Annotated in this window: 58 protein-coding genes, 3 tRNA genes, 1 rRNA gene and 2 riboswitches (1 of these 64 running past the window's edge); of the genes, 34 read left to right on the top strand and 28 right to left on the bottom strand. The window is 39.5% G+C overall.

Annotation, left to right across the window (positions count from 1 at the left end; genetic code table 11):
- The 9 genes in view from hypF to Q8865_00270 are tightly spaced (at most 12 nt apart) and all read right to left on the bottom strand, a layout consistent with a single transcriptional unit that may run on beyond the window.
- Positions 1–75: the start of a carbamoyltransferase HypF gene (gene hypF / locus Q8865_00310; protein ID MDP4151869.1), read on the bottom strand. It extends 2,214 nt beyond the left edge of the window; 75 of the gene's 2,289 nt are visible here — the first part of the coding sequence; it begins with the start codon at positions 73–75; its stop codon lies off the left edge, out of view.
- Positions 54–701, bottom strand: a complete 648-nt coding sequence (gene hypB, locus Q8865_00305; protein MDP4151868.1) for a hydrogenase nickel incorporation protein HypB — start codon at positions 699–701, stop codon at positions 54–56. The genes hypF and hypB overlap by 22 nt, the downstream gene beginning before the upstream one ends.
- Positions 702–712: 11 nt before the next feature.
- On the bottom strand, positions 713–1,057 hold the full coding sequence (locus Q8865_00300; GenBank protein ID MDP4151867.1) for a hydrogenase maturation nickel metallochaperone HypA: 345 nt from the start codon (positions 1,055–1,057) through the stop codon (positions 713–715).
- Positions 1,058–1,059: 2 nt separating this feature from the next.
- Positions 1,060–1,413, bottom strand: a complete 354-nt coding sequence (locus Q8865_00295) for a 4Fe-4S dicluster domain-containing protein (protein ID MDP4151866.1) — start codon at positions 1,411–1,413, stop codon at positions 1,060–1,062.
- A 4-nt stretch (positions 1,414–1,417) separates the two neighbouring features.
- Positions 1,418–2,497 (bottom strand): nickel-dependent hydrogenase large subunit, encoded by a 1,080-nt coding sequence (locus tag Q8865_00290; GenBank protein ID MDP4151865.1) that lies wholly within the window; start codon positions 2,495–2,497, stop codon positions 1,418–1,420.
- Positions 2,497–2,865 (bottom strand): NADH-quinone oxidoreductase subunit C, encoded by a 369-nt coding sequence (locus Q8865_00285; GenBank protein MDP4151864.1) that lies wholly within the window; start codon positions 2,863–2,865, stop codon positions 2,497–2,499. The genes Q8865_00290 and Q8865_00285 overlap by 1 nt, the downstream gene beginning before the upstream one ends.
- Positions 2,862–3,311 carry an NADH-quinone oxidoreductase subunit B family protein gene (locus Q8865_00280; GenBank protein ID MDP4151863.1) on the bottom strand — a complete coding sequence of 150 codons (450 nt, stop codon included), beginning with the start codon at positions 3,309–3,311 and terminating at the stop codon, positions 2,862–2,864. Before Q8865_00280 ends, Q8865_00285 begins: the two co-directional genes overlap by 4 nt.
- A 12-nt stretch (positions 3,312–3,323) precedes the next feature.
- Positions 3,324–4,175, bottom strand: coding sequence for an NADH-quinone oxidoreductase subunit H (locus tag Q8865_00275; protein MDP4151862.1), 852 nt, complete (start codon positions 4,173–4,175; stop codon positions 3,324–3,326).
- Positions 4,172–6,085 (bottom strand): proton-conducting transporter membrane subunit, encoded by a 1,914-nt coding sequence (locus Q8865_00270; protein MDP4151861.1) that lies wholly within the window; start codon positions 6,083–6,085, stop codon positions 4,172–4,174. The genes Q8865_00275 and Q8865_00270 overlap by 4 nt, the downstream gene beginning before the upstream one ends.
- Positions 6,086–6,389: 304 nt before the next feature.
- Between Q8865_00270 and Q8865_00265 the strand changes: the two genes are divergently transcribed.
- The 7 genes from Q8865_00265 to Q8865_00235 all read left to right on the top strand — a co-directional run bounded on the left by Q8865_00265 (position 6,390) and on the right by Q8865_00235 (position 13,780).
- A complete protein-coding gene (locus Q8865_00265; protein MDP4151860.1) occupies positions 6,390–8,570 on the top strand; it encodes an alpha-galactosidase in 2,181 nt (726 codons plus the stop codon).
- Positions 8,571–8,608: 38 nt separating this feature from the next.
- A riboswitch (TPP riboswitch) is annotated at positions 8,609–8,706 on the top strand.
- A gap of 45 nt (positions 8,707–8,751) precedes the next feature.
- Positions 8,752–8,850: riboswitch (TPP riboswitch) on the top strand.
- 51 nt (positions 8,851–8,901) lie between these two features.
- Positions 8,902–9,711, top strand: a complete 810-nt coding sequence (gene thiD / locus Q8865_00260; GenBank protein MDP4151859.1) for a bifunctional hydroxymethylpyrimidine kinase/phosphomethylpyrimidine kinase — start codon at positions 8,902–8,904, stop codon at positions 9,709–9,711.
- Positions 9,701–11,029, top strand: coding sequence for a phosphomethylpyrimidine synthase ThiC (gene thiC, locus Q8865_00255; protein ID MDP4151858.1), 1,329 nt, complete (start codon positions 9,701–9,703; stop codon positions 11,027–11,029). The genes thiD and thiC overlap by 11 nt, the downstream gene beginning before the upstream one ends.
- Positions 11,019–11,846, top strand: a complete 828-nt coding sequence (gene thiM, locus Q8865_00250; GenBank protein ID MDP4151857.1) for a hydroxyethylthiazole kinase — start codon at positions 11,019–11,021, stop codon at positions 11,844–11,846. The genes thiC and thiM overlap by 11 nt, the downstream gene beginning before the upstream one ends.
- A gap of 14 nt (positions 11,847–11,860) precedes the next feature.
- A complete protein-coding gene (thiE, locus tag Q8865_00245) occupies positions 11,861–12,514 on the top strand; it encodes a thiamine phosphate synthase (protein MDP4151856.1) in 654 nt (217 codons plus the stop codon).
- Positions 12,507–13,160: an HAD family phosphatase gene (locus Q8865_00240; protein ID MDP4151855.1), complete on the top strand. Its 654-nt coding sequence runs from the start codon at positions 12,507–12,509 to the stop codon at positions 13,158–13,160. The genes thiE and Q8865_00240 overlap by 8 nt, the downstream gene beginning before the upstream one ends.
- The gene (locus Q8865_00235; GenBank protein ID MDP4151854.1) at positions 13,157–13,780 is read left to right on the top strand and encodes a thiamine diphosphokinase; all 624 of its coding nucleotides are present in this window, start codon (positions 13,157–13,159) and stop codon (positions 13,778–13,780) included. Before Q8865_00240 ends, Q8865_00235 begins: the two co-directional genes overlap by 4 nt.
- Positions 13,781–13,829: 49 nt before the next feature.
- Here the strand turns inward: Q8865_00235 and Q8865_00230 are convergent, their stop codons facing one another.
- A complete protein-coding gene (locus Q8865_00230; protein ID MDP4151853.1) occupies positions 13,830–14,588 on the bottom strand; it encodes a TPM domain-containing protein in 759 nt (252 codons plus the stop codon).
- Positions 14,589–14,601: 13 nt separating this feature from the next.
- Positions 14,602–15,165, bottom strand: a complete 564-nt coding sequence (locus tag Q8865_00225; protein ID MDP4151852.1) for a LemA family protein — start codon at positions 15,163–15,165, stop codon at positions 14,602–14,604.
- Between the two features lie 214 nt (positions 15,166–15,379).
- On the opposite strand from Q8865_00225, the gene iadA reads away from it, so the two are divergent.
- The 5 genes from iadA to Q8865_00200 all read left to right on the top strand — a co-directional run bounded on the left by iadA (position 15,380) and on the right by Q8865_00200 (position 20,999).
- Entirely contained in the window at positions 15,380–16,504 is a 1,125-nt protein-coding gene (gene iadA, locus Q8865_00220) for a beta-aspartyl-peptidase (protein MDP4151851.1), read from the top strand.
- Positions 16,505–16,507: 3 nt separating this feature from the next.
- A complete protein-coding gene (locus Q8865_00215) occupies positions 16,508–17,323 on the top strand; it encodes a cyanophycinase (protein ID MDP4151850.1) in 816 nt (271 codons plus the stop codon).
- Positions 17,313–19,943: a cyanophycin synthetase gene (gene cphA / locus Q8865_00210; protein ID MDP4151849.1), complete on the top strand. Its 2,631-nt coding sequence runs from the start codon at positions 17,313–17,315 to the stop codon at positions 19,941–19,943. The genes Q8865_00215 and cphA overlap by 11 nt, the downstream gene beginning before the upstream one ends.
- A gap of 92 nt (positions 19,944–20,035) precedes the next feature.
- Complete coding sequence (locus Q8865_00205) at positions 20,036–20,590, top strand: hypothetical protein (GenBank protein MDP4151848.1); 555 nt, start codon at positions 20,036–20,038, stop codon at positions 20,588–20,590.
- Complete coding sequence (locus Q8865_00200; GenBank protein ID MDP4151847.1) at positions 20,565–20,999, top strand: spore germination protein GerW family protein; 435 nt, start codon at positions 20,565–20,567, stop codon at positions 20,997–20,999. The genes Q8865_00205 and Q8865_00200 overlap by 26 nt, the downstream gene beginning before the upstream one ends.
- A 51-nt stretch (positions 21,000–21,050) precedes the next feature.
- Here Q8865_00200 and Q8865_00195 read toward each other — a convergent pair whose 3' ends face one another.
- Positions 21,051–22,442, bottom strand: coding sequence for an MATE family efflux transporter (locus Q8865_00195; protein ID MDP4151846.1), 1,392 nt, complete (start codon positions 22,440–22,442; stop codon positions 21,051–21,053).
- Positions 22,443–22,619: 177 nt separating this feature from the next.
- On the opposite strand from Q8865_00195, the gene nifJ reads away from it, so the two are divergent.
- Positions 22,620–26,132: a pyruvate:ferredoxin (flavodoxin) oxidoreductase gene (gene nifJ / locus Q8865_00190; protein ID MDP4151845.1), complete on the top strand. Its 3,513-nt coding sequence runs from the start codon at positions 22,620–22,622 to the stop codon at positions 26,130–26,132.
- A gap of 172 nt (positions 26,133–26,304) precedes the next feature.
- Here nifJ and Q8865_00185 read toward each other — a convergent pair whose 3' ends face one another.
- On the bottom strand, positions 26,305–26,469 hold the full coding sequence (locus Q8865_00185) for a hypothetical protein (GenBank protein ID MDP4151844.1): 165 nt from the start codon (positions 26,467–26,469) through the stop codon (positions 26,305–26,307).
- Positions 26,447–26,605, bottom strand: coding sequence for a DUF3787 domain-containing protein (locus Q8865_00180; protein MDP4151843.1), 159 nt, complete (start codon positions 26,603–26,605; stop codon positions 26,447–26,449). Before Q8865_00180 ends, Q8865_00185 begins: the two co-directional genes overlap by 23 nt.
- Positions 26,606–26,699: 94 nt before the next feature.
- On the opposite strand from Q8865_00180, the gene Q8865_00175 reads away from it, so the two are divergent.
- The 3 genes from Q8865_00175 to Q8865_00165 all read left to right on the top strand — a co-directional run bounded on the left by Q8865_00175 (position 26,700) and on the right by Q8865_00165 (position 28,510).
- The gene (locus tag Q8865_00175) at positions 26,700–26,918 is read left to right on the top strand and encodes a hypothetical protein (GenBank protein ID MDP4151842.1); all 219 of its coding nucleotides are present in this window, start codon (positions 26,700–26,702) and stop codon (positions 26,916–26,918) included.
- A 16-nt stretch (positions 26,919–26,934) separates the two neighbouring features.
- Complete coding sequence (locus Q8865_00170) at positions 26,935–27,234, top strand: spore coat protein (GenBank protein MDP4151841.1); 300 nt, start codon at positions 26,935–26,937, stop codon at positions 27,232–27,234.
- Positions 27,235–27,844: 610 nt separating this feature from the next.
- Entirely contained in the window at positions 27,845–28,510 is a 666-nt protein-coding gene (locus tag Q8865_00165; GenBank protein ID MDP4151840.1) for a DUF421 domain-containing protein, read from the top strand.
- 82 nt (positions 28,511–28,592) lie between these two features.
- On the opposite strand, the gene Q8865_00160 is transcribed toward Q8865_00165, so the two are convergent.
- From Q8865_00160 to Q8865_00125, 8 genes are all read right to left on the bottom strand, one after another.
- On the bottom strand, positions 28,593–29,888 hold the full coding sequence (locus Q8865_00160; GenBank protein ID MDP4151839.1) for a UDP-N-acetylglucosamine 1-carboxyvinyltransferase: 1,296 nt from the start codon (positions 29,886–29,888) through the stop codon (positions 28,593–28,595).
- An 88-nt stretch (positions 29,889–29,976) separates the two neighbouring features.
- Positions 29,977–30,756 carry a hypothetical protein gene (locus Q8865_00155; GenBank protein ID MDP4151838.1) on the bottom strand — a complete coding sequence of 260 codons (780 nt, stop codon included), beginning with the start codon at positions 30,754–30,756 and terminating at the stop codon, positions 29,977–29,979.
- A 34-nt stretch (positions 30,757–30,790) separates the two neighbouring features.
- Entirely contained in the window at positions 30,791–32,203 is a 1,413-nt protein-coding gene (locus Q8865_00150; protein MDP4151837.1) for a hypothetical protein, read from the bottom strand.
- Positions 32,190–33,968 (bottom strand): ATP-binding protein, encoded by a 1,779-nt coding sequence (locus Q8865_00145; protein MDP4151836.1) that lies wholly within the window; start codon positions 33,966–33,968, stop codon positions 32,190–32,192. The genes Q8865_00150 and Q8865_00145 overlap by 14 nt, the downstream gene beginning before the upstream one ends.
- Positions 33,969–33,980: 12 nt before the next feature.
- Positions 33,981–34,676 (bottom strand): winged helix-turn-helix domain-containing protein, encoded by a 696-nt coding sequence (locus Q8865_00140; protein ID MDP4151835.1) that lies wholly within the window; start codon positions 34,674–34,676, stop codon positions 33,981–33,983.
- Positions 34,677–34,759: 83 nt separating this feature from the next.
- Positions 34,760–36,412, bottom strand: a complete 1,653-nt coding sequence (locus Q8865_00135; protein MDP4151834.1) for a peptidoglycan DD-metalloendopeptidase family protein — start codon at positions 36,410–36,412, stop codon at positions 34,760–34,762.
- A gap of 168 nt (positions 36,413–36,580) precedes the next feature.
- Positions 36,581–36,838 carry a hypothetical protein gene (locus tag Q8865_00130; GenBank protein MDP4151833.1) on the bottom strand — a complete coding sequence of 86 codons (258 nt, stop codon included), beginning with the start codon at positions 36,836–36,838 and terminating at the stop codon, positions 36,581–36,583.
- A gap of 81 nt (positions 36,839–36,919) precedes the next feature.
- Positions 36,920–36,995: transfer RNA gene (locus Q8865_00125), tRNA-Val, on the bottom strand.
- Between the two features lie 229 nt (positions 36,996–37,224).
- Between Q8865_00125 and Q8865_00120 the strand changes: the two genes are divergently transcribed.
- Positions 37,225–38,835: a CTP synthase gene (locus Q8865_00120; protein ID MDP4151832.1), complete on the top strand. Its 1,611-nt coding sequence runs from the start codon at positions 37,225–37,227 to the stop codon at positions 38,833–38,835.
- Here Q8865_00120 and Q8865_00115 read toward each other — a convergent pair.
- The gene (locus Q8865_00115; GenBank protein ID MDP4151831.1) at positions 38,827–39,090 is read right to left on the bottom strand and encodes a hypothetical protein; all 264 of its coding nucleotides are present in this window, start codon (positions 39,088–39,090) and stop codon (positions 38,827–38,829) included. The two genes, Q8865_00120 and Q8865_00115, sit on opposite strands and share 9 nt — an antisense overlap.
- Before the next feature lie 47 nt (positions 39,091–39,137).
- On the opposite strand from Q8865_00115, the gene Q8865_00110 reads away from it, so the two are divergent.
- The 10 genes from Q8865_00110 to Q8865_00065 all read left to right on the top strand — a co-directional run bounded on the left by Q8865_00110 (position 39,138) and on the right by Q8865_00065 (position 51,342).
- Positions 39,138–42,029, top strand: a complete 2,892-nt coding sequence (locus Q8865_00110) for a family 10 glycosylhydrolase (GenBank protein ID MDP4151830.1) — start codon at positions 39,138–39,140, stop codon at positions 42,027–42,029.
- Positions 42,030–42,139: 110 nt separating this feature from the next.
- Positions 42,140–43,168 (top strand): DUF975 family protein, encoded by a 1,029-nt coding sequence (locus Q8865_00105; GenBank protein MDP4151829.1) that lies wholly within the window; start codon positions 42,140–42,142, stop codon positions 43,166–43,168.
- Positions 43,169–43,236: 68 nt separating this feature from the next.
- On the top strand, positions 43,237–45,159 hold the full coding sequence (gene metG / locus Q8865_00100) for a methionine--tRNA ligase (GenBank protein MDP4151828.1): 1,923 nt from the start codon (positions 43,237–43,239) through the stop codon (positions 45,157–45,159).
- Positions 45,159–45,920: a TatD family hydrolase gene (locus Q8865_00095; GenBank protein MDP4151827.1), complete on the top strand. Its 762-nt coding sequence runs from the start codon at positions 45,159–45,161 to the stop codon at positions 45,918–45,920. Before metG ends, Q8865_00095 begins: the two co-directional genes overlap by 1 nt.
- Before the next feature lie 12 nt (positions 45,921–45,932).
- Positions 45,933–47,060: an ATP-grasp domain-containing protein gene (locus Q8865_00090; GenBank protein ID MDP4151826.1), complete on the top strand. Its 1,128-nt coding sequence runs from the start codon at positions 45,933–45,935 to the stop codon at positions 47,058–47,060.
- Positions 47,057–47,899 carry a PHP domain-containing protein gene (locus Q8865_00085; protein MDP4151825.1) on the top strand — a complete coding sequence of 281 codons (843 nt, stop codon included), beginning with the start codon at positions 47,057–47,059 and terminating at the stop codon, positions 47,897–47,899. The genes Q8865_00090 and Q8865_00085 overlap by 4 nt, the downstream gene beginning before the upstream one ends.
- The gene (locus Q8865_00080; GenBank protein MDP4151824.1) at positions 47,865–49,214 is read left to right on the top strand and encodes a polysaccharide deacetylase family protein; all 1,350 of its coding nucleotides are present in this window, start codon (positions 47,865–47,867) and stop codon (positions 49,212–49,214) included. Before Q8865_00085 ends, Q8865_00080 begins: the two co-directional genes overlap by 35 nt.
- A 10-nt stretch (positions 49,215–49,224) precedes the next feature.
- Positions 49,225–50,007 (top strand): uridine phosphorylase, encoded by a 783-nt coding sequence (udp, locus tag Q8865_00075; protein MDP4151823.1) that lies wholly within the window; start codon positions 49,225–49,227, stop codon positions 50,005–50,007.
- Between the two features lie 95 nt (positions 50,008–50,102).
- Positions 50,103–50,570, top strand: a complete 468-nt coding sequence (locus tag Q8865_00070) for a GNAT family N-acetyltransferase (protein MDP4151822.1) — start codon at positions 50,103–50,105, stop codon at positions 50,568–50,570.
- 34 nt (positions 50,571–50,604) lie between these two features.
- Positions 50,605–51,342, top strand: a complete 738-nt coding sequence (locus Q8865_00065; GenBank protein ID MDP4151821.1) for an NAD-dependent protein deacylase — start codon at positions 50,605–50,607, stop codon at positions 51,340–51,342.
- A gap of 6 nt (positions 51,343–51,348) precedes the next feature.
- On the opposite strand, the gene Q8865_00060 is transcribed toward Q8865_00065, so the two are convergent.
- Positions 51,349–51,879 (bottom strand): DUF6143 family protein, encoded by a 531-nt coding sequence (locus Q8865_00060; GenBank protein MDP4151820.1) that lies wholly within the window; start codon positions 51,877–51,879, stop codon positions 51,349–51,351.
- Positions 51,880–51,960: 81 nt separating this feature from the next.
- On the opposite strand from Q8865_00060, the gene Q8865_00055 reads away from it, so the two are divergent.
- The gene (locus tag Q8865_00055; protein MDP4151819.1) at positions 51,961–52,344 is read left to right on the top strand and encodes a DUF2752 domain-containing protein; all 384 of its coding nucleotides are present in this window, start codon (positions 51,961–51,963) and stop codon (positions 52,342–52,344) included.
- Positions 52,345–52,369: 25 nt separating this feature from the next.
- Here Q8865_00055 and Q8865_00050 read toward each other — a convergent pair whose 3' ends face one another.
- The 4 genes from Q8865_00050 to Q8865_00035 form a co-directional block, all read right to left on the bottom strand.
- Positions 52,370–52,798 carry a hypothetical protein gene (locus tag Q8865_00050; GenBank protein ID MDP4151818.1) on the bottom strand — a complete coding sequence of 143 codons (429 nt, stop codon included), beginning with the start codon at positions 52,796–52,798 and terminating at the stop codon, positions 52,370–52,372.
- Positions 52,799–52,819: 21 nt separating this feature from the next.
- On the bottom strand, positions 52,820–53,281 hold the full coding sequence (locus Q8865_00045) for a GtrA family protein (protein ID MDP4151817.1): 462 nt from the start codon (positions 53,279–53,281) through the stop codon (positions 52,820–52,822).
- 74 nt (positions 53,282–53,355) lie between these two features.
- On the bottom strand, positions 53,356–53,838 hold the full coding sequence (rlmH, locus tag Q8865_00040; protein MDP4151816.1) for a 23S rRNA (pseudouridine(1915)-N(3))-methyltransferase RlmH: 483 nt from the start codon (positions 53,836–53,838) through the stop codon (positions 53,356–53,358).
- A gap of 12 nt (positions 53,839–53,850) precedes the next feature.
- On the bottom strand, positions 53,851–54,732 hold the full coding sequence (locus Q8865_00035) for an MBL fold metallo-hydrolase (protein MDP4151815.1): 882 nt from the start codon (positions 54,730–54,732) through the stop codon (positions 53,851–53,853).
- Between the two features lie 110 nt (positions 54,733–54,842).
- Here Q8865_00035 and Q8865_00030 point away from each other — a divergent pair.
- From Q8865_00030 to Q8865_00005, 6 genes are all read left to right on the top strand, one after another.
- A tRNA-Thr gene (locus Q8865_00030) sits at positions 54,843–54,918 on the top strand.
- 5 nt (positions 54,919–54,923) lie between these two features.
- Positions 54,924–55,009 (top strand) — tRNA-Tyr (locus Q8865_00025).
- A gap of 154 nt (positions 55,010–55,163) precedes the next feature.
- Positions 55,164–55,382: a PC4/YdbC family ssDNA-binding protein gene (locus Q8865_00020; GenBank protein ID MDP4151814.1), complete on the top strand. Its 219-nt coding sequence runs from the start codon at positions 55,164–55,166 to the stop codon at positions 55,380–55,382.
- Positions 55,383–55,429: 47 nt separating this feature from the next.
- Positions 55,430–56,419, top strand: a complete 990-nt coding sequence (locus tag Q8865_00015; GenBank protein ID MDP4151813.1) for an LCP family protein — start codon at positions 55,430–55,432, stop codon at positions 56,417–56,419.
- 37 nt (positions 56,420–56,456) lie between these two features.
- A complete protein-coding gene (locus Q8865_00010) occupies positions 56,457–56,720 on the top strand; it encodes a hypothetical protein (protein ID MDP4151812.1) in 264 nt (87 codons plus the stop codon).
- A gap of 355 nt (positions 56,721–57,075) precedes the next feature.
- Positions 57,076–57,671 (top strand): 16S ribosomal RNA (locus Q8865_00005); the annotation flags it as partial.

Here is a 57,671-nt window from a genome sequence, read left to right as displayed (position 1 = left end):
GCGGAATCCAACGCCTTGAACCACGCCCTCGATCCGAGCTGTAACAAAATAGTTTAAATCCTTTTTTTCAGCCATGAACAGACCTCGTTAAAACCTTCTCCAGTTTTGCATGAGACCTCAAAGATAGGAACCTCTTTATTTAGAGCCCTTATACCCCGTTTATAGTATTCAACATCGAAATCTACGTAAGGAAGCAAATCTATCTTATTTAATAGGATAATACCTGCTTTTTCAAAGGCAAGAGGATATTTGTACGGTTTATCCGCGCCTTCGGTCACTGATGAAATAAGCATTTTTATATTTTCACCTATATTGAATTCAGCAGGACACACAAGATTGCCTATGTTTTCTATAAAAAGCATGCCTTTTTGAAGAGGCTCAAGCTTTTTTATTGTATTATCAATTACATTAGCATCAAGATGACAAGCGCCGCCGGTATTGATTTGTACGCTTGTTATTCCAAGAGATTTCAACTTTGCAGTATCGATGTCAGATTCTATGTCACCCTCGATGACATATGTTTTAACGCCTTCAAGCTCTTTAATAATTTGTATCAAGCTTGAAGTTTTGCCTATTCCGGGGGCACCCATGATATTTACGGTATAAACGTTATTTTCCGAAAGCTTTTTAAAAATACCATCTGCAATTCGATCGTTTTCAGAATATATGCTTTCCAACACTTCGACATTTTTTTTAGCCATTATATATTCCTTTATAATTCAAGTTCTACGCTTTCAACGTAAAATTCTTTTCCTATTTCAGTTGGATTCCCAAGAGCGCCGCATGCCGGGCATTCAAAAGAAAACCGCGGGCGGATGAAATTCTTCCCGCAGTTTGGGCAGTACATCTCAGGTTTGATTGATTTTACTTCAAGTTCTGCACCTTCGGCAGGCGTCCCTAAAGCAATTAAATCAAAATACATTTGGACGGATTCCGTTATTATCCCGGACGATTCGCCCACAACGATAATTACTTTAGAAACGTTTTTAGCATTATTTTTCCTTGCTGTATCCGATGCTATTGTTACTATCCGCTCGGTTAGGGAGTATTCATGCATATTTACTGCTGACTTTCAGCCGACTTAGTGAATTTGTCTACTGACTTGATCGTCGCAGGTGCTGTGTATGTGTTTTTCATAACAAGGCACTTTTTAGGGCATGCCTCGACACAGGCATTACAGGTCACACAGCGAAAACGGTCAATAGACCACTGTTTATCATTTCTCGAAACCTCGATTGCATTTGCGGGGCATTTTTTAGAGCATAGTCCGCAGAAAATGCAGCTTTCAATATCATTTTGTATAGAGCCGCGAGTGCTTAAATAATACTCGCGCTTCTTAAAAGGATACATGCCGGTGGCAGGCTTGGAGAATAAACTTCTTAATACAATTTTTGCAATATGAAAAACTGACATGGGATCACCTTTCTGTACAGCTAATACAAGGATCAATTGTTAACACCAAAATCGGAACGTCAGCAAGATCACAGCCTTTTAATACTTTAACTAAAGCAGGCAGATTTGCAAGCGTTGGGGTTCGAACACGAACACGATCTAAGAATTTAGTGCCGTTTGCTTTGACATAATATATAACTTCTCCGCGCGGCTGCTCAAGACGAGCGAAATACTCTCCGTCAGGATTTCCTTTGAACGGCGTATCTATTGTGCCCTGCGGCAATTTCTTAACAGCTTGTCTTATCAGGTCTATAGACTGGAAAATCTCTCTTATACGGACTTTGCACCGGGCCATACTATCGCCGTTTTTTTCAACGATAGGATCAAAATCAAGCTGACCATACGCGGCGTAATTAAGCTTGCGCATATCCTGACTAACACCGCTTGCACGCAGCATAGGACCGACGGCACCAGTTGAGATTGCGTCTTCAGTTGACAAAACCCCTACGCCCTCCAAACGGTGGCGAACGGTGACACTTTCAATGAACACAGAGGATATTTCCTTGATCTGCGGCTCTAAATCATTAAGAATATCAAGGATTTTAGTTAACATTGCCTCGTCAAGATCTCTCTTCACTCCGCCTATTTTAACTGCTGAAAAGATTACGCGACCGCCTGTGATTTCCTCCATGATGTCAAGAATCTGTTCACGGAGTTTCCAGGTGTGCATAAACAGGCTTTCAAATCCAAAAGCGTCTGCGCAAAGACCTAACCAAAGCAGGTGACTGTGAATCCTTGAAAATTCAGCGCCGATTACTCTTAGATAAAGGGCCCTTTCAGGAACCTCTATACCCATGATATTTTCAATTGCCTGGCAATATCCCATACCATGCATGTAACTGCATATTCCGCAGACGCGTTCGGCAACGTAAGTATAGGCATTGAAATCTTTCTTTTTGACAAGCATCTCAAGCCCGCGGTGTACAAAGCCGATTGAAGGAAGGACGTCAACGACTTTTTCATCTTCCATTACAAGGTTTAAATGTATAGGTTCCGGCAAAACAGGATGCTGAGGACCAAAGGGAATGACCATTCTTTCGGACATTAGAGTATTTCCTCCTGTTTCTCGGGATTTAAAGCAAAGGGTGCTGAAACTGCGGTTTTATATAATTTTCCTTTAAAATCAATAGGCATATCTGTGACATTTATTCCAAAAAGTTCGGCAATTTCATTTTCATAAATAAATGCACAGTCATATACTGATTGAATGCTGGGGACAGACTCGCCGCGTTTGGACAACAATCTTAGATTTATGAATTCATAATTTTTATCGAAAGTATAATTTATCTGTATTTCGGTTTCGGTTTCTGTGCAGCCAATCTGCACAAGGCGATAACCTTTCTCCTTAAGCGTCGCACACTTTGATAAGAGCGTGTCCAGATCTATTATTTCGGTTTTTTGCTCCTCTGTCATGCGTTTTCCTTCTTATCCGTATTATTTTTCTGGCTGTATTTCTGTTCGAGAACATCAAGACCTTTAACAACGCCGTCTATTATTGCTTCGGGGCGGGCGGCACAGCCCGGGACATAGACATCGACAGGGATAAGTTTGTCTACTCCGCCCATGACATTATAGCAATCTGCAAAAACTCCGCCTGACGCTGCACATATTCCCACTGCGATAACCACCTTTGGGTCGGGCATTTGGGAATAAATATTTTGTATTACCTCTTTATTTTGTTCATTGACAGAACCTGTTATTAAAAAGATATCAGCGTGCTTAGGGTTCCCTGTATTGATTATTCCGAATCGTTCAATGTCATACAGAGGGGTCAGACAAGCGAGGACTTCGATATCGCAGCCGTTACAGCTGGAACCGTCATAATGTATAAGCCATGGAGATTTTTTAAAATATGACATTGCTCTCTCTCCTTATTTTACAAAATATAAAATCAATATGTTTGTAGCTCCGAATACTAACGCCACAATCCACGATGATTTTAATAACCACTGCCATTTTACTCTAGCATTTGTGTTATCAATGAATGTCTCAATAAAATAAACTAAAAGTGAAACTAGAATACCGATTATAGGCGATACGGCAAAGAACAGGTAAACCGTTCCGAGTAAAAATATATTTTCATACCAATGTGCAATTTCTATCATTGCAAGGGATTTACCTGAAAATTCTGTTTTTATTCCGCTTACTACTTCCTGATGAGCGTGATGAGACATAGAGAGATCAAAAGGTGATTTCTTCATCTTTATTGTAAGAACGAATAAATAGCCGATAAATACACCCGGCAAGTAAATAATTGCGGGTTTATCAAATGCGACAATATCGTGAATAAAAAAGCTGTGTGTCACCATGTACATGCCTATCGCCATAAGTATAACCATTGGCTCGTCTGACATCATAGAGATAAGTTCTCTTTCTGAACCTATAAAGCTATAGGGTGAATATGTCGAATAACCGCCGAGAACAAAAAAGATTCCGGCAAGTGTTGACGAAAATACAGTTAGAAGTATATCTTCTCCCGTAAAAAGCATTGCGCCTGTAAATACTGTGAAGATGAGAAAACAGATCATATAGAAATTCTGAGAGCTGTTTACGACAACGTTTTCCTTTTGGAAAAGTTTGAATACATCATAAAAAGGCTGGAAAATGCTTGGCCCAACCCTTTTTTGCATCCTTGCCGAAATGATTCTGTCGAGACCCGACAATAGTCCGCCTAAAATAGGGGCAAATATAATAAAAGCGATTGAAATCAATATTATTTTCATATTAGTATTATACCAAACAATACGGCTATCAGTAAAGTTGTTGTTACTACGCCTATTTTGCCCAGTTTATCCTCCCCAAAATAATTTTCAAAATAGTAATTTCTAAGTTTAAGTTCTTCAACGTCCATTTTAGTTGTATGAAAACGTGTGTTAGCTTCATATAAAAGATTGTTTTCTGTGATATTTGCACCGCATAAATAGGCAATGACGTGTTTCTTGTCTTTATGCTGCAATAATATCTGGAACGGAAGGGTCAATATAAGAGCCATCATAATAAGCATTATAACAATGTTTCCCGTATTCATCGAAACATCCTGCTGATATAAATGACGTATATAAGGATCAATTATATGGGTAGAAATGCTTGGGAAAGCTATGCAGACAAGGACAGTCAATGCAGAAAGGGTGCCCATTGTGAACCATTCAGCGGATGACACTACTTTTTCCTGGTTTTCAGACGGGTGAATGATCATGATTAATTTACCCATCCATTTTGTATAGAAGAACAGCGTTGCGGAACTTCCGAACACAACAAAGAACGCGATAAATGGATTTGCAACGATCAACGCCTCCAGTGCCGCCCATTTACTTATCAGCATGCCAAACGGAGCTAGGAACATGCCTGAAATACCAATCAAAAGACAAACTGTAACTTTAGGCATACGAAGGATAAGCCCGTCCATATCCTCTATGTTAAGGCTGTCTATGCCGTGTTCTACTGTTCCGACGCTTAAGAACAAGAGCGATTTTGCAACTGCATGGAAAATCATAAGCAAAATTGCGGTCCAAATAGCCTGATATGTCCCGACGCCCGCGCATGCAACGATCAGACCTAAGGTTGAAATTGTCGAATAGGCCAGCAGTCTCTTGACGTTATGCATTGAGATTGCAATAAATGATGCGAGTAAGAATGTTATTGCACCGATAAGCGTAAGCGCAAAACCGGCTGGGGTATTCTTAAGTAACGGCGACAGACGGATGATAATATAAACCCCCGCCTTTACCATTGTACTTGAATGCAGAAGCGCTGAGGTAGGAGTTGGGGCAACCATTGCACCTAAAAGCCATGACGAAAAAGGCATCTGGGCTGACTTTACAACACCAGATAAGCTAATCAGAATTGCCGGCACCATTGCAGCCGCAGGAGCTAAGGCCATCAATTTATCAAGCTCAATAATTCCCTGAGTTTTAAACAGCCAGGCTATACCGGCTAAAAAGGCAAGCCCTCCTGCCATATTCATGATTAATGCACGATAGGAGTTACGTATTGAATCTTCACGGCGAGTATAACCGATAAGTACAAAAGAGCAGAAGGTGGTTATTTCCCAAAAGAACAATAGCCACATGAGGTTATTTGACAAAACGAGCCCGAACATTGCCGAAATAAAAGCATAGACAGTTGTGAAAAACAGTTTTGACTTATCTTTCATCAGTTTATGGTGGTGATATTTAGCCATGTAGCCTATAGCAAAAATGCAGATCAATCCGCCGATTATGCCTACTAGCAGCACCATAATCAGTGAAAGATTATCCAGCATTAGATCGTATTCCGAATGTATTTTTCCGCTGTAAGCCAGTTCAAAAGCGAGTGAGGATATTATCTGTAAAACAGCTAAAACAGAAGCCCAATATTTTTTATCGCGAAAACCTGCATAAATAATGTATATAGAAATCAATACTGAAATCGACGTCATTAGTGTGTTTATAAAATCAATATTTACTGCGAACATCAAAGGTTCTGAGTTATTAATATTCAGAACGAATAACCATATCGACGCTGCCGCTATAAGAAACACAGATATTTTTATAATAGCACTACGCAAGGCTTGATTATTGATTACTGCCATTGCAAGCATTATTAATAATGGAAAAAGTATTAAGAAGAGCATTAAAAACATTACAATCTGCATTATCATTTTCCTTTTTATAATATATTTTATAAATATAGGCAATTGTAAATTTAAACTTTGACCCAAATATAATATTATAAATAAAATACGACAAATTACAATATTTTTTTGCCGTTTATTTTAGTAATATTTTTATTTGCAAAAATATATTGTAAAATCGTATACTAGTTGGAATAAACAAGGCATATTTATCAAATATTCATTAACAATTGTCTTATAAAATAGCTTATTAAGAAAATACATATTGTTGCTGCAGATAAATTATTATAGTATAAAACAAAACAAGTTGATTGGGAGAATTGTAATGGAGACCAAAGAAAACGTAACGCTTAAACATAACGATATAGCAATGGAGTTTGAAAACACAAAAAAAGGTCTGTGGCTTAAGGCATTTAACTGCGGGGAAGTTTCTAAATTAAATAAAAGTGTTCCTTACCCCTGCTTTCAGCTTTCTGTTGCAGGTATACCGTATGGTGGAAATAATGCCCTTACTGAAATATACTCGGCTTTGCCAACCGAAATGAATATGGAAGACATAAAAAGTAACGATGAAGAGATCATTATTACATATAAACATGAAAAATTGGGACTATCCGTTAAAGTTGATATGCAGCTTATTAAAGGTGCAAATGTAATCAGACAGACGACAGCTGTCAGAAATGACGGGGATTCGCCGGTTATCTTGACCCATGTATCTTCAATGTTTATGAATGGTATTGCAACAGACGGAATTAGACCATGGTATGATGAGAAGAAAGTGAAAGTTCATTATTGCAGACAGGCTTGGAATGGGGAAGGTCAGTGGAGAAATTCAAGCCTTTCCGATCTGGGACTTTATAAATGCACGACTCACCCCGGGGCATCGGCTGTTCACTTTTCGTCACAAGGAAGCTGGAGTACTGGGAGACTTCTTCCGATGGCGGTAATTGAAGACATAGAGTCAAATAAAGTTTGGTATTTTCAGATCGAAACGTCTTCAAATTGGCACATGGAGATTGGATACATGGGCTCATGGAAGAATGATGACGGCGCCTTATGTATTCATGCCGATGCGGCAGATGAAAGATTTGGCGGATTCAATCTTACGCTTAAGCCGGGTGAAAGCTTTACTTCTGTTCCGGTTGCTGTCGGATGCTGCAAAGGAAACTTTGACGATGCAGTAAAAGAGCTGACATCTTACAGAAGAAACGTGCTTAAACCACGGAAGGCATGGGACAATGAATTCCCTGTTGTGTTCAATGATTATATGAACTGTCTTTGGGGCAATCCGACAATAGAAAAGCTTACTCCGAAGATAGACGCCGCCGCGGAAGAGGGGGCTGAATGTTTCTGCATAGATGCCGGATGGTTTGGAGACAGGGACAAATCCTGGGGAAGGATGCTTGGCGACTGGATACCGAGTAAGGACAGATTTGACAAAGGCCTTGAAAGCGTGCTTGATTATATCAAGTCAAAAAATATGATACCAGGCGTATGGCTTGAGATGGAGGTTTGCGGAGATGAATCGAATCTCGGAAAAAAGCCGGATTCGTGGTTTTTGATGCGAAATGGAGTTCGTGTCGGAGGGGGAGCACGCTGGTTCTTAAACTTTGAAAATCCTGAAGTAAGAGGATATTTACATAATATAATTGACAGCTTGGTTTCGATGGGCGTAGGTTTTATTAAAAATGATTATAACGCATGCATAGGCTCAGGGTGCGATAAGGGTGGCATTGCTTCATCTTATGGACTAATAAAACACTTTGAGGCATTTTATTCATTTATTGATGAAGTCAGAAAAAAACATCCGACTTTGATAATAGAAAACTGCGGCTCGGGCGGAATGAGAGAAGATTATGGCGTTTTATCGCATTTCCATATTCAAAGCTCCAGTGATCAGGAAGACTGCTATAATTTCCCGTCTATTGCTGTTGGGAGCCTAGCGTCCATTCTGCCGGAGCAGCTGGGAATATGGGCTTATCCTTATCCGCTTGTGTTTGCAAACAAAGATAATCCGGATATATTAAAAGACCAGAAATATCTAGATATGTTTGCTGATGGGGAAAAGACTATTTTTAATATGGTAACTGGATTGTGCGGAAACATGTATCTTTCCGGCAATCCTGATGCTGCTGACGAATTCAATATGTCCCTAATAAAAGAGGGGATTTCGCTTTATAAATCGGAACGCAGTCATATCCACAATTCACACCCGGTCTGGCCGATTGGTTTTACAGATATAAATAACAGAAATTCATGGGCGAGTGTCGGACTTGTGAATGATGAAAACAGCAGAGTGCTGCTGGCGGTATGGAGACTTCAGAGCGGTGAGGAATATATAGAACTTCCAATTCACAAATGGGCAGGCAAAAAAGCAGCAGTAAAACAGCTCTATCCGTCAAGCGGATTTGAAACTGAATTTTATTATAATGAAGACAAAGGCGCACTGACAGTTCATTTTAAAAATTGCTGTCAGGCAAGGTTTTTTGAAATAAAAGTCTTATGATCTGATGTTGACAAAGTAATATAAATCACTATAATTAAATTAGATCGCGGGGGAACCGATTGGTTGAGAAGGTTAAAACCTGACCCTTTGAACCTGTTAGTTAAGACTAACGTAGGGAAGCTGTCATATACTTTGGTATTTGAAAGGCACCTGCTTAGGTGCCTTTTTAATTTTAATATTATATCGTTTGCGGGGGAACCATTTTGGTTGAGAAGGTTAAAACCTGACCCTTTGAACCTGTTAGTCAAGACTATCGTAGGGAAGCAAATGCCTTTAATTTTAGGGGCGCTTTCCTGATGGAAAGCGCTGATTTTTATTTAGGGAGATCAAGATGAAAAAAGCATTAAGTATCGCAGGCTCTGACTGCAGCGGCGGAGCTGGGATCCAGGCAGATTTGAAAACATTTTCGGCGCATGGCGTTTATGGCATGAGTGTGATAACTTCAGTTGTCGCTGAAAATACATGCAAAGTCTATGAAATTGAAAATATCTCACCCGATATTGTGGGCAGTCAGATAGATGCAATATTCGAGGACATTGAAACGGACGCCGTAAAAATCGGGATGCTTCCGACTGCCGACTGCATGGCGGTTGTTGCAAAAAAACTCAGGTTTTACAGGCCAAAGAATATTGTTATCGACCCGGTGATGTACTCAAAAGATGGCAGCGCTTTAATGGACCCGCAGTCTGTTGATATTTTTATAAATGAAATTCTGCCGCTGGCGGATGTTCTCACTCCCAATATCCCTGAAGCTGAAAGGATTTCGGGAATAATAATAGATAATATTGAAAGCATGAAAAAAGCTGCCAAAATAATTTGCCAAAAAGGCTGTAAAGCCGTTCTTGTAAAAGGAGGACATGCGTCAGGAGATGCAACAGACGTTTTGTTTGACGGGGAGCAGTTTTACTGTTTCAGCACTGCAAGAATAAATACAAAAAACACACACGGGACAGGATGCACATACTCTTCTGCGATTGCTTCAAATCTTGCGCTGGGCATGGCTGTTCAGGCATCTGTTGAAAAGGCAAAGACATATATGACGACGGCTATAAAACATTCACTTGTTATTGGAAAGGGATTTGGTCCTACAAATCATTTTTATGATTTATATAAAAAAGGAGAAATAGATTATGATCTATAAAACCCAAATGGAAGCCGCAAAAAACGGTTTTGTTACAAAAGAGATTGCAACGGTGGCAAAGGAAGAACTGATAGATGAAAAGGTTCTGTTATCCAAAGTTGCGGCCGGAACTGTTGCAATTCCGGCAAATAAAAACCATAAATCTTTACACCCATATGGAGTCGGTGAAGGACTCAAGACGAAAATCAACGTAAATCTCGGTATTTCAGGTGACTGCGCTGATTACAGCTTGGAAATGGACAAGGTTGAACTCTCGCTCAAATATGGGGCGGAAGCGATAATGGATCTCAGCAATTACGGCAAGACCCGAGAATTCAGAAAAAAGCTGATCGAAAGATCGACAGCGATGATTGGCACGGTTCCTATGTATGATGCCATCGGGTATCTTGAAAAGGACTTAATGGATATTACCGCAAAGGATTTTTTGGATGTTGTCCGCGTTCACGCTGAAGAAGGCGTCGATTTTATGACAATACATGCCGGGATAAACCGCCGCGCAGTTGAAGCTTTCTCGAGACAGAAAAGAATTACTAATATAGTTTCACGCGGGGGCTCGCTGCTCTTCGCATGGATGAAAATGACGGGAAATGAAAATCCGTTTTATGAATATTATGACGAGCTTTTAGATATTCTTCGTGAGCATGATGTAACGATAAGTCTCGGCGACGCGTTAAGACCAGGCAGTATTCATGATGCGACCGACGCAGCGCAAATATCTGAACTAATAGAAATAGGAAATCTGACTAAACGCGCATGGGATAAAGATGTTCAGGTGCTTGTTGAAGGGCCGGGACATATGGCTATTGACGAAATCGCCGCAAATATGAAACTTGAAAAGAAGCTTTGCCACGGCGCGCCGTTTTATGTCCTGGGGCCGCTTGTGACTGACATTGCCCCGGGCTATGACCATATAACCTCCGCTATCGGCGGTGCAATTGCAGCAGCTAACGGCGCAGACTTTCTTTGCTATGTAACTCCGGCTGAGCACCTGCGTCTGCCTGACCTTTCAGATGTAAAAGAAGGGATTATTGCCTCTAAGATTGCCGCACACGCGGCAGATATTGCAAAAGGTGTGAAGGGGGCGCGTGAAATCGATAATAAAATGAGTGAGGCGCGCCGCAGCTTTGACTGGGATACAATGTTTGCGACCGCTATAGACGGCGAAAAAGCGAGGTCTTATTTTGAGAGTGTTCCGCCGGCTGACCGTCACAGCTGTTCAATGTGCGGAAAAATGTGCGCCATGCGTACGGTAAATAGAATTTTAAACGGGGAATCCGTTGAGATACTAGGAAAGGAATGTGAACAAAGTGGGAAATAATACTACTTTAAAATGTGCTGAACTCATTAGTGAGGTGCGCAGTAAAAAACCGTTAGTTCACCATATTACTAATTATGTTACAGTGAACGACTGCGCCAACATTGTGCTTGCCATCGGAGCATCGCCAATTATGGCTGACGATATAGGAGAGGTGGAAGATATCGTTTCTATTTCCTCAGTTTTGGTTATAAATATCGGAACGCTTAACAGCCGTACGATAAATTCGATGATCGCAGCCGGCAAAAAGGCAAATGAATTAAAGATCCCTGTTGTGCTTGATCCAGTCGGAGCTGGTGCTTCGCCGCTTAGAAATGATACTGTTAACAAGCTAATTAGTGAAATAAAATTCAGCGTTATACGCGGGAATATGTCTGAGATACGTTTTATCAGTGGACTCCACGCAAGCACAAGAGGTGTTGACGCATCTGAAGCCGATGTGAAAGGAACAGAAAGCGGCATCCAAGTTGCAGAAGAACTTGCAGAAAAACTTAAATGCGTTGTCGCTATTACCGGCGCTGTTGATTATGTATCTGATGGTATTAGAACAGTAAGCATAAAAAACGGCCATCCAATGCTTTCCTCCGTAACGGGGACTGGCTGTATGTGCACATCTCTTATCGGTTCTTTTTGCGGAGCCACAAGGGATTATTTCTTAGGCGCGGTTTCAGGCATATCATCAATGGGTATAGCAGGAGAGACCGCCTTTGAAAAAGCCGGAGATATGGGAACAAGCAGTTTTAGGACGGCGCTTATTGACAGCATAAGCAAACTTGACTCGAGATATTTTGAATCAAGATCGAAAATTGATGAAATATAAGCAAAGGATTTAAAATGATTAATAAAGCAGATGTAGATTATACTCTTTATCTTGTAACGGACCGTGGCTTAATGAGTACCGCCACGCTTGAAGAGGCTGTTGAAAATTCTATAAAGGGCGGCTGCACCGTTGTACAGCTGCGCGAGAAAGATGCTTCATCGAGAGAATTTTATGATATTGCAATGAATATAAAGCGTGTTACGGATCATTTCAATGTTCCGCTTATTATAAACGACAGAGTTGATATTGCGCTTGCTATGGATGCCGCCGGCATACATATAGGTCAGGGTGATCTTCCCGCAAAATCCGTTAGAAAAATAATTGGCGCAGATAAAATCCTTGGCGTTTCTGCCTCAAGTCTAAATGAAGCATTAAATGCTCAAATGGATGGAGCCGATTATCTTGGCATTGGCGCGATGTTTAAGACAGGCACAAAGACGGACGCCAGCATTGTAACAATCGATGAACTTAACAAAATAAGAAAGGCCGTCGCGATTCCGCTTGTTGTGATTGGCGGAATTAATGAAAGAACCATACCTATGTTTAATGGAACGGATATTGACGGAGTAGCCGTTGTTTCTGCTATAATAGCAAGTAATGATATTACAGCAGCATCGGCAAGTTTAAAAAATCTATTTTTGAAAACAAAGGAGTCGGGAAATGCCTGATTTTAAGGCAGCGTTATTCGATCTTGACGGCACAGTTATCGATTCTATGGGCGTATGGGAAAAGATCGATATCGATTTTTTAGCTAAGAGAGGGCAAAAAGTCCCAAAAAATTATGCGGCGGAACTTGCGGGGCTTAGCTTTCAAAGGGCGGCAGAGTATTCAATCGAATTATTTAACTTTACCGAAAGCCCGGCTGAAATAATAGACGAGTGGAACGGTATGGCTATTTATGAATATGGGCATAACATTAAACTCAAGCCTTATGCTAAAGAATTTTTAGCCTATTTAAAAGGGAATGGTATAAAGCTTGCGGTGACAACTGCTCTTTCCCAAAACTTGTATGAGCCAGTGCTTAAAAACAATGGTATTTATGATATGTTTGACGTATTTACCTCAACAGATGATATTAAAAGAGAGAAGAATTGCCCTGATTTATATTTATATGCATGCCGAAAACTCGGAGTTTCTCCCCAAAACTGTATAGGATTTGATGATGTTTGTTCTGCAATAAAGGGAATGAAAATTGCCGGGATAAAGGCATATGGTGTATATGACAAGTATTCAGAACATGAAAAAGATGCTATAATCAAGATTGCGGATGGCTATATTCTTAATTTTGGTGAATGTTTAAGAGGTAAATTTTGAGCAGATGCATTATAATCACGTCGTATATAATAGGTAAAATTCGAGATGTGATTGATATTAAAAATGATGATTTTATAATTTGCGCTGACGGCGGATATGAGCTTGCCGAAGCTGAGAACATTGTGCCAAATGTTTTAATTGGTGATTTTGATTCATATTTTGGCGAAATGCCGGATGATATAACGGTTATAAAGGTTCCGGCTGAGAAAGACGATACCGATACGCTTCTTTGTATCAAATATGGAATCGAGAAGGGTTTCAGCGACTTTACTATTATAGGAGGCATAGGAGGGAGATTTGACCATACCTATGCAAACTTGCAGACACTGGCGTTCTTATGCGAAAAGAAAATGCAGGCTTATATGACAGACTCTGAAAATATAATCACTATGATAGAGGGAAGCAAAATAACCGTAAATAAAACCGAGGGCTGTAAATTATCACTTTTTTCGTTTTCGGATAAGTGTACAGGTGTCACATCTACCGGATTAAAATATCCTCTTTCCGACTTTACATTAGAGAATACGTTTCCGATAGGGGTAAGCAATGAGTTCACCAATGATAAGGCTGTTATAAGTAATAAAACCGGAAAACTTTTAATAATAATTTCAAAAGAATAAAGAGCAAAAAGTAACGGACTGTCGAATAAGACAGTCCGTTTTAATTTCTTTAAAATCCTCTTGAGGCTCCGCCGCCGCCGCCACTGCCGCCACCGCCGCTGAAGCCACCGCCGCCGAAGCCGCCGCCGCCGAAGCCGCCTCCACCAAAGCCGCCACCGCCGAAACCGCCTCCTCTGAAACCGCCGCCAAAGCCGCCCCACCAGAACGGACCGAAAAAGCCGCCCCCTCTGCCGCCTCTTACAATACTTAAGAGTATAAGCAGTCCTATAATTGTAACTAATGATCCGGGGAATGCATTTTTTTCATTTTTTGTTTTTGGCAGTTTCCCGGCGTCAACTCCAAGTTCTTTTAATATAGCATTATAAAGATTTAGTATGCCAGAATCATAGTCATTAGCTTTAAATGATGCAATTGCATAATTATCGAGTAATCTGCCGACTTTTGCATCATTGAGAACTCCTTCAAGGCCATATCCGACTTCAACTTTAATTTTTCTGTCTTCAAGGGAAAAAAGAATAAGAATGCCGTTATCCTTGCCTTTTGAGCCTATTCCCCATGATCTTAGCATGTCAAGGGAATAACTGTCTATATCCGCACCTTCTAGACTTTTTACAGTTGTAACTACAATCTGTAGGCCGCTGTCTTGAAAGGTTTTGCTGCCTGTATCTACTATATAATTTTTGGTTTCACTGCTTAATACATTTGCAAAGTCATTTACATAAAATTCATAGGTATGAGACGGCACTGCAGCAAAAACGTTACAACTGAATATTAAAACTGCTGTTAAACAAGCTATTATTTTTTTCAAGAATCACCAGTCCTTAAAACTGCACGTTGGGCACTGTGTTAGCATTGCCGTTCGCCTGAAAATATGCGACTTCTTTAAAACCGAACATCCCGGCGAAGATGTTTTTTGGAAATGAACGTATTGATCTATTATAATTTGTAGCTGCATTATTATAATCTTTTCTTGCAACGCTTATCCTGTTTTCTGTTCCTGAAAGTTCATCCATCAAAGAAGTAAACTGCGTGTCAGCTTTTAAATTAGGATAATTTTCAACTACGACTAAAAGTCTGGACAGGGCACCGGAAAGCTCATTGTCAGCGTTATCCATATCCTGGACAGTCTTAGCACCGGCAAGTTTAGCCCGTGCAGAGGTTACCGAATTAATTGCTGATGTTTCGTGAGCCGCATAGCCTTTAACAGTGTTAACTAAATTAGGGATTAAATCAGCACGTCTTTGAAGCTGAACGCTGATATTTGAAAACGAATTTTCAACATTTGTTTTCTGGCTTACCATACTATTATATTCCCCGGCGAAAATTACAACTATAAGTACAATTACAGCAATAACCGCGATCAATACTTTTGTTTTACTTTTCATATAGACTCCGCTTCAAGTTATAAGCTTGAGTATCGCATTTACGGCATGCGAAAAGCCGAATTTTAGTAAAATATCTAAGATTATAACATATAAAAATTATATATTCAAATTTTTCTTTGTAAATAGTTTTTGCAGTAGTTTAAATTTAAAAAAAGCATAATTTAAGTATTAATACTTAAAATAGTTTTATTAATTTTAACTACAGGAAGTATTTATGTTTACCTTACTAAAAAATATAGAGTGTTACTATCCTAAGTATGCAGGCAAAAAGAATTTTTTAATATCATTTGATAAAATTTATAAAATTTTACCTGCCCAAGATAAATGTGAAATAAATATTTGCGACAGGATTATAGACTGCGAAGGATTAACCGCTTTCCCCGGGCTTATAGACCAGCATGTTCATATTACAGGAGGCGGCGGTGAACAGGGGTTTGGCACCAGGATTAAAGAGATAGATATTGGTGAAATATTAATGACCGGTGTTACGACAGTCGTTGGACTTCTTGGAGCTGACGGATATACACGAAGCCTTGAGGTTTTGTATGCCAAAGCGAAAGCTCTGGAGCTTGAGGGAATTACGACATTCATTTATTCCGGCAGCTATGAAGTTCCTGCAGTAACTTTAACGGGTAATATCGCAAAAGATTTGATCTTTATAGATAAAGTTTTGGGGGCAGGGGAAATAGCTATTTCCGACCATCGCTCGTCTCAGCAGGATTTGAATAAAATGCTTGAACTGTCATCTCAAACACACCTAGGAGGAATGATTGGCGGCAAGGCGGGGGTAGTACATCTGCACGTTGGAGACGGAAAGAGCGGTTTGAAAATTTTAAAGGATATTTTAAATAATTCTGATCTTCCGATTGAAATGTTTGTTCCAACGCACGTAAACAGAAACCCTGAATTATTCCGTGAGGCAATAGAGTATTGCAGGTCAGGCGGCAATATCGATCTTACTGCCGGCGAAAAAGTGGGTATACCTGTGCCAGAGGCAATAAAGACATTAATAGATCAAAATGTTGATATCTCAAGAGTTACAGTTAGTTCTGATGCCAACGGAGGGTCGCCTCAGGGTGTTGCGGCGAAAATAAATGTTTTATTTGATGATTTAAAAGATTGTGTTGTTAACAAAAAAATAAATCCTGAAATATTTGCTGTTTCAACTGAAAATGTTGCCAAAATTTTAAAGCTTTATCCTAGAAAAGGCGTACTTAAAGAAAACAGCGACGCTGATATCCTTATTATTGACAGCAATTTTAATGTTAAAATGCTATTCAGTATGGGTAAATTATTAATTGAGAATGGCTGTGTGACAGAAAGTATTTCGGGAGGATAGTAAATGGAGGAAAAAACGAGAGGCTATCTTGTTATTATTGGTGGTGCTGAAGATAAAAAGGGAGACAGCGTAATATTAAAACAAGCGCCCTCTATGCTTTCAGAAAATGATGTGTTGACGGTTTTAACAACTGCAACTGAAAAGCCTAAAGAAACAGGTCAAAATTATCATGAGGTTTTTCAAAGGCTGGGCGTTAAAAATATTCAGATTTTAAATATTAATTCACGTGATGACGCAGACAGTGAAGAATATTGTGAAAAACTTAGAAATTCAAAATGCGTATTTATGACGGGCGGTGATCAGCTTAGAATAACGAGTATTTTAGGTGGCACGCTTGCCTGGACGGAGCTCAAAAAAATATATGAAAATGAAGGAATCATAATGGGGACAAGCGCGGGAGCTTCAGTTATGAGTTCCACTATGATTGTTCAGGGAAACGACAATGAGCCGGCAAGAAAATGCACGCTTAAAATGGCCCCGGGGCTTGGGCTTATAGGCGGCGTTATAATAGATCAGCATTTTGACCAGCGGGGAAGGTTTGGCAGGCTTTTGTGCGGAGTTGCTGAAAATCCTGATGTAATCGGAATTGGTATTGATGAAGATACGTCAATTAAACTTTTTCCTGATATGCATTTTGAAATAATCGGTTCAAATGCAGTTACAATAATAGACGGAAAATCAATTCAATGTTCTAATGTTTCTGAACTTAAACAAGATGAAATCCTTGCAATTATGGGTGTTACGGTTCATGTACTTCCGCAGGGGTTTGGATTTGATCTTAATAATAGAAAGGTTTTGCGATTAAAAAATGGCGACTGAACAAATAGAAATTTGCGATTTTACTATTTATAATACAAGAAATATATATAGCCACAGACCGGTTATGAAAATGGTTGTGGATATTGGTAAATACCATGATATTCCTACTAATAAAATTCCCGGTTTTAATGAAAGGCTTCTTGAAATAATGCCCGGCCTTAAGACAAATTTCTGCGGGCTCGGCTATGAAGGAGGTTTTCTTGACAGGCTTAATGAAGGCACTTATATTGCCCATGTGCTTGAGCATATGGTGCTTGAAATGCAGTATATGGTCGGTTATGATGTTCACTACGGTAAAACAAGGGTGATTGAAGAACCTTCGTTATACTATCTTGTATATGAGTTTCAGAATGAAGTTTGCGGTATCGAATGCGGCAAAGCATGCGTATATATTTTGAACTGTCTGCTGACTAATGAAAAAATAGACATCGAGGATTTTTTATATTATTTAAGAAAGGTGTCTCAAGACGCGGAACTCGGACCTAGTACTTCTGCTATCGTAGATGAGGCAAAAAATAGAGGAATACCGGTAACGCGCATTGGAAATGAAAGCCTTGTTAGACTAGGATATGGCAGGCATAGCAGAATTGTAGAATCTACACTTACAGACGCGACTTCCTGCATATCGGCTGATATTTCCTGCAACAAACAGCTTACAAAGTTTATTTTAAGTGAAAATCAAATACCAGTTCCAATAGGGAAAGTTGTTTACTCAGAAATATCGGCATTAGACGCAGCATCAAAAATAGGGATGCCTGTAGTTGTAAAACCGTTTGACGGGAACCAAGGTAAGGGCGTTCATCTAAACTTAAAAAACAAAGATGAAATAAAAGCGGCTTTCCGTGAAGCAAGTAAATTCAGTAAGGGGATCATTGTAGAGAAATACGTTAAAGGAAAAGATTTTAGGATCCTTGTTGTCGGAGACAAAGTTTGTGCAGCTGCAGAGCGGATTCCTGCCGGAGTTATCGGGGACGGGAAGCATACTGTTGCAGAACTGGTCGAATTAGTAAATGATGACCCCAGCAGGGGGGAACAGCATGAAAAGCCGCTGACTAAAATCAAGTTAGACAATGTATCGGTCAATGTTCTTAAGAAAAATGGTCTTACCGTTGATTCAGTTCCAGAAAACGCGCAGTTTGTTGCTTTGAGGGAGAACGGAAACTTAAGCACTGGCGGCATCGCTATCGACTGTACCGATATAATCCATCCTGACAACGCGGATATCGCGGTGCGAGCCGCGAACGCAATCGGAATAGACATTGCTGGTATCGATATAGTTACAGATGACATTTCAAAATCGATATTTGAAACAGGCGGAGTGGTCGTTGAGGTGAATACGGCCCCAGGAATAAGGATGCATCTGTATCCAAGCAAAGGAAAACCTCGTAATGTTGCAAAAGAAATAATTAATTTATTATTTCCTGATGAAAATACGACAAGGTTTCCGATTGTATCGGTAACAGGTACCAACGGCAAAACAACGGTATCGCGGTTGATACAGCATGTTTTGTCCATTGCAGGATTGTCCGTCGGTCTTACCAGTACAAGCGGGACTTATATAAATCGGAAATGTATTTGCAAAGGCGATAATTCCGGACCAAGAAGTGCCCGTTCTCTGCTTGCAAATAAAAATATAGATGCAGCAGTTTTAGAGACTGCACGAGGGGGGCTAGTCAGAGAGGGACTTGGATATGATTTAGCCGATGTCGGAGTAATTACAAACATTGCAGAAGACCATCTGGGTCTTGATGGTATTGATACGATTGAAGACTTGGCGTTTGTCAAATCCCTCGTTATCGAGGCAATCAAGGAAGACGGTGCCGCTGTTTTAAATGCCGCTGATCCAATGACCCCGAAAATATTAGAAAGAGTAAAAACAAAAGTAATTTTATTTTCCAAAAACAAACAGGATGCAAAGCAATATATAGGTAAAAACTACACATTTGTTTATCTGGATAAAAATAATATAACCATCGAAGACGGCAAAAAAATAATTGCAGTTACAAATATACAAAATGTTCCGATAACTCTCGGAGGCTTGATCGATTGCAACGTTGAAAACACATTGACGGCGGTTTCTGCTCTTTATGCACTTAAAATTCCGGTAGAGATAATTAAAAAAGGGTTAAATACCTTCGTAGAAAACTCAGGACGATTTAATATGTTCGATCTTGATAATGTCCGGGTAATGCTGGATTATGGACACAATCCGGCAGGCTATGAACAGGTATTAAAAACATGTAAAAAACTGGATCACAATAACTTGATCGGCATAATAGGAATGCCGGGAGACCGTATGAACTCAGCGATGCAGCAGGTTGGGAAAATGTGTGCCGAGTGCTTTGACAAAATATATATTAAGGAAGATCTTGATTTAAGAGGCAGACAAAATGGCGAAGTTGCAAAAATATTCTATGATTCCATAATCGAAATCGGATATTCAAAAGATAATGTAATAATTATAGAAGGCGAAGTTGACGCTCTTAAACAAGCGCTTGATGATGCTAATAAAAACGACTTAATCGTTTGTTATTATGAAAAATTAGAACCGCTTCAGAAATTATTGCTTGACAGAGGAGCGACAAAAGTTAAATCATTTATGATGCCAGTGCTAATATAAACATTTTCGGTTAATATCGTTATTTCTCAGAAATATTTGTTCAGTGTAATAAAAAACATGTAGGAGAAAATAAAATACGGAGGTAAACTCCTATGTATCTAATTTTATTTTTCTTACTTCTTGCAGTAATTTTTATTGTTCTCTTATTGGAAGAACCTTTGACAGTAACATTTTTGATCGATACTGATAATGAAGATGCACGAGTTTTAATTAAATGGCTTGACCCTTTTTTTAATGCCAGAGTCAAAATGGTGAATTATAGACCTTTTCTGTCGATATATATCTTTAAATTAAAGGTGTATTCAAAGGCTGTAAAGTCCCGAAAAAAACAAGGCAAGAGCAAAGGTAAAGGCATAAGTATAATTCGCTCTTTGTATCTTCAAGACTCTTATGCAAACATGTATTACAATCTAGGTGACCCGTTTTTGACAGCTGTGACGGATGGTGCGCTTCTTATTTCCGGGACTTATTTGAGCAAAATGGAAATAAACCAAATTCCAGATTTTTATCCAGACCATGCTTATATTTATTTTGAGGGCGGAACTGAAATTGATCTGGTAAAATCTTGGATCAGGTACAATCATGCGAAAGAAAATCAAAAAGTAAAAAGGAGAGAAGAATATGGATCAGTTCAATTTAGCCGATAATGTTAACACCCTATTCCAAAGCCTTGAAAACTTCACGCAAAAAGAGGGAGTAATAGGTAAACCCGTATCACAGAGTGATAAAACATTTCTTCCTGTAGTATCTGTGACAGTTGGCTATGGTGGTGGAAATGCTTCTATGAAAGGTCAGTCAAACACATCTTCTACAACTTCCTACACTTCAGGAACCACTGGATCTACAGGAAACGGTTCAGGTGCGCTTGGTCTTGGCGCTAAATTAAACACAGAGGCTATTATCCTAATAGATAAAGATAATGTATCAGTTTTGCCGATGTCAGGAGCAGGTGCCGGAGCTACTCAAATAATTGATAAACTCCCACAGATAGTATCAGGTTTGCAGAACAAGGGTCAGCAGGGTTCAACATCTTCAACATCTTCCGCATCAATGTAGTAAATCACTAGAAGTAAAAAAGTGCGTTTCCGAGTGGAAACGCACTTTTTATTAATCAATAACATGATGTTTGTACCACTTATCGCCATGCAAACGCAAATTAAAAATTACTGCACGGACGCACCATTCTAAGTTCATGGCAAGCCATATACCTATGATACCAAGCGGCGTCATAATTCCAAGTATATATCCAAGCACAACACGAACAAACCACATAGAAAGCATTGATGCAATTGACGTAAATCTTGAATCTCCTGCGGCTCGCAACGCTGAAGGGGTGATAAAACTGAAGGACCATATTGTGATTTGAAAAATCGAAAGGATTAATACGATAATAAAAATCGTATGAACGATCTGCTCTGGAGGGTTGTAAAGCGAAACTAGAGGTTTAAAAAGACTGAATATGATCGCTGCCGTTAAAACAAATGATGCAGAAGATAAAAATATAAATGAATGTGTAAATTTTTTGGAATCACGGATATTACGACGTCCCATGCATTGTCCGACAACCGTGATTAAAGTAAGTGAGAAAGAATTTCCGGTGATTTGGTATAGGCTGGAGATCGATCCACTTATAGCATTGGCAGCGAGTGCATATGTACCTAGCCTTACAACAAAAGTCTGAGTTAGAATTTTACCGCCGTTGAAAAATAATTGTTCCGCTGCAAAAGGAATACCCACATAATAAATTCTTTTAAGCATGGTCCAGTTGAAATGCAGAGCATCTTGTATATGAAAGTTAACCTGAGTTTTTAAAAGCGAAATATATAAAAGCGCTAATATTCCTCCTGTATATCTTGCAATATTAAGAGATATCACCATTCCAAGAACGCCCATATGAAACGTATTTATAAATAAGACATTAAGCAGCATATAAGCAAAATTCATATACAAGGATAGGATAAGTGAGGATTTTGTTTCTCCAACTCCTCTAAGCGCTCCGCATACTGCTTCTTCAGTTGCGATTCCGCAATAAGAAAGGCTGCATCCGATTAAGTAAATCCTTGCATTGCTGAATACATCTGCTTCCGCACGCCCAAAAAGCATAGTCAATACAGAACCATGAAATACAATTGCAACTACTGATAAAGTAAACGCAAGTATAAATACTGATGATATACTTCCGGCAGCGGCTTTCGAGACCATTTTGTTATTCTCAGTTCCCTTATACTGAGCGACTACAACGGTTCCGCCCGTTGAGAGTGCAACAAAAATACTTACAAGAAAAATATTAAGGGAATCGACCATACTTACCGCACTGATTGCGGCAACTCCGGAAGAACTTATCATTGCAGTGTTTAAAATGTTCAGCCCGAATATAAATGCCTGATCGACCAAAATGGGAAGAAAGATGGAAAATATTTTTTGGTATTCAATGGATTCACCTGAAAGGTGCTTATCAAGAAAGCCCTTAAATAGAGAGGGCTGTTCAGTTTCTATCATTTATTCACAACTCTTTGAAATTAAAGTTCTTTAAATTATAACATAATCACCGGGCACACACAATTGCTTGGACTACTAAAAAAATAAGCAATAAATGTTATGAAACGATGGTTTTTTATAAATTATATTAAATATACAAATAATAGAAAAGGAACATATAATTCAGGGGGGTTAATATTGTCTAAAAAAGTTACCGTAGATGGAAATCAGGCGGCAGCTGAGGCCGCTTATGCTTTTACTGAGGTTGCCGCAATTTATCCGATAACGCCATCATCGCCGATGGCGGAAATAACAGACGAGTGGTCAGCAAAAGGTAAAACAAATTTGTTCGGGCAGAGGGTAAGGGTTGTTGAAATGCAATCAGAAGCCGGAGCTGCTGGTGCAATGCATGGGTCGCTTGAAGCTGGGGCACTTACAACGACGTATACTGCTTCACAGGGACTGCTTCTTATGATACCGAATATTTATAAAATGGTTGGCGAACTTTTGCCGGGAGTGCTTCATGTATCGGCAAGAGCTTTAGCAACGCATGCATTATCTATTTTCGGGGATCATCAAGACGTAATGGCTTGCAGGCAAACGGGGGCGCCTATGCTTGCGTCGTCAAGTGTTCAGGAGGTCATGGATCTCGCGTGTGTAGCTCACCTTTCAGCAATTACTTCAAAGCTTCCTTTTATACATTTTTTCGATGGATTCAGGACGTCGCATGAATACCACAATATAGAGCAGATAGAATATAGCGATCTTGCTAAAATAATTGACAAAGAAGCAATAAAAGAATTCAGAAACAGGGCTTTAAATCCGGCGCACCCGTTAGTTAAAGGTACCGCGCAGAACCCTGATATATATTTTCAGGGGAGAGAGGCTCAGAACAAGTATTTTGATAAAGTGCCAAAGATAGTTTCCGACTATATGTCTAAGATAGGAAAAATCACAGGCAGGAAGTATAAGCCGTTCGATTTTTACGGAGATATAAATGCAGAGTATGTGATCGTTGCAATGGGTTCGGTATGCGACACAATAAAGGAAAGTGTAGATTTTTTAACGAAAAAGGGTGAAAAAACAGGACTTCTTCAAGTAAGGCTTTACAGACCATTTTCTTCTGAATATTTCTTTAAAGTTTTACCTCCGTCAGTTAAAAAGATAGCTGTGCTGGACAGAACTAAAGAACCAGGAGCGCCCGGTGAACCGTTGTATCTTGACGTATGCAATATTTATAACGGTGCCCAAAATCCGCCTGTAATAATCGGGGGCAGGTATGGGCTCGGATCTAAGGATACGACACCAAATCAGATTTTAGCCGTATTCAATAATTTGATGGACGAAAAGCCTAAAAACGGTTTTACCATTGGAATTGTGGATGATGTGACAAACACATCGCTTCCGGATGACGACTCTTATAAGTCGCCTGATAACGGAACTGTCAGGTGCAAATTCTGGGGGCTCGGATCTGATGGAACTGTAGGAGCGAATAAGCTTGCCTGTAAAATAATCGGTGAGCATACCGATCTAAATGTGCAGGCATATTTCTCATATGATAGCAAGAAATCCGGCGGAACGACGATTTCACATTTGAGATTTGGAAAAAGCCCGATAAGATCCCCTTATCTTGTTCATGATGCTGACTACATCGCATGTCATAATAAGTCCTTTTTAAATCACTATGATTTATTACAGGGACTTAGACCGGGCGGCACATTTGTTTTAAACTGTGATTTTCCAGTCGATGCTTTAGATTTTAAAATACCGGCTGACCTTAAAAAGTATATTGCAAAAAACAATATAGAGTTTTATATAATTGATGCGGAAAAGATAGCCTCTGAAATTGGGCTTGGCAATAGAATCAATATGATCATGCAGTCGGCATTTTTTAAGCTTGCCAAAATCATACCGCTTGATGATGCCGTTAGATTTCTTAAAGATTCTGTTCAAAAGCAGTATGGTCGCAAAGGTCAGAATATAGTCGATATGAACAATAAGGCAATCGATCAGGGTATCGATGCTTTAGTTAAAATAGACGTTCCGAAGGACTGGAAAAATGCAAAAGAAAAGCCGGAGGAACCAAAGGATGAGCCGGACTTTGTAAAAATAATACAGACGGTTATGGCAAGAAACGAAGGCGACAGTCTGCCTGTTAGTGCGTTTAATGGAATGGAAGACGGCGCATTTCCTCTGGGCACCACCGCTTATGAGAAAAGAGGGATTGCACCAACAATCCCCGAATGGCAGATTGACAAGTGTATTCAGTGCGGAAGATGCTCTTATATTTGTCCGCATGCCACTATACGTCCATTTTTGCTTAATGAGGATGAACTGGACAGAGCGCCCGAAACTTTCAAAACTAAAAACGCGTCAGGAAAGGGGCTTGAGTTTTACGGATTCAGAATCCAAGTCAGCCCATATGACTGCACAGGCTGTGGAAACTGTGCTGACATTTGTCCGGCAAAAGACAAGGCTCTTATCATGAAACCAGCTATTCAGGAAATGAAAAATGAATATAAAAACTGGGAATTTGCAATGACTCTATCAGAAAAACCGAGTTTGATGGAAAAAGACACAGTAAAGGGAAGCCAATTCCGCCGTCCGCTTTTGGAGTTTAACGGAGCCTGTCCGGGCTGCGGTGAAACGCCATATATTAAGCTTCTTACCCAGCTTTTCGGTGAACGTATGATGATTGCGAATGCCACGGGTTGTTCATCGATATGGGGCGCTAGCGCACCTTCTATCGCATACACTACCAATGCAAACGGAAGAGGACCCGCATGGGCAAATTCGCTGTTTGAGGATAATGCTGAATATGGTTACGGCATGTATATCGGAGTAAAACAGATAAGAGAAAGACTTGGAGAACTTATAAGGCAGGCAGTTGAACAGGATAATATAGACGAGAGTATCAAGAATCTTTTTGACGGCTGGCTTATAAACAGTAATGACGGTGACGAGTCCGCGCATTATGCAAGGGAAATCAGCTATGCTTTAGAAAAAATGGATTTATCTGAAAACCCGATACTTTCGGAAATTTATGAGAAAAGAGATTATCTCGAAAAGAGATCGGTATGGATGGTCGGAGGCGACGGCTGGGCATATGATATCGGTTATGGAGGCGTTGACCAAGTCTTATCAACAGGCGACGACGTAAATATATTTGTCATGGATACTGAGGTCTATTCAAATACAGGAGGTCAGGCGTCAAAATCTACGCCTGCAGGAGCTGTTGCTAAATTTGCCTTCAATGGTAAACTTGCGAGGAAAAAAGATTTGGGTATGATGGCAATGACCTACGGAAATGTATATGTAGCTCAGATTGCAATGGGAGCAAATATGAATCAAACAATAAAAGCGATAATTGATGCTGAGAGCTATAACGGGCCGTCACTTATTATTGCTTATTCACCGTGCATCAGCCATGGTATCAAGACGGGAATGGCGTCAAGCATGCATGAAGAGAAAAAAGCTGTGGATGCCGGCTATTGGCATTTATACCGCTTTGACCCGCGCTTTAAAGACAAACCGTTCCACCTTGATTCTAAAGATCCCATAATGCCGTATAGAGACTTTTTAAACGGCGAAATCCGCTATGCTCAGTTAATTAACACATTCCCTGATAAGGCAGATATGCTTTTCAATATCTCAGAAGAGCAGGCTAAAGAGCGTTATCAGACTTATAAGAGACTTTCAAATGATAAGTAATAAAACAGGGCATTTGCCCTGTTTTTCAGACGTTCGAAAAAGTACGCGCACCGCAAAAGCGATTATATTTATGTGGTAAGGCAAAATGAGTACCGGGTCTTTAAACGTGATCGTAAGGTTAAGGTTTGTAAACGCAAATGGCGTGAGTGCCCCCGTACCGGGGCACTTTTGCTTACTTCAGAGCAGCCGCCCTGCTGTATCTGCATACAGCGACGAGCGCCTGTTCTTCGTCTGCCTGTCCTTTTCGAGCGTCTGTCAGCTTATCGGAAAGCATAGTTTTTCGATAAGCTGTAAAACAGGGAATACGCCCTGTTTTATTTTTCGTTTTCGTCGACATATTCTTTTGCGTTTACTGCCTGTATGTTGTTTGGTTCCGCAACGTTAGAAACTGGTTTGCTTTCCTCAATATTTGACCATGCGGCAGTCTTTTGATTCTCTATCGGTTTTTTTGATTTTCTAAAAATATTTCTCATAAAATCATACCCCTTTTATTTATATTTTCTTCTTTAAAGTAAATAATATTAAAGGTATAAATGACAAAAAAGTTACGTTAATCCATTAAAGGAGGTGTTTATTTTGGATACAACTAAAATTACTCCACATGAGACTGTTAACCTTCACGAAATTTTATCTTTTAAGAACACATGCGCAGTAAAGTCGTCAACAATGCAGTCACTTATAAACGATCAGGAGCTTAAAGGACTTGCAAACCAAGACGTTACAACAACAGCAAGACAAATGCAGGAAATAATAGGTGTAATAAAGTCAACTTCAACAACATTATAATGAAAGGAGTTAAATAATGAACAAAGTACTTGAAAATTTAACCGGCGTAGATAAACTGACCGATCAGGTAATTGCATCGGATATGCTGATATTTGCTAAAACAGGAGTAACGACATATGCAAAAGCTATTACAGAAGCCGCAACTCCTGCTGTCAGAAATGTTTTAAAGAAACAGCTTGATGAAGCAATCTCTTATCAGGAGCAGCTAAGTTCATATATGATGAAAAAGGGCTGGTATAATGCTTACGATATGAATGCTCAGATAAATGCTGATTTGACCCAGTCACAATATGTGATGGAGCAGATCAAAAAATAAACCAATTGTAAAAAACGGATACGAAAAAAGCCTTCAGTTGCATGACTGCAATTGAAGGTTTTCTCATGTCAGCATTATAGCTCTTAGATTTTATGATTATATATTTGTGTTAATATATGGAAGTATGGCTTTCCAAATAAAGATAAGCCGAAGTATAAGTCATAACTTTATAGGCGATTATTCCGCATATAATAAAAATAACAACATTTATTATTACACTTATTGTGGCTATTGGTTTTTTATGATTAAGGAAATACCATAAACAGCCGCCGGAAATCAAAAAAATAATTATAAGTATGATACTTGGCTTAATATTTGAGAACTGCAGCCAACTCGTAAAAATGCCGATAAGTGCCGAAACAAATAAGAACATAACAACCTTGAGCGGATATTGGAGCTTTGTCATTACATCACCTAGTTTTACTTATTTGTTAAAGTATATCACATTTTACCATAGTAGTTAATATATTAGTAAGACGATTCGCCAGCCCAAAACGGCGGGTCGTTTTTATTTTTAGAAAGCGGGAGATTTTGAAAGACCACATATTTCATTACATATAGAAAAAAATTTTTTAGATACTATAATTAATGAGTTAAACGGAGAGAATGTATGAAATTAATTCTAAATGTAATAATTGTATATATTACTTTACTAATACTGACAAGAATTTTAGGAAAAAAACAGCTGAATCAATTAACCTACTTCAATTATATAACTGGGATAACAATGGGCACTATTGCCGCCGATGTTATGAGAGTCCAAAATAATAAAATTGCCAATTTTCTTATTTTGGTTTTTTGGAGTTTCTTAACTTTAATTACCGGCCTGATTAATTTAAAATCCGGTAAATTTAGGACTTTCGTTGATGGGAAACCCACTATCGTAGTGGGTAAAGGCAAGGTATTAAGAAAAGCACTTCAAAAAAACAGGCTCAATATGGACGATCTTACAATGATGCTTAGAGAAAATAACATATTTTCAATCACTGAAGTTGAGTATGCGATATTAGAGCCAGACGGAAAACTTAGTGTAATGAAAAAGCCTCAAAAACAGCAAATTACCAAGGAAGATATGAAGGTGCCTACTTCGGCTATTAATTGCATCCCATGTGAGATAATTACCGACGGCAATATCATACACAGAAACCTAAAAGAGCTAAATCTAAATGAGGCTTGGCTGAATGATCAGCTTAAACAGCAGAACATTAATTCAGCAAAAGAAGTATTCTATGCCGAGATTCAAACTGATGGGAGCTTATTTATAGAAAAATATTGATATGGATAAAATGAAAAGCCTAGTATATAAAGCAAAAAGCACTCAGCTTGAAAAAAGCAGAGTGCTTATAATTTTGATTTATTTAATTAGCTTGACCGAATAATGCGCCATCAGGGATACTAATTTTTCGTATGTCAGCGCCGATATCACGAAGTTTTTCAATGAACTCCTCGTAGCCACGTTCAATATGATATATGTCTTCAACCTCAGTTACACCTTCGGCTGTAAGAGCTGCCATTACAAGAGCAGCACCCGCTCGAAGATCGCAAGCTTTGACAGGAGCAGGACTAAAATGAGCGACTCCCTCGAATACGGCAAGTTTTCCATCAACGGAAATCATTGCGCCCATTCTTTTTAACTCGTCAACATACTTATATCTATTATCAAAAACGTTTTCTGTTAGTATACTTGTCCCTGTTGCAAGCGAAAGCAAGACACCAAATTGCGGCTGCATATCTGTTGGAAAGCCAGGGTAAGGCATTGTTTTAATATTAATACGATTGAGTCTATTATCGCCCTTTATAACGACGACACTTTCGTCTTTTTCGATTACCTCGACGCCCATTTCAATAAGCTTTGCAGTAATTGATTCAAGATGTTTAGGAATTACATTTTTAATTTCAACATTACCGCCTGTTGCAGCAACGAGAGCCATGTATGTTCCCGCCTCAATCTGATCAGGAATTATAGAATACTGCCCGCCATGTAAATATTCAACGCCGCGGATTTTGATAGTATCAGTTCCAGCACCCATAATGTTAGCGCCGCAAGCATTCAGAAAGTTTGCAAGATCAACGATATGCGGTTCCTTAGCGGCATTGTCAATTATTGTTGTTCCCTTGGCGCGTACAGCAGCAAGCATAATATTCATAGTTGCGCCAACAGAAACAAGATCCATATAAATCATGCTGCCCGTAAGTCCGTTATCGGCTTTTGCGGTTATTATTCCGCCGGGTTCAACGGTCACCTTAGCTCCGAGCGCCTCGAATCCCTTAATATGCTGGTCAATCGGGCGAACCCCAAAGTTGCATCCGCCAGGCATTGCCACCTGTGCTTCATTAAACCGACCAAGCATAGAACCAATAAAATAATATGATGCTCTCATTTTACGAACCATATCATAGGGAGGCGGTGTATTCCGAATATGTGTAGTGTCTATCTCAATAGAATTTTTATTAATCATTTTAACAGAAGCACCCATTTTGTAGAGCATTTCCGTTATATACTGTACATCACTTATATTAGGTATGTTATCAATGCGAACAGGGCCTTCAATCAAAACGGTAGCAGGTAATATTGCGACAGCAGCATTTTTAGCGCCGCTGATGTTTATTTCACCGTAAAGCTTTTTGCCGCCGTGAATTACATACTTATCCAATATGTTCACCATCCGAAAAAAATCAATTTAAAGTCGCTTTGACTATTTTAACACGAAATTGTATTCCTGTACAGTGTTTTTATTCCTTTTAATCGATTGTATGGAAAACTGAAGATGATAAATCATAGTAACATTTTGTCCCGTTTTTTAATACAAACAGATAAGAAGGAGCGAGCTGAGCATTCTTAAAAGCTGAGCTTCCTGAAGGCATGTAAACGAGCTCGATTGATTGTATATTACTTATTTCCTGTTTATCTAAAGAATCGCCGCGCGCAATGCTAAATAATACATTAATTGCATCCGGAAGCGATTGCTTTTTTTCAGACATTTGCTGTGAAACAATCCATGTTCCTTGTGCCTCTAATACAATATTACCCGAGATTTTAAATTTTACACCTCCATATACAGGTATTCCGTTAATAAGCTGTTCGGCTTCTGCCTGCGTTCCATCACTGGAAATATTTTTTATCTTAAATTCATTTTCTTTAACTCCAAACAATTTAAAAAAAGTTTGTATTGAACTAGATGGCGATTTTGCAGCAGTGCCCTGCCCATTATTCTTGTATTGAAAATTTAACCCTGATACTGTAAAACTGCTGTTTTGGTAAGCGGCACAAACGTTATTCCCCATTTTTTGAAGTGTTTCATCTGCGTTATAAATTACAACTGGAACGTTAGGCTTTTTTAAGGGAATTACAGATGGGTCTACAGAAATACCCAACTTTGAGAGAGCTGAAGATGAGTCGACAGCGTATTGTTCTGTAATATAATTTTGCTCATGGGATATCCTTTGAAGCTCTAAAAAAAGCAGTATATTTATTACTGCTAAGAATATTATTAAGATTGTTTTTATCCTTGACCATTGCATATAAAGTCCTACCTTTAACGTAAGTTAGGTAAATTTACTTTTTAAAATAAACTCTATAGTCTGGGATCATCTCTTTATCGCCGGTATCATTGTATTCGATGTCAGCAGTTAATACATCCTTATTAGGATGCGACAATCCCGCCAGTATAATAGCATTATCAATCTGCATTGGTGAGAATGCCGTCCCTGATTTCGCATAGGTTCGGAATGTGATGTCCGCCTCAGTGAAATAACCATCAGAGTATTTTATGCGGGCAGCGTAAGGATGGTCACCCGACAATTTAACCGGCATACCGTTTATAACATAATCAAAATCGATAACACAGGTGCCGCTTTCATCCTCAAAGTAAGCGTTTGAGAACCGCAGATCTGCATCTGAGCCGCCGGTAAGCCGTTTATCAAATGAATCTATAAGCTTATGTGCCGCTACAATTATATTCTGCAGGCTGTATCCATTTTCGCTCACTTCCTCGCCAAAAGTAGATAATGATAGACCACCCTCAGGCTGAGAAGTTGAAAATAATGCTCTTCCTTGTGGAGTAATGGTTATGCTGCTAAGATTTTCAACATAAATTACAGACCCGTTTTTTTCGGTATCACGTCTTACAGAATTGTAATTAAACCCAAAAATTTTGAGCACACTGCTAAGATACTGCGCGTTGAATGCTTTGTCAGTTTTATTGTAAATTATGTTTGAAGGAGTTGAAGGAGAGAGTGATAAAGTTCCTGCTTTATACGAAAGCAGCCATGGCGGAGTGTTGATTCCATTGAATTGCATGTCGCTGCTGATCATAGCAGGTGAAAATACTTGTGACGATGATGCATTGGTTAGATATTTATTATACTCCGTAAGTAGTTCTGAGTTTTTTGAAGAGAAAACATAAACGGAGTTGGTTTCTTCATTTTTTACATAGACAGATAATTTATTATTGGTTTCAGTTATAAAGCAATACCTGAAAAATAATCTTTTTACAGTTGAACGGCTGTTTTCAGATACTCTCATCACGATATCCAGAGATAAAGAGCGGCCGGTATCTATCAGAATACCTTTTTCAGTAATAAGGGTGGAAAAAGGTTTTTTGTAATCCTGTGCAGGGTTACTCTTAATTACTTTTGTAATAACGTTTTTTATTCCGCTGAACGCGTTTATTATGTTATCCCTATTGTAAGCGGCTGCAAAAACGCCTTCATTATTTCTTACTACAATAAATGACGGATAAATAAAGCGTTCTGTCGAATAGGTAATATCAGATGTAATTGATTCTTCTTTAAAAAAATCAGCAATACCCGGAAGCCCGATGCTTTGCAGAAGGGCACGGACGGAACTTTTAAAAGTGCCTTCCTGCACCATTCTGTCCACAATCATTATTCGAAGTGACATTGTAAGCATAGACAGGACAAGGAAAGTTAATATTATACTTTTTATGAACTCTTTAATCTTCCGCATACTGTACCTGTTCTTTAAACGGCATTTTTATCGTTACTGTCGTTCCGCTTCCAAACTTGCTGTCAATAGATATGGTTCCGCCGTGCTCAGTTATAATATCTTTTGCAATAGCAAGTCCCAGCCCTGTTCCGCCCATTTCGCGGGAACGTGCCTTATCTACACGGTAAAAACGCTCAAAAATTCGCGGCAGGTCTTCTGCTGGAATCCCTATGCCGTTATCTTTTATATCAAGTACTGCAAAATGGTCTTCTGACCTAATTGACATATCAATTAATCCGCCATCCGGAGTATATTTGATTGCATTAGATAATATATTGATTATTACCTGCTCGATTCGCTGTTTGTCGCCGAAAACAGGCAATATGTTTTCCTCATAAGAAAATGTAAGCTTTTGAGACCTTTTATGCGCTTCGATAAGCATTGCCTCATAAGCTGCGTTTGCGATATCTTTAATGTCCAGCTCGTCGAATCTCAAATCCATTTTCTTGTTGTCGAGTTTAGATAAAACAAGCAAATCTTTAACTATGCGGATCATACGATCAGCTTCATTTATAACAACACCGAGAAATTTCTGTTTTGATTCTATGGGCAGGTCTTCATTTTCCATCACAGTTTCCGTATAGCTTTTTACATTAGTAAGTGGGGTCCTAAGCTCATGCGATACATTTGCTATAAATTCACGCCGTGATGATTCTATCTTTTGTTGCTCGGTAATATCGTGCATGACGACGATGATACCCTGCTTATCACTGCCCATTGAAAAGCGTGCGAAATCACACTTAAAAGTTTTATCGTTAGCTGAAATTTCTTTGACGATTGTTCCTTTAGATGCTAATTTTTGAACTCTTTCATAATTTTCACCTGAAAGGGGAGTAAACATCTGATCAAACGTACTTTGATTTTCTATATATTCTCCGCCAAGCATTTGCAAGCACGAATTATTAATATGAAGCAATAATCCATCACCATCAAATGCGGCAACCCCGTCTGTCATATAAAGGAATATTGTCTGGAGCTTTCCTCGTTCCTCCTCAATATTATGAAGTGTATCTTCAAGAACTTTAGCCATATCATTGAAGGTAGACGCAAGAGTCCCTATTTCGTCTGATGAAGACACCTCTATTTTATACGAAAAATCACCATCAGCGATTTTTGATGCGCCCCGAGTTATGCTTCGTATAGGATTAGTAATTGTTCTTGCGAGGAAAAAGCTTAAGATGACGGCAATCAGCATGGCTAGGAATACGGTTTCGACTATAATAACCACAATGACCCAGGTAAGTTCACGAGTTTCCTGTTTTGAATCCTTAATGTAAATAATATATTTAGTACCGTCCTTGGCGACTATCGGCATTGCATAGTCCATCATATTGGCAGCCACTGAAATCGTATTATGAGGATTGCCGCTGATTGCCGCGGCAAGGTTTGGGGTAATCTCAAGGCTTTGACCAAGTTCTGAATTTGAGCCAGCCAAAAAGCGGCCGTCTGCTGATAAAATATAAAAATTACGATATGTATCTATTCCAAGGCGTGAAGAATATAGTGACAGTTTTTTTTCGAGGCTGTCAACCGGAGAATCACCGGAAGCAGTCTCCTGTAAAGAAGCTGTCATTGAACTGCTGAAAAATGTATCCAGTTGTTTTAGAAAGTCCGTGTGAAAAAAGGATGTAACGGAATTTACGAGAACAATGCCCACCACTGCCATAGAAGATATTATAAGAAGCACCAGGATAAGCACCAGTTTGCGCTGCAATCCTCTTGTCATCTTTAATACTCCTTAAAAATCGAAATAGTATCCAACGCCTCTTTTGGTTTTTATAAAGTCAGGATCTGAACTGTCTCTTTCAATCTTCTCTCGGATCCTTCTTACCATTACGTCAACTGCACGTAAATCACCATAGAATCCTTCATATCCCCAGACTTGTTCCATAAGCTGTTCTCTTGAATATACTTTGCCCAAGTGTTCTGCAAGGAATAAAAGAAGTGCGAATTCTTTATTTGAAAGTTCCACCTGTTCGTTGTTCTTAAATACTGTGAAATGGCTTTTATCTATGCGAAGGTTGCGGAAAGTCAGCATACCCTCATTACTATCCGCTTTCATAAACGAACTGCGGCGAAGATTGGCTCTCACGCGTGCTATAAGCTCCTTCATGCTGAATGGTTTGGTTATATAATCATCCGCCCCGAGTTCAAGACCTGTGATTTTATCCATTTCCTCTTCGCGCGCTGTAAGCATAATAACAGGCGTAGTCAGTTTTTGGCGGACACGTCGCAGGACTTCCCATCCATCAAGTTTTGGAAGCATTACGTCAAGAAGGATTAAGTCGCACCCACTGTCAATTGCTTTGTCAAATCCATCTTCACCGTCGTAAGATATGAGCGTATCGAATCCTTCTTTATTAAGATTAAATTCCAAAATATCTGCAATGGTTTTTTCATCTTCTATGATTAATATTTTAAATCTTTTTTCCATATTTCACCTCAAAACCCTGCATTATATTATTATACACAAATTCAATTTAAAATAAAAGAGGACTTAAAATAAGTCCTCCATATTTAGTTAAGATAATTTAATGGATTTTGAGGCTGTCCGTTGACACGAACCTCAAAATGCAGATGTGGCCCGGTACTGTTTCCTGTTGTCCCAACCTTTGCGATAATTTCACCCTTTGCAACTTTTTGTCCCTCCTGAACAAGAAGAACACTACAATGTGCGTAGTAAGTTTCATAACCATTTCCGTGTGATATTTTAACTAACAGTCCGTACCCCCCGCTGCGCCCAGCAAATACAACCGTTCCGCCGTCTGCTGCCGCAATCGGAGTTCCTCTTGAACAAGCAAGGTCAAGACCAGTGTGGAAAGATGCCCCGCGGCTTACCCCAAACCTGGAGCTTACGTAACCGCCTACAGGATACCGAAGAGAACCAGTGGCAGTTTTTTTGGGCAATTCTTTCGATCCCCATAGCTCAACTTGATTAACAGGATTAGATATGACCTCGCGGCTTAATCTCTGGCGGGTCACTTCAACTCCATCAACGATAAACAGTTCCTCTGTAACCCTTGCTGTGCCTTCCTGACCTGAAACAGAAACTTTCGACTGAGACGTATAAAGTTCATTGGTTTTTTTCTTTTCGACTGTATAGGGAATGGACTCGTCGTGTTGAAGCTTTCGGACGATTTTCACCGATAATAACGGAACAGATTTTGAAACTTTAAGTTCTGTTCCTTCACGCATAACATTTGGATTAACGTTTGGATTCAGAGCCTGCAAATCGTTAACAGTCATACCAACCTGTTTTGCAATTGAAAGGAGCATGTCCCCTTTTTTTACGGTATACGTCTGAGCTCTTACGACCTGTGAATTCAATATTCCGCTTATCTCATTGGCTGTTTTAATCATTTTTACAGGAACAGTGCTCTTTTCAACTTTTACATCCTGAATAAATTCAATATTTTCTTCAACAGCGTCTTTATTTTTATATTGCTCAACCACAGCCTGAAGCTGGTCATTTAATACTTTTTCATCATTATTAGCTGCAATAAGCTGACCATCTACATATAGACCATAAGCATCCGTAATTATATCGCTTGCCTTGGAAAGTAATGTATTCTCAAGGTTCGATTCATTTTTAAACTGCTCTTTATTAGTTAAGGAGACTTGGAAAACGGGCTGAACGTCGCATTTATATGTTTCGCCGCTAACAGATGAAACATAATTTTCGACTTTCCTCAGGACTTCCTGATACTGGTTTTGGTCTTTTACCGCTGCGACCTCTTTATTGTCGATTAATACTTTCAGACCCATTGTATAGTCTTTTGCAGATGTAATAAGTGTGAAGAAAACAACAGATGCAATAACTGGTGCTGTATAATATACAGCGTGGGCAATTATATACTTTTTAATTTTGCTTTTCTCGTCATTTGTCAGCGGAAAAGTAAACTGTGTAATTTCGTGACCTGTCATTACCTTAAAGGCAAAGGCTGAGAATCGCTTGCGAAAACTGTTGACTTTTAATAATAAACTGAAAAATACGGGTTTTACTTTTCTAATATAGGGTAAACTTGTTTTCGAGGTAAAATCATAAGACTTATGCAAAATATGAAGTATTTCCTCAAAAAGAAGCTCAAACGATGTACGTACGAAATCTCCGATATGATAAATAAATTGTATTATTATTAAAAATAAACGTTTTAATTTGCGTTCCTCCACGAATTCAACTCCTTTCGCGTAGGATTTATTTAAAAAAAACTACCATTTATGATACTCCAAAACGGTAAAAATGTCAACTTTGCCTAAAGAATGTTAACATTTTACTAACAATTAAAGCATATATGCCAAAATTACTTATATTTACCCACAATATATAGAAATAAGTTATTATTCTTTTGAAGCTGTTTGCCGAGCTGCAGCTATTGTCATCATTTCTGCGCCGATGGCGGCAATTAAGTTACCGTATAGATTAAGCTGATCGGCAGTCATGCTTTTTGCCAATGCTATCGCGATAGAAGCCGAAATTAAAGGAATTTCATCTAAACAATTATTCGTATGATCACCCCTGTATAGTATATGCTTTTTAGCTGACAGGGTTATTATTGCATTTTTTGTAAACAGAATTGAAAAGAAAATGTCGTACAAGTGTCTCACACACGAAATTATTGTAATTGTAAATAAAAAAGCCCTGTATCCCGCTCTTCAGGCTTACAAGGCTTTTTACAATGGTGGACACTAAGGGACTCGAACCCCTGACCACTCGCACGTCAAGCGAGTGCTCTACCAGCTGAGCTAAGTGTCCGTCGTGGATGACATTATACACTGTTTTCACGAAAAACGCAACCCCAATTTTAAGATTTTAAATTACTATTTTTTCTTATTAAGGGTTGAAATCGTTAAAAAATGCCGTATAATTAATATGTATTGTAAATAATTTGTTATAAACACGGCGTTAAGAAGCTGTAAAAAAAAACCCTTCTTACGCTGTATTTTTTTGTGAAATTTTAAAAATCAAGCGGGGTAATTCAAACATGGCGACAAAGTATATTTTTGTAACTGGCGGCGTTGTATCAGGCCTTGGAAAAGGCATAACCGCAGCGTCTCTTGGACGGCTTCTTAAAGCTAGAGGCCTTAAGGTTCTTATGCAAAAATTCGATCCTTATATAAATGTTGATCCGGGAACGATGAGCCCTTATCAGCATGGTGAGGTATTTGTAACAGAAGACGGTGCGGAATGCGATCTTGATCTTGGTCATTATGAGCGCTTTATTGATGAAAACTTAAGCGCTAATTGTAACGTTACGACTGGCAAAGTATACTGGTCAGTTCTCAATAAAGAGAGAACAGGGGTTTTCCTTGGAGGGACCGTTCAAGTTATCCCACATATTACTAATGAAATTAAAGAACGCGTTTATAAAATGGCAAAAAAGGGCGTTGATGTGGTAATAACCGAAATTGGAGGAACGGTGGGAGATATTGAATCTTTGCCTTTCCTTGAATCAATCAGACAGGTTGCATCTGAAGTGGGTAAAAACAACTGTCTTTTTATCCATGTTACTTTGATGCCTTATATATCGGGATCTAATGAACTCAAATCAAAACCAACTCAGCATAGCGTTAAGGAGCTTTTATCTATTGGCATTCAGCCGGATATTATCGTATGCAGAACAGATATTCCAATGGATTGTGAAATAAGAAAAAAAGTCGCATTGTTTTGTAATGTAAGCCCTGATGCTGTTATTGAAAATTCCACAGAAAAGATTTTATATGGTGTTCCTTTGATGCTTGCCCGGCAGGGACTCGACAAGGTTGTTTGCAAAAAACTGCGTTTAAAGGCACCGGAACCTGATCTTACTGAATGGCTAGCTATGATAGACAGGATAGAGAAGTGCGATAAACTTGTAAAAATAGCATTAGTCGGAAAATACGTCGAACTGCAGGATGCTTATCTTTCTGTTGCCGAGGCACTTAGACATGGCGGGTTCGAGAACGGTGCCAGAATTGATATAAAATGGGTTCAAAGTGAAGAGGTTACAAGAGAAAATGTCATTCAGATGATCGGTGACTGCGACGGGGTGATTGTTCCCGGAGGGTTCGGAGACCGTGGCATACAGGGTAAAATTGAAGCAATAAGATATGCAAGGGAACAGAAGGTTCCGCTGTTTGGGATTTGCCTTGGAATGCAGCTTTCTGTAATTGAATATTCCCGCGATGTTTTAGGATATACTGATGCTGATTCAAGCGAATTTTCACCAAAAGGCAAACATAATGTAATTGACCTCATGGATGAACAGAGAAAGGTTACGAAAAAAGGCGGCACGATGAGACTTGGAAGATATCCATGTGTGCTGAGTCCTGGCTTCGCAAGAGAAGCATACGGTGTAAATGAAATAGGCGAGCGCCACAGACACCGTTTTGAATTCAATAACAAGTATCGCGAAGAGCTTAGTTCGGCAGGGCTAAAGATTACGGGTATGTCACCTGACGGAAAACTCGTGGAGATAATCGAACTTGACAAAAAAGATCATCCGTGGTTTGTAGGCGTACAGTTCCATCCTGAGTTTAAATCTAGACCTAATAAAGCCCATCCGCTTTTCAGGGAATTCATTAAAGCGTCATTAGCTCAGCATCAATCAAGATAATAAAGACGCATGAAAAGGACAGGCGCTCGTCGCTGTATGCAAATACAGCAGGGCGCCTGTTCTGAAGTAAGCAAAAGTGCCCCGGTATGGGACGACTAGCCATTTTGCGTTTACAATTGTAACCTGAAGACCGCGTTTAAAAATCTGATACATCAATTTTGTCTTATCAACTATATGTAATTTTCGGCAGTCTATAGCGGTATTTCGTTTGAAATGCCGCTTTTTTACTGATAATATTATTAATTTCACAAGCATATAAATAGTAAGGCAGCGTAAATATCAAATTATTAAAGGAGATTAAAATGTTGAGCGAGAAGGCAAGGGCACTTTTGGCTTTAACATTGTCAGTATTACTGCTGACGGGGATATTAACGAGTCTTCCTATTATGAAACAGGAGGCACAAGCGTCAAAATCATATTTTACCGGCGTTTGGGTGGCGACAGTTCAGAATATAAACTTTCCTTCAAAACAAGGTTTATCTGTAGATGAAATGAAAAAGGAAATAATACATATCCTTGATACCGCTAAAGATACAGGGATTAATGCCGTATTTTTTCAGGTTAGGCCATCTGCCGACGCACTTTATAAATCGGATATTTTTCCATGGTCTGTATATTTGACAGGAAAACAGGGAGAAGCGCCTGACAACGGTTTCGACCCACTCAAATATGCTTGTGATGAAGCTAAAAAAAGAGATATTGAGATTCATGCGTGGATAAATCCTTACCGCGTGACCTCTGCCTCAGGTATGAAACTGTCTGATCTGTGTGAGACTAGTCCTGCACGTAAAAATCCGAATCTTGTCCGCGAATTTGCAGATGGGAAGCTCTATTTTGACCCAGGCGATCCAGCTTCTACGCAGCTTGTTATTGATGGCGTAAGAGAAATTGTTAAAAACTATGACGTAGCCGGAATACATTTCGATGATTACTTTTACCCGTATTCTTCGAAGAGCGATTTTAATGATTCGGACACATACCAGAAATATGGCGGCGGGCTGTCAAAAGCGGACTGGCGGCGCAAGAATATTAATGAGTTAATTGAGAGAACTAATAGAGAAATCAAAAGAATCAAGCCGTCTGTTAAGTTTGGAGTGTCACCTCCGGGTGTTTGGGCAAATAAAAAGGATAATCCACTTGGAAGCGATACAAGCGGATATGAAAGTTATAATCAGAGTTTTGCAGATTCAAGAAAATGGGTCAAAGATCACAGCGTCGATTATATAATACCGCAAATATACTGGCCAATCGGTGATAAAAACTGTGACTATCAAAAACTCGTTAACTGGTGGAGCGATACGGTTAAGGATACCGGCGTCGACCTTTACATAGGGCATGCGGCTTATAAGGTTGGAGGGGATACCGCCCCGCAGTGGAAGGATGCAGATGAACTTTCTAAAGAAATATCAGTAAATAAAACACGCCCTGAAGTTAAGGGCAGTGTATTTTACGGCTATTCAAGTATATCTGATAACGTATTGGGGATAAAGGATAGCTTAGAGAGCTTGTTTAGAGATTCAAGTCCTATCCGTGACCTCGCTTTTAGTTATCCCAAAAGTGGGTCGTCAGTTTCATCTTCAAAAAGTTATGTAATCGGTTCTTCCGATCCTAGAGCACCTCTTTATTTAAATGGAAAGGAAGTTCAAAGGACAAAAAGCGGATATTTTGAAGCTTATTTGGATCTAAAAACGGGAAATAATACCTACCAGTTTACTTATAACGGGAAGCAATATAGTTACTGTTTAAAGCGAAATGGCGCAAAACAAGCGGATAGCTACCAGATGAGCACCCTTGGATTTAAACCTGGTTCGCTGTCTCCTTCTTCTAATCAATATCTGAACGTTGGGGAATATCTTACCTTAAGTTGTATCGCGCCTAAAGGGGCAATTGTCGCGGCAAAGCTTTCGGAGACAATTTCTATCCTAAAAGAGGGAGATGCAGTGCCGTCCGGAGGCATGGCGCTTGCAAGGTATTCTTCTTCTTTTAAGATACCACGGACAAGCATTGCCGGCACAAAGAGCCTGGGTAAACCCGTATTTATGGTGTCAAATGATGCAGGATCCTTCTCAGAACAAGCGGATGGCGAAGTTTTCGCAGTTAATCTTTCGCAAACGCTACATGGAACTATACTAAAAAATGACACCATCATGAGAACCACGAATTCTGGCTCTGCTGACAGAATCACTCCACTTGCTAAGAATGTTACGGATTATATCGTGGATGAGTCACCGGACTTTTATAAGTTACGCTATGGTGGCTGGACTTTGAAGGAAAACGTTAAAGTGCATGACAAAAAGCTTAAGGATAACAGCATTTCTAGTATTTATGAAAAAAGAAAAGCCAATTCAACTGAAATCATATGGAAGATGCCGGTTCATGCCCCTTATAAAATAGAAACCGGAAGCAGTTATTTTAAGATTACATTTTATAATACTACGGGCAAAAAAGCATTTAATATATCAAAAGAAAATGAGTTGTTTTCAAGTATAACCTATTCACAGAGCGGAAATAACGCTATTTATACATTGGACCTCAAAAATGCAGATGGGTTATATGGATATAAGATAAACTGCGCATCAGGAAAAACTATAATAGCATTTAAGAATCCGCCTAAACTTAAAAACGGATTAAAACCGCTTTTGGGCAAAACTGTTGTCATTGATGCGGGACACGGTGGCTCTGACTGCGGCGCTTTAGGGCCGGAAGGGGAACTTGGAAGGAATGAGAAAAATCTCAATTATTCCGTTGCGGATGAAGTTAAGAGTCAACTTGAATCACTTGGCGCAAAGGTAATTATGACTCGATCGGGAGATGATGATGTGACTTTAAATGAACGTGTTGCACTTACACGTAAGACAAATCCTGATTTATTCGTTTCGATACACCATAATTCTCTCGACAGCAGTGTAGATATCAAGAATTATTCAGGGATAATTACTCTTTATAGTGAAGATTTTTCAAAAGCTTTTGCTGATATTATGCAAAAAAGTTTGATTGATACAGTTGGACGAAAAGATGGCGGGGTTCGTTTTCAGGGACTTGCTGTTTGCCGGGTGACTGAATGTCCATCAATATTGATAGAGATGGGCTATATTTCAAATCCATACGAGTTTGAGGATCTTTCAAATACTGATATAATTAAACTTCAGGCTCAGGGGATAGCAAATGGCGTAAAAGATTATTTAAATAAGTAAGAAAAAATAAATTAGAAAGCTTTTTTAATCTCAGGATTGATATATTTCATAATATTTAGTAAAATATATAATAGGAAATTTTTATGAAAAACATAAAGGGGCGTGTTTAAATGGACAAAAGCACCATCCGCAGAAATATAAAAGCTAATGCCAAACTTATGTTGAAAAATAATTTAGGAACAGCAATTTTAGTGTTATTTATCCCAATGCTTGTATATTTAGGACTGAGCATGTTTATACAGGGGATTCTAACTGCAGTTTTTGGGGTACAAAGTAATGACTTAAATTTCAACACGTTTAACAACCACAACTATGTTTTTGGCGACGGAACAGAGGTTCCAGCTATAATCGCGGCCGTTTTACTTACTCTTATTTGCCTTCTTATTTTCATACCTCTTATTTTTGGTATTACAAGCTGGTTTGTTTCGCTAAGCGAGGGCAAGAAAAAGAGCCTGGGGACAATTTTCGATTGGTTTTCAAGTTTTGATCATTTTATTAAAAGCGTATTGTTGATGCTTAATGTATTTGTTCGTTATTTAATTTATTCATTGCCGGTCATGATTTTATTCGGGGGGATGGCTGCATTAGAATACCTTGGACCAAACTATGTGAATTTCAATTATGTTGCAATTATGGCGCCTTTGGATATTCTGTATTTTGCGGCTGCTTTTGCCTTAAATATATTCTTACTTCGTTATTCCCTTGTAACATATTTGTGTGTAAGATTTCCGGAAAAGAAGATAAATGAAATTATTAAAGACAGTGTACGGCTTATGAAGGGGCACAAATGGGAATTTTTCGTTTTCTCGTTATCTTTTATTTTATGGATGTTGCTTGGCTTTCTTACATGCGGACTAGCATTATTATGGGTACTTCCATATATGAGCGGTGCAAGCATCATATTTTGCAATTATGTGTATGATGTCGGAACTCAGCCTGATTTCGAAAACGGGTATGATCAAAATCCGAACGCTAATAACAACTTTAACGGCAGTTCACAGATGTATACTCCATCCGCTCCCGAAACAAATAATGAACCCAGTCAGCCGTCACAGGATACTCAGGATGATTTTAACCAAGCTTCAGATCAAGGTCAGCAAGAACAGAAACAAGACGATGACAGACCTGAAAGTTTATAATAAAAAACGCTGTTCCCCGTCTGGTGATCCTGACGGGGAACAGTTAATTACTCTTTGGAGGTTAAACAATGCAAGATAAGAAAACATTTTATATCACCACCCCTATTTATTATCCTTCCGATAAATTGCATATAGGTCATTCGTATACGACTGTAGCCGCCGATACGCTTGCTCGCTACAAACGTATGCAGGGGTATGATGTCATGTTTTTGACCGGAACAGACGAACACGGACAAAAAATTGCGCGCCTGGCTGAGGAAGTGGGGAAAACTCCAAAACAGTTCGTAGATGATATAGTTGCCGGAGTCAAAGAGCTTTGGAAGTTGATGAACATTTCAAACGATCGTTTTATCCGTACCACCGACGAACAGCATATGAAGGCAGTTCAGAAGATTTTTAAGACTCTTTATGATAAAGGAGATATCTACAAAGGATCATATGAGGGACTGTACTGCGCTCAGTGCGAAGCTTTCTGGACAAAAGTTCAGGCTGCTGACGGAAAGTGTCCTGACTGCGGCAGACCGGTAGAGATGGCGAAGGAAGAGGCATACTTTTTTAAACTTTCAAATTACCAGGACAGGCTTATAAAGTTTTTAGAAGAAAATCCGGATTTTATTGCGCCGAAGTCCCGTTTAAACGAAATGATGAACAATTTTATAAAACCAGGGCTTGAAGATCTCTGCGTTTCGCGTACATCTTTTTCTTGGGGAATACCTGTCACTTTTGATGAAAAACATGTAGTGTATGTTTGGATAGACGCACTTTCTAACTATATTACCGCTTTAGGTTATCTTTCTGAAAACGATGCAGATTTTAAAAAGTACTGGCCATGCGATATACACCTTGTTGGTAAGGAAATTGTGCGTTTCCACACTATAATTTGGCCGATTATGCTTATGGCGCTTGATCTGCCTATGCCTAAAAGAGTTTTTGGTCATGGCTGGCTTCTTTTGGATGGCGGAAAGATGTCAAAATCCAAGGGAAACGTTGTTGATCCGGTTGTACTTTGCAAACGGTATGGCGTTGATGCAATCCGTTATTTTCTCCTGAGAGAGATCCCATTCGGTTCAGACGGTGTATTTTCAAATGAAGCATTGATTTCACGAATCAATTCAGACCTTGCAAATGATCTTGGCAATCTTGTCAGCAGGACTTTAGCAATGGCGGAAAAATATTTTGGCGGGGCTATTCCAAAAGAGCGGGAATCTGCGCCTATTGATGACGAACTAAGGGCAACGGCAAAAAATACAGCTGAATCTTATGAAAAGCTGATGGACGAAATGCAGTTTCCAAGCGCTCTTGCAGAGACATGGAATCTAATTTCGAGGGCAAATAAATATATAGATGAAACAATGCCGTGGGCTCTTGCTAAAGACGAAAGCAAACGTTCACGTCTTGCTGCGGTTATCTATAATCTCTGCGAGGCCATTCGTGTCGCAGGCATACTTATTTCTCCAGCTTTACCGGATACGGCTTCTAAGATATTTGAACGCCTCGGAATTACCGGTTCAACCGAAACACTTTGGGAAGGCACTTTACATTGGGGTGAAGCTGAAAGCTATAATACATCTGTCGGAGAGATTTTATTTCCAAGGATCGATATGGAAAAAGAGCTTGCAGAGCTTCAGGCTGAACAAAAGGCAAAAGTAACACCTGAACAGCCCAAAATGCCGGAAATCACTATTGATGATTTTATGAATGTGGAACTGCGTGCAGCAAAAGTCATTTCATGTGAACCCGTAAAAAAATCCGATAAACTGCTCTGTCTGCAGCTTGATGCCGGAAGTGAAAAACGCCAGGTAGTTTCAGGAATTGCTCAGTGGTATAAACCTGAAGATATGATTGGAAAAACAGTTGTTCTGGTTGCAAACTTAAAACCAGCAAAATTGCGCGGCGTTGAAAGTCAGGGCATGATCTTAGCGTCAGACGACGGAAAAAATGTTAAAGTTGTTTTCCTTGACGGTGTTGAGCCGGGGGCAAGGATTCGCTGATGGGGCTTTTCGATTCTCATGCCCATTATTACGATGAGCAGTTTGAAGTTGACGGTGACGAACTTTTAAAATCGATGCCAAAGTCTGGCGTTGATTATATTGTAACTTGTCCGTCAACACCTGAACAAAGCCGTGAAAGTTTAAGGATTGCGGAACGTTATCCATATGTTTACGCCGCTGTTGGGATTCATCCTCAGGACTGCGGACCTTATGATATTTCTGCGCTCGAAGATATTCGAAAGCTTTCAAAGCATCCAAAATGTGTGGCGATAGGCGAAATAGGGCTTGATTATTATTATGAAAACGCATCCCGCGAAAAACAGAAAAATTGGTTCAGAGAACAGTGTATTCTCGCAAATGAGGTTGACAAACCTGTAATTGTCCATGATAGGGATTCTCATGCAGACACGCTGGCTGTTTTAAAGGATACGAAACCCCGTGGTGTGGTGCACTGCTTTTCAGGCAGTATAGAGATGGCTGACGAACTTTTGAAAATGGGCTTTTACATTTCATTTACTGGGGTTATTACTTTTAAAAATGCAAAAAAAGCTGTTGAAGTTGTAGCTCACATGCCGCTTGACAGACTTATGATAGAAACCGATTCGCCTTATCTTGCCCCTGAACCGCTGAGAGGGACAAGAAATGATTCGCGTAATGTGCGTCTGGTTGCCCAAAAGATTGCGGAAATCAGGGGCATATCATTTGAAGAGGTTGCAGACTGTACAACCGAAAACGCCAAACGTCTTTTTGGCATCAGATAAATTGGAGGCCGTATGAACGCCGTTGTTACCGATGTACAATATAGAATGACATTAGCTCTTATACGTGACCTCGCTGACGGCGGTATCAAAAATATAACGGCTGTGTGCAGAAAAGGGCAGGGAGCACCTGTAGGGTTTTATTCTAAGCATGTTTCAAACCATATCCTCCTGACTGAAAAAGCTGAAATGGAATACGCAAAGCATCTGTCAGAGGTATGCAAAAAAATAGAAAATCCGGTTCTGCTTTGTCCCGGAAGAGATACAATATCAGCTGTTTCGAAATATCCTGAACTTTTTAAAGATATTGCGCACCTTGTTCCGACTGAAGAAAATTTGAATAATGCCAACGATAAAAGTGCAGTAATTGATGCCGCTGTTAGTGCCGGAGTCCCCGTGCCGAAAAGTTATACACTAGATGATGCGGAATATCCATGTGTTATCAAGTATCGCTGTGGTGAAAAGCTAGGAAAGAAAGCAAATGAGCGCTATTCGATCATAAACAACCGAGAGTCTTTAATTAAAACATATAATGAGTATTTAAAGCTTGACAGCGAGCCGGTTTTGCAGGAATATATTGAGGGCGATGGTTTTGGCGTTTCACTTGTAATGGATAAAGAGCAAAACGCAGTTGATTTCATTTCACACCGCCGTGTAAGGCAATTTCCGTCGTCTGGCGGACCGTCAACCTGCTGCGAAACATACTTTAACGAAAATATGGTTAACGATGCAGTTCGTTTGTTAAAAAAAATAGGTTTTACAGGTGTAGCAATGGTCGAGTTTAAGGGAACGGATGACAATTACAGACTGATGGAAATCAATCCTCGTGTCTGGGGGAGTTATGCGCTTGCACGTGCCTGTAACAGCAGCTTTTCAATGTCATGGTTTAATGCATCGGCTGGTGAGAGACTTAAACCTGCTGATTTGACAAAACCTAACTACTCTCTTGGAGTTAAAATGCAGTTTTTCCCTTCTGAACTTAAATTATTAAACGAATTGATACGAAATAAGCGTATTGGAGAGTCTGGGATAATAATTAAAGATTTATTAAATCCAAAGGTTCGTGACGGGGTAATTGAGTTTTCTGACATTAGTGCAAGTTTACATTATATTAAGTCACTTGTTAGCGGAGGAGATCGATGAAATCGATCAAAGCGGATCTTCATATACACACAATATATTCACCGGACAGCAAACAAGGGCCGGAGCAGATCGTTCGAAGAGCTAAAAAAAAGGGAATCGGCGCAGTCGCACTCTGCGATCATAATACATGTGAAAGCTTTAATTGGATTTCTGAGAACACGGATAAAGACGGAGTATACCAAGGTATAATCGTTGTTCCAGCTTGCGAAATATCCACTGACCGCGGGCATATATTAGGGCTTTTTTTGAAGGAGCCGTTAAATTTAGATTCATTAGTTTCAACTGATGTTTATAGTTATAAAGATGTACACTCAGCTATAAAAAAAGCTGGCGGAATCGTATGTGCGGCGCATCCATTTGAATCGGTAAATGTCTGCACAGATTATCTTAGCATGGTCGACTGTATAGAAGTTTATAATGCGCGTGCGGCAAGCATAAATGATAAAGCAAATAGTGCCGCGGCTGTATATGCCGAAAAAATTTCAAAACCGTATACGGCTGGCAGCGATGCACATATTCTTAACGAAATCGGAAACGCCTTCCTTGAGGTAAAGCTGGTTGAGGTTTCATTATTAGAATTGAAAACTGCTGTTCTTAAAGGTGATGGCATTGTGTGGGGCAAAGAATCGAGTATGAGGAATCGCGCTTTGTCTCAGCTCATAAAACAGTATAAATTGAAAAACGAGCCGGCTCTATTTAAAAGGATATTAGTGCTTACATTTTTTTGCTTGATAGATTTGCTTAAATTTGCCGGTTTAATAAATAAGGATAAAGGAACCATCTCAATGAAAGAGGGAAATGCCCATGTCAGCAATAGTAAAGATAGGGAAAAAAGTTAAAAAGATTATCTTCGGGGACAAAAGTAGGATTCCCGGGTCAAATTATATGTCTCTGACACGGCGGATAGAACGAGTATTAATACCGGAAAAAATTGTTGCAATGACATTTGACGACGGTCCGTGTGCTCTGCCTCCGCAGCCTTGGAAAAACGAAGGCGATAGTTTAACCGGTGTTATTTTAGATATAATGAAAGAATTTGACGCGCGCGGTACCTTCGATGTTATCGGGGATACAAGTAAAAATTATCCTGATGATATTGGCATTGAAGGCAGTGCCTCATGGGGGGGCATACGCTATGATCACTATCCGATGTTTGAGATGGATGAACAGGGCGGAGCACAGTCTCAAAAAGAACTTATTAACCGCATATTAGAAGAAGGTCATGAGGTAAGCAATCATTCCTACCAGCATATTTTATTTGGCAGAAAGAACTTTGTATATCAGAAAAGGGTGCATTTAAGTAAACTTGGTGAAGTGCTTGATGATCTTTACAAGCTTGATAAGTTGCTTGAAGATAGACACAGTTATAAAATGAAATTTTCACGTCCGCCGCATTATGTCGACAGGATTGATAAATATTTTACTGTATATGATGCCTATGATATTCTAAAGTACCAGTATATGGCCGCAAGCTTTGACGGGGCAGGATGGCTGCCGATGGGCAGTTATGAGGTCGAGGTTGAAACAATGTGGGGACCAATGCGTGAGAAACTTGCCGAAAATCCGGATTTCCTTCGTGGGCAGATCATCTTCCAGAAGGACGGTTATAATATGGCGAGCAGAAGCCCTGTGGTTGATGGACTTAGGCGTCAGCTTGAGACGCTTAAGGAATTTGGATATAAGGTCGTCCCTGTTTCGGAACTATTAAATTATGGACAGTTTAAGGATATAAGTTCTAAAAATCCTTATTACAAAGCTGCTGCTGGTTTAATAGCAAAAGGTCGCTGTGTTGCTTACAGGGATAATACTGTTCGTCCGGGCAAGGTTCTTACACGCGGTGAGCTTGCAATGATGCTTGCACCTCATAGGGCAATAATAGACAGAACAATAAAAATTCAAGAAGGAAAAGCTGAAACGCTTGAATTTTCAGATGTTAAAGTTAAGCATCCTTATTCTTCTGCGGCTAAGTGGTGCGTTGAACAAGGTTTTATGCAGATAAACGGCGGAAAATTTTGCCCTAACCATGAGGTAACGGATGCCGATTTCGATACAGCTATTTCGAAGCTCGGAGGAAAACTATCGGGCCTTCAGGGAAAAATCAAACGTGGTGATGCCATCAATATCTTATGGAATTTAGCCAAAGAAAAAGAATAGGGGTGGTATTATGGAAGTCGGCGGAAAGCAGATGCATATTGCACTTAAATCCGGTGATATAGGACGATATGTTTTATTGCCAGGCGATCCTGGACGGTGTGAAAAGATAGCAAAGTATTTCGATAATCCTAAGTTTGTAGCATCAAACCGTGAATTTGTGACTTACTCCGGATTTTTGGATGGCGAAATGGTCGCAGTTACATCGACAGGTATTGGCGGACCAAGCGCTGCTATCGCTCTCGAAGAGCTTCACGCCGTTGGGGCTGATACGTTTTTACGAATCGGAACCTGCGGAGGTATCAATATTGATGTGGACGGAGGCGATATCGTTATCGCGACCGGTGCAGTCAGGCATGAAGGGACGGGACTTCACTATGAGCCGATAGAATTTCCTGCTGTGCCGAATTATGATATGCTTTCTGCGCTTATCGATACCGCAAGAGAAAAAAAGTTTAAGTTTCATTATGGATTAGTGCAGTGTAAAGATTCTTTCTATGGACAGCATGAGCCTGAACGAATGCCTATTGCTGCTGAACTGCTGCAGAAATGGGAAGCATGGAAAAAAGGCGGTGTGCTTGCAAGCGAAATGGAGTCCGCTGCTCTATTTGTCATTGGAAGCTGTTTGGAAGTAAGAGTGGGAGCGGCATTTTTAGCTGTTTGGAACCCTGAAAGAGCAAAGGCGGGACTTATAAACAGTGAGGTTCATGATACCGATGCTGTTGTACGTTTGGGTGTTGAAACGCTTAGAACTATAATAAGACGAGATAGGAATAAAAAAGCAGACGAAGCATAGCTCGTCTGCTTTTTTAGAACATATATTGTAATAATTGTAAAAATAAATATAATTAATTATAGTGATTTGATTTTGCATAGTAAAGGCAGTTGAATATGATAATTAGAAAAGCAACAGAAAGTGATATTGATAATCTAATAAAGTTAAGGCTTGCTTATATAAAATCGGATGAAAATACGGGCTTGATTTCAAAGGATAAAGAAGAAAAAATCAAGGATCAGCTTAAAGAATACTTTCCTAAACATCTTGCTATGGGGGATTTTATCGCTTTTGTTGCTGAAGAGGACAAAATGATAATATCCTCGGCGTATCTCGTTATTGTCGATAAACCGGCGAATACATCTTTTATTAATGGGAAAACGGGAACCTTGCTTAATGTTTTTACATATCCAGAATATAGACGACAGGGGATAGCGACAAAGGTCATCGGGGCATTAATAGATGAGGCGAAAAAGCTTAATATTTCACAGTTGAATTTGCTTGCGACTGATTCGGGCAAAAAGGTTTATGAAAAATTGGGATTTACAATATCTTCTTATTCACCTATGAGTTTAAAGCTTTAATTATTATGACAATAAGCCTATAATTAAGCTGAAGGTGATTTATATGGATATAGAAAAACTGAAGAATTTTATAGCGTCATCAAATAATATAGTATTTTTCGGCGGAGCAGGCGTTTCGACGGCAAGTAATATACCTGATTTCAGGAGCGCGAACGGATTATATAATGAAAAGTCAAATATACATTTTTCACCCGAAGAAATACTGTCGCATACATTTTTCATGAAGCATACGGAAGAATTTTATGACTTTTATAAAGGGAAAATGATTTACAAGGATGCAAAGCCAAATAATGCCCACAACGCACTAGCGAAACTCGAAAAATCAGGTAAGCTGAGAGCTGTCATCACGCAAAATATAGACGGACTGCACCAAATGGCTGGCAGCAAAAATGTTTTAGAGCTTCATGGGTCAATACACAGAAACAGATGTATGAAATGCAATGAATTTTTTGATCTAGATTATATAACTCGCTCTGAAGCAATACCGAAATGCAATAGTTGCGGAGGGATAGTAAAACCTGAAGTTGTATTGTATGAGGAAAGCTTAGACCAAAGCGTATTTTATTCTTCTATAGAGATGATATCGAATGCAGACGTTTTTATTGTTGGAGGAACATCTCTCTCTGTTTATCCAGCGGCAGGGCTGATTTCTTATTATAAGGGTAACAAACTTATACTTATAAATAAAACTCAGACACCTTATGACAATAAAGCCGAATTATGTATTTATGGAGATATCGCTCAGATATTAAAAGCTGCTGTTTTGGATTAAAGGATATCAGATTCTTTCCTCCCACCAGCCGAATGCGATGCGAGCCAATACTTTTTCATTGCTGGGTTCGGGAGGCAGACAGTTTATCACAAAACTGCCGCCAGGAGGACAAATGAATTTTCCGTCCTCCTCAGATACGATTGTTGTCTGCGGTGGGCAGCGGCGCCCAAAGATCAATGTTCCTTCTGATGGGGCGCCATCAACATTTTCAGCGTATAGAAACTGCACATAAGGCTTTGGAATAGGTTTTATTGCGGTGTTTGCGGCGCTTTGCATATCTGTAAGTTTTGGTTCGCCAGATGTTTTTGGATTGAGCCAAACTTGAAATGAAAAGGGGATTTCTGTAACATTTCCGACTGTAAAAACATTTGCAAAAAGAAGAATGCCGGAATCAATCGGGTTTACTAAACCAGCCCATGCAAACTTTCCTGCGCCGAATTCCTCTCGGCTTAGACCTGCAAAATATTTTCCTTGAAGAGATTTGTATAACGCAATAGGGATATTTACTTCCTGGTGATAGTCTTTATATCTATACATTGATTCGTCCCCTTTTAATATAGAATCAATGTATTATATTCTTGAAATATACAGGTGTTAATAAATAAATTGGCGGTTACAATGAGAAGAATTATTAAATTATGCCTTATTTTGATTTGTGCAATAGCATTGTTTATGGCTTTTGATATAGGCTGTCTGATAAAAGACATAATTGGTATCCCGTGTGCCGGCTGTGGAATGACCAGAGCTTGGATTTCATTATTTCATGGTGATATTTTAAATGCTTTTTACTGGCATCCGCTGTTTTGGCTTGCGCCTGCTGCAATAGTTCTAGCACTTTCTGACTGGAGGTTTCGCGGAAAAACAGCGATTTTATATTCTTGCGTTGGATTGTTTGTAGCAGTTTACATTGTTCGGATGATTTTTATGTTTCCATATAAAATGCCAATGGATATGAACTATAATGCCCCCGTTATAAGGTTGTTAAAACATATTATAAATTAAAAAGGTAAGCCTTTGAGCTTACCTTTTACTTTTTTAGAAGTTTAAGAATTATGTTGGTTGGGAATAGCCGCTCTTTAAATAACATAACTGCTGAAAGAGCAGCTTCGATTACTCCAATAAAAAAGAATACGATATGTAAGGTAGCCACCATTCTAAGCATAATACACTGTACTATTATCCATATAACAAGCGCCCAACTGAATACGCTGCTTAGATAGCCCTGCCATTTGAATTTACACAGGATGCCGACTGAGGCGATGACATTGCCTATTCCTATAACTGAAAAAAGCAGGATTCCAGGTATCAGATAATTTGAAAACGGCGAATTTTTCAGTAGTTCAGTAGATACGCCCATAGGTAAATTAGGGTTGGTGATTGCACCGAGACCTCCGGCCATGCCACCTATTCCGATAAATGCGTGAAGTATCAACATTGTTCTGTAAAGTAATTTCAAATTGCGTTCCCCCTTATTCTCTTAAAGATTTTTTGTAAGCTCTTTCTCCATTTGCTTTTTGGCACGTTTGTTCGTGTACATGGAATCTTTGTAAACAACAAATCTGTAAAAAGTAAATTCGGTTATTAGATTGATTACCATTGTTCCAAACAGAACGATATATTTATTCCAGCCGGCATTGGTGAGCGCATCGCCCCACCATGTCGATAATGGAGTAAACATTAGGTAGAATCCCGCAACTTTAAGCATTGCAACCGGGATGTTCGCAACCGACATAAATGTAAAATGCCTGTTCAGTGTAAAATTGTATAATACAGAAAGGATCAAAGCAACTAGGTAACATGGCCAATAAGGCAGTTTTCCGAGTTCGCTTAACAGCGCAAAACTTACTGTTTCTATAATACCAGCAGACGCCGAAAATAGAGTGAACTTAACCGCTTGGGTAATATTTTGTTTTTTCGTAAGCACTTTTTGATTTTCCATTTACGCTCCTTGATAAATTAACATATTCAAGTGGGGCTTGATCTTGCATTGGGTTGATTTAAAAAGCGGAAACATCACTTATGATATGTTTCACCAGTGGATATTTTAAAAGCACGAAAAATCTGTTCGCATAAAATCAAACGCATCAAACCATGGGGAAAGGTCATGGCCGAAAAGGATAGTTTCATGTCAGCGCGTGATTTAACTGCATTTGCTAGCCCATATGAACTTCCGATAATAAAAGCTATACAGCTTATTCCATTCAAAGCGCAGTCTGTTATAAGTTTTGAAAACCCCAAACTGTCTGTTTGGCGGCCTTCGACACAAAGTGCTATCACATGGCTTCGGGGCGGTATCTTTTTTAATATGTCTACACTTTCTTTATTAAGCGCCGATTCAATCTCCGCTTGCGATGCATTGTCTGTTCCGAAACGCTGCTCATTTGTTTCAATTATTTCAAAATCACAAAAACCTGACAGCCTTTTTTCATATTCTGATATACAAGCTGTTATATTTTTATCTCTTATTTTGCCGACTGCGATAATTTTAATTGAAATCACAAAATACTCCTAAAAATCAAAAATAGTGCTGATATTACTTCGGGGTGCCAGGTTGACGGTGGTTTCACCAGGTTTAATGCCTTTTTCTAAAAGCTTGCAGCAAGTAGTATTCAAAGCAAGCTTTTCCGTATTGTTATTAGCGCTGAGGTGTGCCAAAAGAAAATGCAAAACACCATGTTCAGTGAGCCGGCATACGAGATCTGCGCAGGCGTCATTTGAAAGGTGACCATGATCGGAAATAACTCTGTTTTTCAAGTACCAAGGATAAGGGCCGTTTTTAAGCATTTCGATATCATGATTTGATTCCACAATCGCAAAATCTGCTTTACAGAGATGATGGAATACCTCATCTGTTGCAACGCCCAAATCTGTTGCTATCGCAAGAGTTTTTTCGCTTGACCCGGTAAATACATAACCGGAGCTATCCGGGGTGTCGTGCGGAGTTTTGAATGGAGTAACGCCAATCCCAAAAATATCGAATGTGCCATCCCCATCAAGAACTGTCAGCCTGTCAGGCATTATATCGTTAATTTTATCGCACACAGCTTCAAGTGTTGCGCGACGCCCGAATATAGGCATGTTATAACGTTTTGCGATTACTCCAAGCGCGCTGATATGGTCGCTGTGCTCATGTGTTATAAAAATACCGTTTATATCTTCAAGCCTTGTATCGAGCGATTGAAGTGCTGACGCAACAGCTTTCATATTTTTACCCGCATCAACAAGAAAACGAACATTTCCATCTTGTATATAAACGCAATTTCCGCTGCTTCCACTGAATAAAGTGCAAAAATTCAGTTTAATCGCTCCCTTTGAGTATTTTTTAATAATTATAACACAATTTATAACTTGATAATAGTAAATTAAAGATGTATAGTATTGAGGATACAAAAAATCCTTATTTGCTGGTCTACTGAATATTGGCAAATATTTTTCGATATAATACTTGACAATACGTCAAAAACTATGTTATATTGTTATACGCACTTTGAAAGAAATGTGCTGGTGTAGCTCAGCCGGTAGAGCAGCTGATTTGTAATCAGCAGGTCGGGGGTTCGAATCCGTCCACCAGCTCCATATACGGGGGGATTCCCGAGCGGCCAAAGGGGGCAGACTGTAAATCTGTTGTCTGACGACTTCGGTGGTCCGAATCCACCTCCCCCCACCATTAATCCCGTTCACCAAAAGGTGAACGGGATTTTTTAGTTATATTTCTCTTGCCAATAGCTAAATCATGCCATATAATATTGAAAAAGTGATATAATTTTTTGAATTTATTTAATATTAATGTTAATACTAAACAAGTAAAGGAGCAATTGACAATGGCAGAACTAAAGTATGATGTAGTAAAGGAAATCGGTGTTCTTTCTGAAAAAGCTGGCTGGACTAAGGAACTCAATCTTGTAAGCTGGAATGACAGAGAACCTAAATACGATATAAGAGATTGGTCGCCCGATAAAAGCAAAATGGGCAAAGGCATAACATTAACTTTGGATGAGATAAAAAATTTAAAAGATTTACTAGATAAGGTTGACCTATAACAGTACTTAGTATAAAGTCAAATTCCTGAGGGGACTGGTATAACCGAATGGGGAAAAGAAAAGTTGTTATTCGTGTCGTAGTACTTTTGTTCATGACTTTAACAGCGGCCGGCGCTGGAGTATATTTTGGCGTTTTAAATCCCATGTTTCACGAGATTAATAAAGATTCCCCGCAAGAAGTGCTTGACCAGCCCAAGGAAGAAAAAATGCCGCTTAAGTTCAATATATTAATTATAGGAACAGATAAGGGAAAAGCTCTTACTGATGTAATGATGCTTGCATCTGTTGACAGTGAGACGCATAAAATACATCTCATATCCCTTATGCGCGATACGCGTGTTAAGGTAGAGAGCTATTTCACAAAGCTTAACTCTGTTTACAGACATGATAAGCTGGATGGCCTTATTGGGGCGGTAAAAGAATTGACGGGATCGCCGGTTAATTATTATATAATGATGGACTTTGAGGGATTCAGAAATATTATAGATACTCTTGGCGGTGTAGAATTCAATGTGCCTCAAAGAATGAAATATACCGATAGGGTTCAAGGTCTTAAGATAGACCTGCAGCCAGGGATGCAGGTCTTAGACGGCAACAAAGCCGAGCAGCTCGTAAGATTTCGCAGATATATTGAGGGAGACGTTCAGCGTACACGTGTTCAGCAGGATTTTGTAAAAGCATTGTTTGAACAAAAGAAAGACGCAAGCTATCTTTTAAAGGCTCCTGAATTGTTTCAGGAGCTGTCAAAGAGCTGTAAGACTAACATCACTTTAAATATACTGTTAAAAAATATAAATGAAATAAACAATATGTCGCAATATGACTTGGAAACACATAAAATGCCGGGAGAAGGCACATATGTTGGCGATGTATCATATTTTTTACCTTACCTTGATGAAAGCTATCCTGTATTTCAGAATTATTTCTTGGGAACAGGAGAGCCATCGTCTAAAAAGTATACTGATATGACAGGGGCAAAATGGCCGAAAGGCTGGTCTCATAACACAAAGGAAGAAACAACCAGCAAAAAGTCTTAAAAAAGGAGTTGACAAAGGGGAAGAAATCTGATAATCTATGATTCCCGCGAAAAACGGGGGAAAACGAAGGATACAGAGAGACGGAAGAAGCGGGGATAAAAAACCTGCGAAAAAGCGAAAAAAAGAGTTGACATGGAGAAGAAAATCTGATATTCTAAGATTCCCGCTGAAAACGGGGCAAACCAAAGGATACGAAAAGACGGAAAAGAGCAGGGATAAAAAACCTGCGAAAACGCTTAAAAAAAGTGTTGACAAAGAGAAGAAAGTTTGGTATCCTAAAGATCCCGGCTCACGAGAGTGAGAAAAACGGGGACCGACGAGAAAACGCCTGAATGACGAAAAAAACTCGAAAAAAGTTTAAAAAAGGTGTTGACAAGAGAGCGTTGGTTTGGTATTATAGATGAGCGCCACAAACGAGGCGCGGACAACAAGAGAGTGACGGAAGCCGAGAAGCGTTGAGCAGAGCTTGAAAGAGCGAAAGCGAGACAAATCGAAACGGCATTGAACCTTGAAAATTAAACAACGATTTTCAGAAAATTAGGACCCTGAAAATTTCTAAATACTCAAACGAGAGTAATTTAATGGACAAAGCCGAAAATTGACAAAGCCAAAATTCGGTTATGAGTCACAAACGATTTAAATAATATTTTAAATATTTTTTAGAGAGTTTGATCCTGGCTCAGGACGAACGCTGGCGGCGTGCCTAACACATGCAAGTCGAACGGAGTTTTGTCTGACACCGGCAGCTTGGCCCAAGAGGGCTGAGCAGCGGGTGTTGGACGAAACTTAGTGGCGGACGGGTGAGTAACGCGTGAGCAATCTGCCTCTGTGAGGGGGATAACATACCGAAAGGTATGCTAATACCGCATAATATATCTTGAAGACATCTTCGAGATATCAAAGGAGCAATCCGCACAGAGATGAGCTCGCGTCCAATTAGGTAGTTGGTGAGATAACAGCCCACCAAGCCGACGATTGGTAGCCGGACTGAGAGGTCGAACGGCCACATTGGGACTGAGACACGGCCCAGACTCCTACGGGAGGCAGCAGTGGGGGATATTGCTCAATGGGGGAAACCCTGAAGCAGCAACGCCGCGTGAAGGAAGAAGGTCTTCGGATTGTAAACTTTTGTCTTCCGGGACGATAATGACGGTACCGGAGGAGGAAGCCACGGCTAACTACGTGCCAGCAGCCGCGGTAATACGTAGGTGGCAAGCGTTGTCCGGAATTACTGGGTGTAAAGGGTGCGTAG

Source organism: Bacillota bacterium (genome assembly GCA_030705925.1).
Classification (GTDB): Bacteria; Bacillota; Clostridia; order Oscillospirales; family Feifaniaceae; genus JAUZPM01.
This window is presented reverse-complemented; position numbering and strand designations above follow the sequence as displayed.

Excerpts from the sequence above, each read along its gene's own strand:
- Q8865_00295 (MDP4151866.1), bottom strand. The coding sequence starts at position 1,413 with ATGTCAGTTTTTCATATTGCAAAAATTGTATTAAGAAGTTTATTCTCC.
- Q8865_00205 (MDP4151848.1), top strand. The coding sequence starts at position 20,036 with ATGTATCTAATTTTATTTTTCTTACTTCTTGCAGTAATTTTTATTGTT.
- Q8865_00170 (MDP4151841.1), top strand. The coding sequence starts at position 26,935 with ATGAACAAAGTACTTGAAAATTTAACCGGCGTAGATAAACTGACCGAT.
- Q8865_00090 (MDP4151826.1), top strand. The coding sequence starts at position 45,933 with ATGAACGCCGTTGTTACCGATGTACAATATAGAATGACATTAGCTCTT.
- thiD (MDP4151859.1), top strand. The coding sequence starts at position 8,902 with ATGAAAAAAGCATTAAGTATCGCAGGCTCTGACTGCAGCGGCGGAGCT.
- Q8865_00275 (MDP4151862.1), bottom strand. The coding sequence starts at position 4,175 with ATGAAAATAATATTGATTTCAATCGCTTTTATTATATTTGCCCCTATT.
- Q8865_00010 (MDP4151812.1), top strand. The coding sequence starts at position 56,457 with ATGATTCCCGCGAAAAACGGGGGAAAACGAAGGATACAGAGAGACGGA.
- Q8865_00105 (MDP4151829.1), top strand. The coding sequence starts at position 42,140 with ATGGACAAAAGCACCATCCGCAGAAATATAAAAGCTAATGCCAAACTT.
- Q8865_00015 (MDP4151813.1), top strand. The coding sequence starts at position 55,430 with ATGGGGAAAAGAAAAGTTGTTATTCGTGTCGTAGTACTTTTGTTCATG.
- Q8865_00120 (MDP4151832.1), top strand. The coding sequence starts at position 37,225 with ATGGCGACAAAGTATATTTTTGTAACTGGCGGCGTTGTATCAGGCCTT.
- udp (MDP4151823.1), top strand. The coding sequence starts at position 49,225 with ATGGAAGTCGGCGGAAAGCAGATGCATATTGCACTTAAATCCGGTGAT.
- Q8865_00180 (MDP4151843.1), bottom strand. The coding sequence starts at position 26,605 with ATGAGAAATATTTTTAGAAAATCAAAAAAACCGATAGAGAATCAAAAG.
- thiC (MDP4151858.1), top strand. The coding sequence starts at position 9,701 with ATGATCTATAAAACCCAAATGGAAGCCGCAAAAAACGGTTTTGTTACA.
- Q8865_00195 (MDP4151846.1), bottom strand. The coding sequence starts at position 22,442 with ATGATAGAAACTGAACAGCCCTCTCTATTTAAGGGCTTTCTTGATAAG.
- Q8865_00150 (MDP4151837.1), bottom strand. The coding sequence starts at position 32,203 with ATGCGGAAGATTAAAGAGTTCATAAAAAGTATAATATTAACTTTCCTT.
- Q8865_00085 (MDP4151825.1), top strand. The coding sequence starts at position 47,057 with ATGAAATCGATCAAAGCGGATCTTCATATACACACAATATATTCACCG.
- Q8865_00300 (MDP4151867.1), bottom strand. The coding sequence starts at position 1,057 with ATGCATGAATACTCCCTAACCGAGCGGATAGTAACAATAGCATCGGAT.
- Q8865_00020 (MDP4151814.1), top strand. The coding sequence starts at position 55,164 with ATGGCAGAACTAAAGTATGATGTAGTAAAGGAAATCGGTGTTCTTTCT.
- Q8865_00215 (MDP4151850.1), top strand. The coding sequence starts at position 16,508 with ATGGAGGAAAAAACGAGAGGCTATCTTGTTATTATTGGTGGTGCTGAA.
- Q8865_00095 (MDP4151827.1), top strand. The coding sequence starts at position 45,159 with ATGGGGCTTTTCGATTCTCATGCCCATTATTACGATGAGCAGTTTGAA.
- Q8865_00270 (MDP4151861.1), bottom strand. The coding sequence starts at position 6,085 with ATGCAGATTGTAATGTTTTTAATGCTCTTCTTAATACTTTTTCCATTA.
- Q8865_00055 (MDP4151819.1), top strand. The coding sequence starts at position 51,961 with ATGAGAAGAATTATTAAATTATGCCTTATTTTGATTTGTGCAATAGCA.
- Q8865_00225 (MDP4151852.1), bottom strand. The coding sequence starts at position 15,165 with ATGAAAAGTAAAACAAAAGTATTGATCGCGGTTATTGCTGTAATTGTA.
- Q8865_00045 (MDP4151817.1), bottom strand. The coding sequence starts at position 53,281 with ATGGAAAATCAAAAAGTGCTTACGAAAAAACAAAATATTACCCAAGCG.
- Q8865_00280 (MDP4151863.1), bottom strand. The coding sequence starts at position 3,311 with ATGTCATATTTTAAAAAATCTCCATGGCTTATACATTATGACGGTTCC.
- cphA (MDP4151849.1), top strand. The coding sequence starts at position 17,313 with ATGGCGACTGAACAAATAGAAATTTGCGATTTTACTATTTATAATACA.
- Q8865_00115 (MDP4151831.1), bottom strand. The coding sequence starts at position 39,090 with ATGCTTGTGAAATTAATAATATTATCAGTAAAAAAGCGGCATTTCAAA.
- Q8865_00285 (MDP4151864.1), bottom strand. The coding sequence starts at position 2,865 with ATGACAGAGGAGCAAAAAACCGAAATAATAGATCTGGACACGCTCTTA.
- Q8865_00060 (MDP4151820.1), bottom strand. The coding sequence starts at position 51,879 with ATGTATAGATATAAAGACTATCACCAGGAAGTAAATATCCCTATTGCG.
- Q8865_00145 (MDP4151836.1), bottom strand. The coding sequence starts at position 33,968 with ATGACAAGAGGATTGCAGCGCAAACTGGTGCTTATCCTGGTGCTTCTT.
- Q8865_00265 (MDP4151860.1), top strand. The coding sequence starts at position 6,390 with ATGGAGACCAAAGAAAACGTAACGCTTAAACATAACGATATAGCAATG.
- iadA (MDP4151851.1), top strand. The coding sequence starts at position 15,380 with ATGTTTACCTTACTAAAAAATATAGAGTGTTACTATCCTAAGTATGCA.
- Q8865_00070 (MDP4151822.1), top strand. The coding sequence starts at position 50,103 with ATGATAATTAGAAAAGCAACAGAAAGTGATATTGATAATCTAATAAAG.
- Q8865_00155 (MDP4151838.1), bottom strand. The coding sequence starts at position 30,756 with ATGCAATGGTCAAGGATAAAAACAATCTTAATAATATTCTTAGCAGTA.
- Q8865_00200 (MDP4151847.1), top strand. The coding sequence starts at position 20,565 with ATGGATCAGTTCAATTTAGCCGATAATGTTAACACCCTATTCCAAAGC.
- Q8865_00110 (MDP4151830.1), top strand. The coding sequence starts at position 39,138 with ATGTTGAGCGAGAAGGCAAGGGCACTTTTGGCTTTAACATTGTCAGTA.
- Q8865_00165 (MDP4151840.1), top strand. The coding sequence starts at position 27,845 with ATGAAATTAATTCTAAATGTAATAATTGTATATATTACTTTACTAATA.
- Q8865_00240 (MDP4151855.1), top strand. The coding sequence starts at position 12,507 with ATGCCTGATTTTAAGGCAGCGTTATTCGATCTTGACGGCACAGTTATC.
- Q8865_00290 (MDP4151865.1), bottom strand. The coding sequence starts at position 2,497 with ATGTCCGAAAGAATGGTCATTCCCTTTGGTCCTCAGCATCCTGTTTTG.
- thiE (MDP4151856.1), top strand. The coding sequence starts at position 11,861 with ATGATTAATAAAGCAGATGTAGATTATACTCTTTATCTTGTAACGGAC.
- Q8865_00080 (MDP4151824.1), top strand. The coding sequence starts at position 47,865 with ATGTCAGCAATAGTAAAGATAGGGAAAAAAGTTAAAAAGATTATCTTC.
- hypB (MDP4151868.1), bottom strand. The coding sequence starts at position 701 with ATGGCTAAAAAAAATGTCGAAGTGTTGGAAAGCATATATTCTGAAAAC.
- Q8865_00140 (MDP4151835.1), bottom strand. The coding sequence starts at position 34,676 with ATGGAAAAAAGATTTAAAATATTAATCATAGAAGATGAAAAAACCATT.
- Q8865_00185 (MDP4151844.1), bottom strand. The coding sequence starts at position 26,469 with ATGTCGACGAAAACGAAAAATAAAACAGGGCGTATTCCCTGTTTTACA.
- metG (MDP4151828.1), top strand. The coding sequence starts at position 43,237 with ATGCAAGATAAGAAAACATTTTATATCACCACCCCTATTTATTATCCT.